This window comes from Sulfitobacter sp. TMED3, from assembly GCF_002167505.1.
GTDB lineage: Bacteria > Pseudomonadota > Alphaproteobacteria > Rhodobacterales > Rhodobacteraceae > Sulfitobacter > Sulfitobacter pontiacus.
Genome location: NZ_NHBI01000029.1, coordinates 1 through 51315, shown reverse-complemented (window position 1 = coordinate 51315; position 51315 = coordinate 1). Strand labels below are relative to the sequence as shown.

41 protein-coding genes and 2 tRNA genes are annotated in these 51315 nt (G+C 59.5%); 15 read left to right on the top strand and 28 right to left on the bottom strand.

What is annotated here, in order from left to right; genetic code table 11:
• From CBB63_RS08500 to CBB63_RS08490, 3 genes are all read right to left on the bottom strand, one after another.
• A partial coding sequence (locus CBB63_RS08500) for a glycine--tRNA ligase subunit beta (protein WP_286698834.1) occupies window positions 1–596 on the bottom strand: 596 nt, incomplete at its 3' end.
• 98 nt (window positions 597–694) lie between these two features.
• Window positions 695–1216: a DUF6446 family protein gene (locus CBB63_RS08495; protein WP_064215613.1), complete on the bottom strand. Its 522-nt coding sequence runs from the start codon at window positions 1214–1216 to the stop codon at window positions 695–697.
• Complete coding sequence (locus tag CBB63_RS08490; protein ID WP_005854198.1) at window positions 1213–2151, bottom strand: glycine--tRNA ligase subunit alpha; 939 nt, start codon at window positions 2149–2151, stop codon at window positions 1213–1215. Before CBB63_RS08490 ends, CBB63_RS08495 begins: the two co-directional genes overlap by 4 nt.
• Window positions 2152–2308: 157 nt before the next feature.
• On the opposite strand from CBB63_RS08490, the gene CBB63_RS08485 reads away from it, so the two are divergent.
• On the top strand, window positions 2309–4138 hold the full coding sequence (locus CBB63_RS08485) for a serine protease (protein WP_286698833.1): 1830 nt from the start codon (window positions 2309–2311) through the stop codon (window positions 4136–4138).
• Window positions 4139–4210: 72 nt separating this feature from the next.
• Here the strand turns inward: CBB63_RS08485 and CBB63_RS08480 are convergent, their stop codons facing one another.
• The 8 genes from CBB63_RS08480 to ftsY all read right to left on the bottom strand — a co-directional run bounded on the left by CBB63_RS08480 (window position 4211) and on the right by ftsY (window position 13198).
• Window positions 4211–5803, bottom strand: coding sequence for a thiamine pyrophosphate-binding protein (locus CBB63_RS08480; protein ID WP_286698832.1), 1593 nt, complete (start codon window positions 5801–5803; stop codon window positions 4211–4213).
• Window positions 5803–7251: a TrkH family potassium uptake protein gene (locus CBB63_RS08475; protein ID WP_286698836.1), complete on the bottom strand. Its 1449-nt coding sequence runs from the start codon at window positions 7249–7251 to the stop codon at window positions 5803–5805. Before CBB63_RS08475 ends, CBB63_RS08480 begins: the two co-directional genes overlap by 1 nt.
• 113 nt (window positions 7252–7364) lie before the next feature.
• A complete protein-coding gene (locus tag CBB63_RS08470) occupies window positions 7365–7601 on the bottom strand; it encodes a hypothetical protein (protein WP_005854202.1) in 237 nt (78 codons plus the stop codon).
• A gap of 227 nt (window positions 7602–7828) precedes the next feature.
• Complete coding sequence (gene folE2 / locus CBB63_RS08465; protein WP_286698831.1) at window positions 7829–8917, bottom strand: GTP cyclohydrolase FolE2; 1089 nt, start codon at window positions 8915–8917, stop codon at window positions 7829–7831.
• Window positions 8918–9010: 93 nt separating this feature from the next.
• A complete protein-coding gene (locus tag CBB63_RS08460) occupies window positions 9011–10195 on the bottom strand; it encodes an aminotransferase class V-fold PLP-dependent enzyme (protein ID WP_286698830.1) in 1185 nt (394 codons plus the stop codon).
• A 263-nt stretch (window positions 10196–10458) separates the two neighbouring features.
• Window positions 10459–11064 carry an inner membrane-spanning protein YciB gene (locus CBB63_RS08455; RefSeq protein WP_005854205.1) on the bottom strand — a complete coding sequence of 202 codons (606 nt, stop codon included), beginning with the start codon at window positions 11062–11064 and terminating at the stop codon, window positions 10459–10461.
• 12 nt (window positions 11065–11076) lie between these two features.
• A complete protein-coding gene (locus CBB63_RS08450) occupies window positions 11077–11979 on the bottom strand; it encodes a DMT family transporter (RefSeq protein ID WP_037963973.1) in 903 nt (300 codons plus the stop codon).
• Between the two features lie 22 nt (window positions 11980–12001).
• A complete protein-coding gene (gene ftsY, locus CBB63_RS08445) occupies window positions 12002–13198 on the bottom strand; it encodes a signal recognition particle-docking protein FtsY (protein WP_286698829.1) in 1197 nt (398 codons plus the stop codon).
• Between the two features lie 144 nt (window positions 13199–13342).
• On the opposite strand from ftsY, the gene CBB63_RS08440 reads away from it, so the two are divergent.
• The gene (locus tag CBB63_RS08440; protein WP_286698835.1) at window positions 13343–14194 is read left to right on the top strand and encodes a lytic transglycosylase domain-containing protein; all 852 of its coding nucleotides are present in this window, start codon (window positions 13343–13345) and stop codon (window positions 14192–14194) included.
• A 30-nt stretch (window positions 14195–14224) separates the two neighbouring features.
• Here the strand turns inward: CBB63_RS08440 and CBB63_RS08435 are convergent, their stop codons facing one another.
• Window positions 14225–15937, bottom strand: coding sequence for an NAD(P)H-dependent oxidoreductase subunit E (locus CBB63_RS08435; protein WP_286698828.1), 1713 nt, complete (start codon window positions 15935–15937; stop codon window positions 14225–14227).
• Window positions 15938–16107: 170 nt separating this feature from the next.
• On the opposite strand from CBB63_RS08435, the gene CBB63_RS08430 reads away from it, so the two are divergent.
• Window positions 16108–17121, top strand: a complete 1014-nt coding sequence (locus tag CBB63_RS08430) for an alkane 1-monooxygenase (RefSeq protein WP_286698827.1) — start codon at window positions 16108–16110, stop codon at window positions 17119–17121.
• Between the two features lie 32 nt (window positions 17122–17153).
• Window positions 17154–17549: a hypothetical protein gene (locus tag CBB63_RS08425; protein ID WP_286698826.1), complete on the top strand. Its 396-nt coding sequence runs from the start codon at window positions 17154–17156 to the stop codon at window positions 17547–17549.
• A gap of 3 nt (window positions 17550–17552) precedes the next feature.
• On the opposite strand, the gene xseA is transcribed toward CBB63_RS08425, so the two are convergent.
• Window positions 17553–19088, bottom strand: a complete 1536-nt coding sequence (gene xseA / locus CBB63_RS08420; protein ID WP_286698825.1) for an exodeoxyribonuclease VII large subunit — start codon at window positions 19086–19088, stop codon at window positions 17553–17555.
• 84 nt (window positions 19089–19172) lie between these two features.
• On the opposite strand from xseA, the gene purD reads away from it, so the two are divergent.
• Window positions 19173–20438 carry a phosphoribosylamine--glycine ligase gene (gene purD / locus CBB63_RS08415; protein WP_286698824.1) on the top strand — a complete coding sequence of 422 codons (1266 nt, stop codon included), beginning with the start codon at window positions 19173–19175 and terminating at the stop codon, window positions 20436–20438.
• Window positions 20439–20615: 177 nt separating this feature from the next.
• On the opposite strand, the gene CBB63_RS08410 is transcribed toward purD, so the two are convergent.
• The 4 genes from CBB63_RS08410 to CBB63_RS08390 form a co-directional block, all read right to left on the bottom strand.
• Window positions 20616–21257: an FG-GAP repeat domain-containing protein gene (locus CBB63_RS08410; protein ID WP_502695895.1), complete on the bottom strand. Its 642-nt coding sequence runs from the start codon at window positions 21255–21257 to the stop codon at window positions 20616–20618.
• Between the two features lie 20 nt (window positions 21258–21277).
• Window positions 21278–21601, bottom strand: a complete 324-nt coding sequence (locus CBB63_RS08405; protein ID WP_005854231.1) for a 2Fe-2S iron-sulfur cluster-binding protein — start codon at window positions 21599–21601, stop codon at window positions 21278–21280.
• A gap of 749 nt (window positions 21602–22350) precedes the next feature.
• Window positions 22351–23109 carry an ABC transporter ATP-binding protein gene (locus CBB63_RS08395; RefSeq protein WP_286698821.1) on the bottom strand — a complete coding sequence of 253 codons (759 nt, stop codon included), beginning with the start codon at window positions 23107–23109 and terminating at the stop codon, window positions 22351–22353.
• Window positions 23106–24098 (bottom strand): FecCD family ABC transporter permease, encoded by a 993-nt coding sequence (locus tag CBB63_RS08390; protein ID WP_286698820.1) that lies wholly within the window; start codon window positions 24096–24098, stop codon window positions 23106–23108. The genes CBB63_RS08395 and CBB63_RS08390 overlap by 4 nt, the downstream gene beginning before the upstream one ends.
• Window positions 24099–24346: 248 nt before the next feature.
• On the opposite strand from CBB63_RS08390, the gene CBB63_RS08385 reads away from it, so the two are divergent.
• A complete protein-coding gene (locus CBB63_RS08385; protein WP_286698819.1) occupies window positions 24347–25444 on the top strand; it encodes an AI-2E family transporter in 1098 nt (365 codons plus the stop codon).
• Here the strand turns inward: CBB63_RS08385 and CBB63_RS08380 are convergent.
• The 3 genes from CBB63_RS08380 to dctP form a co-directional block, all read right to left on the bottom strand.
• On the bottom strand, window positions 25430–26830 hold the full coding sequence (locus CBB63_RS08380) for a TRAP transporter large permease (protein ID WP_286698818.1): 1401 nt from the start codon (window positions 26828–26830) through the stop codon (window positions 25430–25432). The two genes, CBB63_RS08385 and CBB63_RS08380, sit on opposite strands and share 15 nt — an antisense overlap.
• A gap of 2 nt (window positions 26831–26832) precedes the next feature.
• Window positions 26833–27462, bottom strand: coding sequence for a TRAP transporter small permease subunit (locus tag CBB63_RS08375; RefSeq protein ID WP_005854247.1), 630 nt, complete (start codon window positions 27460–27462; stop codon window positions 26833–26835).
• 81 nt (window positions 27463–27543) lie between these two features.
• Window positions 27544–28560, bottom strand: a complete 1017-nt coding sequence (gene dctP / locus CBB63_RS08370) for a TRAP transporter substrate-binding protein DctP (RefSeq protein WP_286698817.1) — start codon at window positions 28558–28560, stop codon at window positions 27544–27546.
• Between the two features lie 380 nt (window positions 28561–28940).
• Between dctP and acs the strand changes: the two genes are divergently transcribed.
• The gene (gene acs, locus CBB63_RS08365; RefSeq protein ID WP_286698816.1) at window positions 28941–30896 is read left to right on the top strand and encodes an acetate--CoA ligase; all 1956 of its coding nucleotides are present in this window, start codon (window positions 28941–28943) and stop codon (window positions 30894–30896) included.
• A gap of 64 nt (window positions 30897–30960) precedes the next feature.
• On the opposite strand, the gene CBB63_RS08360 is transcribed toward acs, so the two are convergent.
• On the bottom strand, window positions 30961–31476 hold the full coding sequence (locus CBB63_RS08360; RefSeq protein WP_009824985.1) for a DUF992 domain-containing protein: 516 nt from the start codon (window positions 31474–31476) through the stop codon (window positions 30961–30963).
• A gap of 281 nt (window positions 31477–31757) precedes the next feature.
• Between CBB63_RS08360 and CBB63_RS08355 the strand changes: the two genes are divergently transcribed.
• Entirely contained in the window at window positions 31758–32276 is a 519-nt protein-coding gene (locus tag CBB63_RS08355; protein ID WP_286698815.1) for a flavin reductase family protein, read from the top strand.
• 109 nt (window positions 32277–32385) lie between these two features.
• On the opposite strand, the gene CBB63_RS16405 is transcribed toward CBB63_RS08355, so the two are convergent.
• The 3 genes from CBB63_RS16405 to acnA form a co-directional block, all read right to left on the bottom strand.
• Entirely contained in the window at window positions 32386–34053 is a 1668-nt protein-coding gene (locus CBB63_RS16405; RefSeq protein WP_502695894.1) for a translocation/assembly module TamB domain-containing protein, read from the bottom strand.
• A 2486-nt stretch (window positions 34054–36539) separates the two neighbouring features.
• Entirely contained in the window at window positions 36540–38363 is a 1824-nt protein-coding gene (locus tag CBB63_RS08345) for an autotransporter assembly complex protein TamA (RefSeq protein WP_286698813.1), read from the bottom strand.
• Between the two features lie 298 nt (window positions 38364–38661).
• On the bottom strand, window positions 38662–41436 hold the full coding sequence (gene acnA, locus CBB63_RS08340; protein ID WP_286698812.1) for an aconitate hydratase AcnA: 2775 nt from the start codon (window positions 41434–41436) through the stop codon (window positions 38662–38664).
• 234 nt (window positions 41437–41670) lie between these two features.
• Here acnA and CBB63_RS08335 point away from each other — a divergent pair, with 234 nt between their 5' ends.
• A complete protein-coding gene (locus CBB63_RS08335; RefSeq protein WP_005854265.1) occupies window positions 41671–42369 on the top strand; it encodes a DUF1223 domain-containing protein in 699 nt (232 codons plus the stop codon).
• A 28-nt stretch (window positions 42370–42397) separates the two neighbouring features.
• On the opposite strand, the gene CBB63_RS08330 is transcribed toward CBB63_RS08335, so the two are convergent.
• The 3 genes from CBB63_RS08330 to purB form a co-directional block, all read right to left on the bottom strand.
• Window positions 42398–43300 (bottom strand): lysophospholipid acyltransferase family protein, encoded by a 903-nt coding sequence (locus CBB63_RS08330; protein ID WP_286698811.1) that lies wholly within the window; start codon window positions 43298–43300, stop codon window positions 42398–42400.
• Between the two features lie 114 nt (window positions 43301–43414).
• The gene (locus CBB63_RS08325; RefSeq protein ID WP_286698810.1) at window positions 43415–43939 is read right to left on the bottom strand and encodes a tetratricopeptide repeat protein; all 525 of its coding nucleotides are present in this window, start codon (window positions 43937–43939) and stop codon (window positions 43415–43417) included.
• A 179-nt stretch (window positions 43940–44118) separates the two neighbouring features.
• Window positions 44119–45423 carry an adenylosuccinate lyase gene (gene purB / locus CBB63_RS08320; protein WP_286698809.1) on the bottom strand — a complete coding sequence of 435 codons (1305 nt, stop codon included), beginning with the start codon at window positions 45421–45423 and terminating at the stop codon, window positions 44119–44121.
• 254 nt (window positions 45424–45677) lie between these two features.
• On the opposite strand from purB, the gene CBB63_RS08315 reads away from it, so the two are divergent.
• Window positions 45678–46826, top strand: a complete 1149-nt coding sequence (locus tag CBB63_RS08315) for a trans-sulfuration enzyme family protein (RefSeq protein WP_286698808.1) — start codon at window positions 45678–45680, stop codon at window positions 46824–46826.
• Window positions 46827–46894: 68 nt separating this feature from the next.
• On the opposite strand, the gene CBB63_RS08310 is transcribed toward CBB63_RS08315, so the two are convergent.
• Window positions 46895–46980: transfer RNA gene (locus tag CBB63_RS08310), tRNA-Leu, on the bottom strand.
• Window positions 46981–47154: 174 nt separating this feature from the next.
• Between CBB63_RS08310 and CBB63_RS08305 the strand changes: the two genes are divergently transcribed.
• The 5 genes from CBB63_RS08305 to CBB63_RS08285 form a co-directional block, all read left to right on the top strand.
• Window positions 47155–47826: a DsbA family oxidoreductase gene (locus tag CBB63_RS08305; protein ID WP_037953807.1), complete on the top strand. Its 672-nt coding sequence runs from the start codon at window positions 47155–47157 to the stop codon at window positions 47824–47826.
• A 36-nt stretch (window positions 47827–47862) separates the two neighbouring features.
• Window positions 47863–48519 carry a lipoyl(octanoyl) transferase LipB gene (gene lipB, locus CBB63_RS08300; RefSeq protein WP_286698807.1) on the top strand — a complete coding sequence of 219 codons (657 nt, stop codon included), beginning with the start codon at window positions 47863–47865 and terminating at the stop codon, window positions 48517–48519.
• Between the two features lie 319 nt (window positions 48520–48838).
• Window positions 48839–50512: a cytochrome c oxidase subunit I gene (ctaD, locus tag CBB63_RS08295; RefSeq protein WP_005854284.1), complete on the top strand. Its 1674-nt coding sequence runs from the start codon at window positions 48839–48841 to the stop codon at window positions 50510–50512.
• Between the two features lie 237 nt (window positions 50513–50749).
• Window positions 50750–50824 (top strand) — tRNA-Gly (locus CBB63_RS08290).
• Between the two features lie 297 nt (window positions 50825–51121).
• Window positions 51122–51315, top strand: a 194-nt coding sequence (locus CBB63_RS08285; protein WP_286698806.1) for a hypothetical protein, incomplete at its 3' end; no start/stop codon positions are given.

Genomic DNA, 51315 nt, shown 5'->3' with positions numbered 1-51315 from the left:
TCGTCAAAGCTGCTGACGGTGATTGTATCGGGGGCCAGAAAGCGGTGCCCGCGCGTGGTGTCGCCCGCAGTGATCCCGTCGATGGTCAAGGGCACGGTCTGCGCGCCATCCTCGGCCGACAGGATACACAGGATCGAATGCAACGGGCGCACCCACCGCAAGCTGCCACTGCCCCACCGCATGGATTTAGGCCAGGGGAAGTTGCGAATGGTGGTTTCCAGCACTTCTGCCACGATCTCGGCTGCGGGGCGGCCCGGCTTGTTGATCATGGCAAACAGGATCTTACCCTTGGGCGTGTCACGCTCTTCCAGCTGGTCGCGGGTCAGCCCCGCGCCGCGCAGAAACCCTTCGATGGCTTTTTCCGGCGCATCGGCCTTGGGGCCTTTGCGTTCCTCGACCAGCGACGGGCTGGCGTCCAGCATCCCCTCGATCGTCAGGGTCAGACGACGCGGCGTCGAAAAGGCCGCGGCAGAGGCATAGGTCAGCCCCGCATCCACCAGACCGTTCGTCACCAGTTTCTTTAGATCATCCGCCGCGCGCGATTGCATGCGGGCGGGAATTTCTTCCGAGAAAAGCTCTATCAGGAGGTCGGGCATGGGTTCGTACCTTTCGGGGCCGCGTGTCGCTTGGGTGCGGTTAAATATGTGTCGCGCAAACAGCGCTTATGTCAAAGGGCCGGTCGATCCGGGTCGGATCAGTCGGCGGGGCGTTCCGGGCAAGCTTCGCCCACCACGGTGCCATCATAGGCTTTGTCGCCACAATCGTTCAGCTCGTGCCAGACATAGCCGCGCCCGTCCGAAGTGATCGCAACGATACGGTCAACGCCGAAATGCACGTTCTTCTGCCCCAGAAAGGTCAGCGCCGTGCCTGCCTCGATCTCTTCTGCGATGGCTTTGGCGTCAAAACAGTCGAACCAGCCCGGTGCATTGCGCGGCGTGACCTCGTCGCTGACGACATAGGTTTCGGACAGCATGGCGAGGCTAAGCGAGGTGTCGAAACATGCGCGGTAGCGGATGGGCGAGCTGTCGGCGTCGATGGCGCGGAAATTGTCGGTCAGGATCGGCTCGGACGCATTGCTGGAGATCGACACCAGCGAGACGCCCTCATCCGGTGCCGGTGCCTCGTGATAATAGCCGTAGACCTGTAGATAATAAAGCGCGAGACCCGCAATGGCTGCTGCAACCAAGATGACGCCTCCTACAATTTTACCGTTCATGCCGCGTTTTCCGACCAACCGCCGGCCCGTGTCTGAACAAAGGCGTCGGCGCAGGCTTTGGCAAGGGTGCGTACCCGCCCGATATAGGCCTGACGCTCTGTCACCGAGATGACACCGCGTGCGTCCAGCAGGTTGAAGATGTGGCTCGCCTTGATGCATTGGTCATAGGCGGGGTGCGCCATCACGATGCGCTTGCCGGTCTTGGGGTCCACGGCATCTTGCGCAAGGATCGCCTTGCACTCGTTCTCGGCCTCGACAAAGTGGTCCAGCAGCACGTCGGTATTGGCGACATCAAAGTTCCAGCGGGCGTATTCTTCCTCGGTCTGTTTGAATACGTCACCATAGGTCAGCGGGATCGGCGCGTCGGGGCTGTTAAAGGGCATGTCCATCACGTGATCGACGCCCAGAACATACATCGCCAAACGCTCGAGCCCGTAGGTCAGCTCTCCCGATACAGGGTGGCAATCATGGCCGCCGACCTGCTGGAAATAGGTGAACTGCGACACTTCCATGCCGTCACACCAGACTTCCCAGCCCAGTCCCCATGCGCCCAAAGTGGGGCTTTCCCAATCATCCTCGACAAAGCGGATGTCATGCAGCGCCATATCGATCCCGATCGCCTCAAGCGATCCGAGGTAAAGCTCTTGCAGGTTGGGCGGGCTGGGTTTGATCAGCGCCTGAAACTGGTAATAATGCTGCAAACGGTTGGGGTTTTCCCCATAGCGCCCGTCGGTCGGGCGGCGCGAGGGCTGCACATAGGCGGCGGCCCAAGGGTTGGTGCCAAGCGCGCGCAGGGTCGTGGCCGGGTGGAACGTACCCGCACCGACTTCCATGTCGTAGGGCTGCAGGACCGCACAGCCCTGACGTGCCCAATAGGACTGTAGGGCGAGGATGATTTCCTGAAATGAACGGGGGCGCTGGACCGGGTCGGACATAAGATTTTGCCTTTGCTGCTGCGCGCCTTTCCTAAGGTGCTGTTGCGGTAGGGTCAATTGGCAGCTTTGTGATGATTTGCGCTGTCTCAAGCATGGTATTTTGCACAGGTTCCTGCTTATCTACTGCAAGTTTAAATCCTTGAGAGCACCCATACCTATGACGCGACTGTTTGCGGCCCTGATCGCCGCCTTGTTTATTGCCCCGTTTGCCTTTGCACAGTCTGCCGATGATGTGGTTTGGATACAGGTCGAAGCCCAGCCCAATCTGGCCGCGGCGACCGATCGCGCACGTGCCTATAGCGCCAGTCTTGAGGATGTGAACGGCTTTGCCTTGGGCGGCAGTTGGTATGGAATCGCGGTCGGTCCCTATCGCCGTGATGACGCAGAGCTGTTGTTGCGCCGCTACCGCCGGGACGGGGTGATTCCGCGCGACAGCTTTATCCAGCTTTCTGAACGGTTCCAGCAGCAGTTCTGGCCCGTGGGCGCGAACGTCCTGAACATTCCGCTGATCGCACCGGTTGACCCTGCATCCCCCACCGATACTCAGACAGACAGTGAGATCACGCAAACCACCCTGCCCCCCGCCAGCGAAGCGCTGGAGCAAGAGAACACCGCCACCGCAGAGGCAGAAACCACGCAAGTCCCTGTCCTGCCCGAACCACCACGTGACGAAACCCTGGCCGAAGCGCGCGCCAGCGAACGGGATCTTGACCGCGAGGCGCGCGAACAGTTGCAGGTCGCGCTGAAGTGGGCGGGGTTTTACAATGCCTCTATCGACGGTGCCTTCGGGCGGGGTACGCGGGGGTCTATGGCCGATTGGCAAGGGGCCAACGGCTATGACGCCACCGGCGTGCTGACAACGCTGCAACGCGCCGCCCTTCTGAAACAATATAACGCCGTGCTCGAAGGTCTGGGCCTGCAGGCCGTGCGCAACGCCGACGCGGGGATCGAGATGGTGATGCCGACCAAGATCGTGGGGTTTGACCGGTTCGAGCCCCCCTTCGCTCATTACAATGGCACCGGCGACATCGACGCGCGGGTTCTTCTGATCAGTCAGGCGGGCGATCAGGATACGCTCTTTGGCCTGTATGACATCATGCAGACCCTTGAAATCGTCCCCGAAGAAGGCCCGCGCGAGCGGAAGTCCGACAGTTTCGAGCTGATCGGCGAGAACGGCCGCATCGTCAGCCAGACGCAGGTGTCGCTGCAGAATGGCGAGATCAAGGGCTTCACCCTCATCTGGCCCGCCGGGGACGAAGACCGCCGCCGCCGCGTGATTGCCGAGATGACGAAATCCTTCACCCGCCTGCCCGGTACGCTGGATGCCGCAGCGGGGGGTGGCGACCGTCAGGCTGTCGATCTGGTGTCGGGTCTGCAAATCCGGTCGCCGAAAATCTCGCGCTCGGGCTTCTTCATTGATGGGCGAGGTACTGTTGCCACCACATCCGAGGCGGTGCAAAGCTGTGGTCGTCTGACGCTGGACGACGAGACAGAGCTTGATGTGGTTGTTGATGATGCGGCCAGCGGGATCAGCCTGCTGAAACCCCGCGCAGCACTTTCGCCATTGGATGTGGCGGCGTTCAACACCGTGCCCCCCCGTTTGCAATCCGAAATCGCGGTTGCGGGCTTCCCCTATGAAGGCGTGCTTGGATCAGCGACGGTGACCTATGGCACGCTGGCCGATGTGCGTGGGCTGCAAGGCGAAGAGAACATCGCCCGCCTCGCGCTAGAAGCCCGCAGCGGTGACGCGGGTGGCCCGATTCTGGATCGTGACGGGCGGGTCTTGGGCATGTTGCTGCCCCGTGCCAATGGCGCACGCGAATTGCCCGAAGATGTCGCCTTTGCGGTTGAATCCAAGGTCATCGCAGAGCTTGCGCAAAAGGCCGGTGTCACCGTTGATACCACGGCCAGCAGCACCACGATCAAGCCGCAGGACCTGCGTGAAAAAGCCAAGGGCATGACCGTACTGGTCAGCTGTTGGGAATAAATAAAACCCCGATCCCCCGTTTAACGGGGGATCGGGGTCAGTCGTTTGAACCGCTTCGGGAAGCGCCCTTGATCAGACTGCGGTCTGGGGCGTCAGATAGATCAACGTCGGGCGGTCGGCCTTGAAGGCTTGCGCCAGGACCTCTGGCAGCTCCTCCAGCGATTTCGGTGCCGCGGCATAGGCTCCATAGGCTTCGGCCAGTTTGCAAAAATCGGGATTATGGGCGATGACCGCGTTTGGCGCGATCTGCGCGCGGGTCATGCTGTCTTCGATTTCGCCCAGTTTGCCATTGTCCCACAGGATGATCGGCAGGGGCAGCCCCAGCTCTACCGCAGCCCCCAGTTCCTGCACCGTGTACTGAAAGCCATAATCCCCGATGATCGCCATGGTCGGCAGCCCGGGGCGGCCAATGGCCCCACCAATCGCAGCAGGTGTTGCGTAGCCAAGCGTGCCGAACCCGTAGGGATGATGCCAATACCCGGGGCGGTCCATCTCCCAGACCTCGGTTGCGGCATAGGCGAATTGGGTCATGTCCGAGTAGATCATCGTGCCTTCGGGCGTCGCAGCCTTCACCGCCTCCACCACGGCAAGGATGCCCGGACGCTCCATATCCACTTCTGACCGCCAGCGTTTGCGCCAGCCTGCCACCTCGGCCGCATTCCACCCCGCTGCTGTGCGTTCGTCCGGCAAGGCAGCGTCAAGCGCGGNCATTACCTGTACCGCATCNCCAAGGATGGCAAACGGTGCNGCNTGCGGGTCCGCCAGAACCGACGGATCAATATCAACGCGCACCAGCTCGCCTGAATGGCCCAGATGATCGCGCCAGAGGTCCACCTCTGCCAGCTCGGTCCCGACGGAGATCACAAGATCCGCCTGCGCGATCACATCCACGCTGCTTTCCCGCGCGAGATAGGCCCCGAAATGCAGCGGCGCTCCGGGCGAGACGATGCCGCGTCCGGCATAGGTCGTCAGGCTCGCCGCCTGCCAGCGGGCCAGCAGGGCGTCAACGTTTTGAACGCCAACGGCACCGCCGCCAAAGATGAACAGCGGCTTTTGCGCTGCGGCCAGCTTTTGCGCCAGAAGGTCGATCTGCGCAGAGGGCACNGCCGGCAAGGTCGCGCTGACGGCAAGGGCGTGCGCGGGGGCGGCCTCNGCCTCCAGCAGGTGAATGGGAACAGAAATATGCTTGGACCGCGGGCGGCTGGTGGCAAATTCGGNCAGNGCACGGTCNATCANCTGGTAGGCCGCCGGNGCCGTCAGCGCCATTTCGGACCANTCGCACACGGTTTCCGCCGCCGCGCGCTGATCGTTCATCTGGTGCAGCTGCCCCTTCCGCGCCGCCGTTTCATCCAGACAGGAGGACAACACCAGNACCGGCACGGAATCGCTGTAGGCCTGCCCCATTGGCGTCATCACATTGCACAGCCCCGGGCCGGTGATCACATAGGCGANCCCCGGCTTGCNTGTGGCCCGGGCATAGCCATCTGCCATAAAGCCCGCCCCCTGTTCGTGCCGCGCCAGCACATGGGTCAGCCCTGCTTCCTCGATCCCGCGGTACATCTCTTGGTTATGCACGCCGGGGATGCCAAAGATCACCTCTACCCCGCGAGACTTGAGCATATGAGAAATCTGTGCCCCCAAAGGACGGGTTTGTACTGCGCTCATTATGCTCTCCAGAATTTGAATGTCAGAATGACGTATACCGCCATAAGCTCCAGTCGCCCGACCAGCATCGCGGCGGTCAGGATCCATTTTGCTGTGTCGTTAAGGGTGCTGAAATTACCTGCCGGCCCGATGATCTTGCCCAAACCCGGCCCGATGTTCCCCAAGGCCGCCCCCGCCCCCGAGATCGAGGTCACGAAATCCAGCCCNGTCATNCTGAGCGCCACGGCCACCAGCCCTANTGTCAGCGTGAAGAACATGAAAAACGACATGACCGAGATCATGACATCGCCGCTGATCGGGCGNCCGTCATAGCGCGGGGTAAAGATGCCGTGGGGTGACCGGATTCGCTGCAACTGCGCACGGATGGATGCGAACAACAGCTGATAGCGGAAGATCTTGATCGAACAGGCGGTGGACCCCGCGCAGCCGCCAATCAGCCCCGTAAAGAAAAACAGCGCCACGGGAAACGGCCCCCAGGTCATATAATCNACCGAGGCAAAGCCCGTGCCNGAAATGATTGAAGTGATGTTGAACAGCGCCTCNCGCAGGGATTGCTCCCAATGATGCGGAAAGACCGACTGGATAGAGATAAAGATCAGGCCCACCAGNACCGCAATNGTCAGCAAGAAACCCTTTACCTGCGGATCACGATGCAGGGCCAANGGGTTGCCGTTCAGCAGTTGCACNTAGCGCACGAAAGGCAGCGCCGCGAGCACCATGAAGATCGACGCNGCATATTCCGCATTGCCGCTAAAGGTACCGAANGANGCGTCATAATTNGAAAACCCGCCCGTAGACACGGTGGTCAGCGCGTGGACCGTCGCGTCAAAGACGTTCATCCCCAAGGTCAGATAGGTCAGCGCGCAGGCGAAGGTCAGCCAGACATAAATGACCGAGATCTGGCTGGCGATCTGCCCGGCCCNCGGNAGGATTTTACCAAAGGTATCAAANGCTTCCGACTTGAANATCTGCATACCACCGACGCGCAGNTCGGGCAGGAACACCATCGCCACAACAATGATACCGATGCCGCCCAGCCACTGCAGGATCGCNCGCCACAACAACAGCCCCTTGGGCAGATCATCAAGNCCGGAAAACACCGTNGATCCGGTGGTGGTCATGCCCGACATGGCCTCGAACACCGCATCGACGAAACGCGCCTCTGTCGCGCCCAGCATGAACGGCAGCGCGCCGAANANCGGCAGCATCAGCCACACGGCCGTCGTCANCAAAAAGGTNTGCTGGATCGTCAGCCCTTCCCTGACCCCGTTGGCACAGGCCAGCGCGATCATGCTGCCCCCCAGCATGGTGATCAGCCCNGCCTCGACGAAGACGGGCCAATGGCCGCGCCCTTCGGCAATATCGACCAACATTGGCACNATCATCGCNATGCCAAGCACCGACACCAANAGGCCGATGACATATCCAACTGGGCGCAAATCCAACATCTGCGCAGCGTTGGCGCGGCGGCGCGCCGGTGTCAAGGACNCGCCCTGCGGTAAAACGCAAAACGGCCCGGGCAAGACACACCCGGGCCGTCAATANTCAACCTGTNAACCGATCAGACGTAATATGTGTCGCGGAAAACATGGTGCACGATGTCATCACGCTTGATACCCATCGCGGCCAGCTCTTCGTCGGTCTTGGACTGCAGGAATGTCACCTGACGCATCCGGCCCGAGTTCGCACCCGCTGCGATCAAACCGTTCCAGATGGCAGCAAAAAACCCGCCGATGACGGCGAAGGGAGCTTTGATGGTGGGGACGTTGCTTTGCGAAATTGTGCTGTTGTAAGCCATAATAAACTCTCGATTTATCTTTGCATTTCTGCCGGTTACCTTATTCTGCCTCTTAATATAACGAAGCAATCCCCAATGAGAACCGACGTTTCTGCATAGCAGCATCCCGAAGATGCCGCATCGCAGCATGACTTTGTGCATGTTTCAAGCAAGCACCACAAACCTCCGCGCAATAAATACGCAGAATGAAAACATGTCAGAGTGACTGCCCTAAAACCGTGCNAANATCAGCCGACGTGAAACAGCGTGCTGAACAGTCTGGGNTCGATGCTTTGAGCCGCAAAGGTATCGCCCTGCGTCAGNACAGAGATCGCATCATGACTGTGCAGGCTTTCTTGGTGGCTGGCCACAATGCGAAAATCACGCACCCGCGGTTCGGCTTGCAACTGCTCGCAGAACAGCCGCGCCGCGTCTTCGACAAAGATCGGATTAGAGGCGTTCAGCTCGGCAAACGCCTGTTCGTCCTCACGTTTGACCATCACCTGCGTCTCTGTTGGCACCGCACGGCGCGCCGCGTCGATCAGGTCTTCGAACCACAGGCAGCTTTCCTCGCAGTTCACGTCGACCGAGATCCGCGCGACAGAGCGTTGCGAATGCGGCGTGGCAAGCTGCCCCCGTGTCGCACGGGCATGCTCGGACAGTTCCAGCGAACAGGGACAGGTAGAGGAATAGACGTAATCAAGGTGGATGATCTTCTTGCGCGCGCCTGCGGCCTCGACCAGCTCAAGCGCGATGTCGTAATACTGGTAGCCCGACAGCCCCGACCGCAGGCTATCGATCCGTACCGGAAAGGAAAACCGCATCTGGATGCGGGCATCATAGCTTTCGAGGTCGGACTTATAATCATCCAGCGCAGCTTCCATCACCTCGAAGCTGAACACCTCATCCGCATGTTTATAGAAACTGCGCATGATGCGGGACATGTTNATGCCCTTNTTATCCGCCTCAAGGCTNACCGATCCGGTGACCGATGTCTCGAGCGTCAGATCGCTGCCCTCGCGGGTGTGAAACCGCATGGGCAACCGAAAGTTCGATATCCCCACATGCTGGATCTGCTGTCTCGCACCACGGATCAGGCTCGACGGGCCGTTTTGCAGATCGGGCAGCGTGGCCTTGTAGTTATCTCCCACAGCAAAATTACTGGGATAGTCGCGGCTGAACTGAGGGTAGCTATCGACGCTTCGCAACAGACGGGCCAGCGACGGGTCCAGCGCATCCATCTCTGTCGCGCTGGCCTTGCGAGCCCAGGCCCGCAACGTATCGAGTGCGGCAACCGCGTCATCACGGTCCGGTATCACTGTCGCGGCGATATTCATAGCAAGGCCCTTTCGCAAGTTGCCCCCTATATAGGNGATATCGGGGGCTTTACCAATGCTNCGTCCAGCCAAGCAGGCAAAGCCCCCAANNGATCACTTCAATGTGTCCAGCGCCTGACGGATGTCGGCNATCAGATCATCCACCTCCTCAAGCCCCGCAGACAAGCGCACAAGGCCGGGGCTGATCCCCAGCGTAGCCTTCTGGTCATCCGGCAAACGCTGGTGCGTCGTGGTCGCCGGATGGGTCGCGATGGATTTCGCATCGGCGAAGTTGTTCGAGATGGTGATAATCTCGAGCGCATTAAGGAATGCAAAACACGCGTCCTTACCGCCCTTGACCTCTACCGCCAAGACAGTCCCCGCCGACGGCGCATGAGACGTGGCGAGCGCGTGCTGCGGATGGCTGGGATGTGTCGGATAGCGCACAGCGCTCAGCTTGGGGTGCCCGTTCAGCGCATCTGCGATCTTATAGGCGGCATCCGCTTGGGCACGCACACGCAGGTCGATGGTTTCAAGCGCCTTGAGGTGGGTCCAGGCGGTAAACGGGTTCATCGCGCCGCCGGTGTGTTTCATATAGGCTTCGACGGGTCCGCGGATCAGCTCTTTGGGGCCGCAAATCGCACCGCCCAGCATACGCCCCTGCCCGTCCACATGTTTCGTGGTCGAGATAATGGCGATATCCGCACCACATTCCTTGGCATAGGAAAATACCGGCGTCGCCATCGCGTCATCCGCTAGCACCAGCGCGCCGACGGCATGGGCCGCTTTCACCACATGGCGCATGTCAACGACTTCCAGGGTGGGGTTCGAAATGCTCTCAAAGAAGACCATGGTCGTGTCAGGGCGAATGGCAGCATCCCAGGCCGCGTTATCCGTGCCGTCGATCAAGGTCACCTCGACCCCGAAACGCGCCAGGATATCCTCCAGCACATACAGGCACGACCCGAAAAGCGCGCGCGCGGCGACCACATGATCGCCTGCTTTCAGCAGCGATGTCAGCGCGCCGCTGACCGCCGCCATACCAGAGGTACAGGCGAAACAATCCTCATACCCCAAAAGCCCCGAGATCCGGTCCTCGAACATGCGCACCGTGGGGTTGCCGTAGCGGGCATAGATAAACTCGTCATCCCCCAGCGACTGGAACCGCGCCTCGGCCTGTTCGGCGCTGTCATAGACAAAACCCTGTGTCAGGAACACGGCCTCGGACACTTCGTTATACTGGCTGCGGCGGGTGCCACTGTGAACAGCCTTGGTCCGCGGTTTCCAATCAACGCTCATTCTCTCATCCTTCCTGTCCCGCCGTGCAGCGGGCGTAAAAAAACCCCAGACGCGGTCAAGCGAAAGGGGGCTTTCATCCTGACCTTTTAGCGGAATTTGGCAGGTTTCTCTGCCCGTGGCCCGCAATCCGGTATCAAATCGCCACGTGTCATCTGCTACGCCCCTCGCCCGCTCGCGTCAACTATAACAGCAAGCCGCCTTCCAAATGGCCGTAAATCCCGGGGGTGCTGCCCCATACGGGGCAGCGGGGGCTGGCCCCCGTCCTAGCTTTCGTCTTTTTCCAAACCATAGGTCTGGAACAGCCGCCCTTGCGTCATGAAAAACACAAACACCGCCGCCGTCAGCCCGAATGTCTTGAAATACACCCAAGTCTCGGTGCTGGCAAAGCGCCAGATCAGCTCGTTCGCGAGCGCCAGACCGAAAAAGCACAGCATCAGCCGTTTGGTCAGGATCATCCAGCCGGCGTCATTCAGAGGCATCATCTCTTCCATCACGAACTTGAGATAGGATTGCCCCCGCGCCAGACCGATCGCCAGCAGCACTGCAAACAAAAGGTAGATGGCGGTCGGCTTCATTTTAAAGAACCTCTCGTCATTCAGCCAAACCGACAGGCCCCCGAACAGCGTTACCAGAATGACTGTGGCAACCTGCATGCGGCTGATCTTGCCCGTCAGCGCCCACAGCGCGCCCGTCGACAGGATCAACAGCGGCACAAAGGCCGCCGTCACCACGATAAAGCCGCTATAGTCGGTGCCCCACAGGGTGAAGGTCTCGTCCTTGAAGCGCAGATAGGCGACAAAGAATATCAGCACCGGCCCGTATTCCAGCGCCGATTTGACGAAAGGGTTTATCTCGCGTGTCGTGCTCATCTTGCTCTCCAGTTATCCGCCCATTTCGACGATCACCGCGCCAAGCGCGATCAGCGCCATCAGGGCAATACGGCGCGGGCCTACGGTTTCTTTTAGCACCAACCATCCGATCAGCGCCGCAAACACGGTCGAGGTTTCACGCAGCACGGCGGCCTCGCCCACTTTGTCCAGACGGGTCGCCAGCATGATCGAACCAAAGCTGAAAAAGGCGACAAAGCCACCCGCCACGCCGCGGGTCATCAACGGGCCAAGGTCGGGGCGATCCTCCATCCGCAGCCAGCGGCGCGCGGCGATCACGGGCATGACCAGCCCGTCGATCATGAAAAACCACGCCAGAAAGGTAAACGGGTTGTCCGTCGCGCGGATGCCATAGGCGTCGAATGTCGTATAAAGCGCCACGAAAAGCCCCGTCAGCACCGCCAGCCCGAGGGCCGCGTTCAGCGTATCGCGTTCGGACACGAGGTAGACAAAGTTATACAGCGCCAGCCCGAAGATGCCGGCCACCAGCACCGCAACGCCCAACCATTGCACGCCCGAAAAGCTCTCTCCAAAAATGAGGTAGGCGCCGATCACGGTGAACAAGGGCCCCGTGCCGCGCACCACAGGGTAGACGACCGTATAGGCCCCCTTGGTGTAGGCCCAGGCCTGTAACAGCTTGTAGACAATATGGATCGCCCAAGCCCCGGCAAAAATGACCCACATATGGGGCTCGGGCCACGGCACGACAAACAGCGCAAAGGGGGCTGCCATCAGGCAATAGGAAAAGTCGATCGCCCCGCGGGTCAACCACGGATCATGCCGCCCTTTCTGAAGCGCGCCAAAAACGGCGTGCAGAAAAGCCGCGGCCAGCGCAAGCCAAAGCGCCGCTTGGTGCCCCGCTGCGGTGCCTTCAATCTGGCTGATCCATTCGGTCATGTCGCCGAACCTTTATGCTGCGTCACTGCGGGTCCAGCCCCATCAAGGCATCCGCAAACTCCTGCGGGTCAAAGGGCTGCAGATCGTCAATCTGTTCGCCCACGCCGATGGCATGGATCGGCAGCCCGAACTTATCCGCAAGCGCCACCAGCACACCGCCCTTGGCCGTGCCGTCCAGCTTGGTCATGACCAGACCGGAAACATCTGAAATTTCCTGAAAAACCTTCACTTGGTTGAGCGCATTCTGCCCTGTCGTCGCATCCAGCACCAACAGAGTATTATGCGGCGCGCTTGGGTCTTTCTTGCGAATGACCCGCACGATCTTGGCCAGTTCTTCCATCAGGTCGCCGCGGTTCTGCAACCGTCCGGCCGTGTCAATCAGCAGCAGGTCAGCGCCGTCACGCTCCGCCTTTGTCATCGCGTCAAACGCAAGGCTCGCCGGGTCCGACCCCTGCCCTGCGGTCAGTACCGGCACGTCGGCACGGTCGCCCCAGACCTGCAATTGTTCGACGGCGGCGGCGCGAAATGTGTCACCGGCGGCGATCACGACGTTCTTGCCTGCGGCTTTGAACTGGCTGGCCAGCTTGCCGATTGTGGTCGTCTTGCCGGACCCGTTTACCCCCACCACAAGCACTACCTGCGGTGTCTTGGCATAGATCGGCAAGGGCTTGGCAATCGGGTCCATGATCCGCGCGACCTCTGTCGCCATGAGGCGCTTGATCTCGTCTACAGACAGACGCTTGCCAAAGCGCCCCTCGGCCATATTCGCGGTGACGCGCAGGGCCGTATCCACGCCCATATCGGTCGAGATCAGCAGCTCTTCGAGCTGTTCGAGCATCTCGTCATCCAGCACACGCCGCACAACGGGGGCCGCGGCGCTGCGTCCCATCAAGCGGCCCATCAGACCGGGCTTGGCCGGTGCAGGCTCGGGGGTTGCGGGCACCAGATCGGGGGCCACGGGGGTCATCGTCTCGCGCAGCGGCACGGGCGCGGGCGTATGCTCTTCATCCGCTGGCATCGGTGCGGGTTCATCATCCACCGCTTCGGGCAATGCTTGGGCCGCGGCCTGCGGCGCATCCATCACCTGATCCACAGGAACCTCATCCACCGTTTCAGGGGTATCCGTCGCCCCGCCATCTTCGACAATCGCCTCGAGCCCCTCGTCGATCTTGGACGAGGATTTGAACATTTTGGATTTCAGCTTTTGAAAAAAGGCCAAGCGCGCTCTCCGAATTGTCAGGCGTTTTCTATGATCTATAGGCTCGACCGGCGGGATGGAAGGGCGACAAGAGCAATTGACAGCAAGGGGCCCGTCGCGCACCAAGTCTGCATGCGGTTTTTATGGGTGCTCTGGGTGATACTGATGGCAGGGGCGGCGCAGGCCGAGCCGGACCGGCGCTACTGTTCCAGCACCAAATGGGGCCATGCCCACTGCATCCGCCCTGCGCATTTCGTGTATGACACGTGCAACGCGATCAAGGTCTTTTCCGAGCGGCACGGGCTGGACAGCGCATTTTTCGCGCGGCTCATCTGGCAAGAAAGCCGGTTTGACCAAAACGCATTGAGCCATGCCAATGCGCGCGGCATTGCGCAGTTTATCCCCTCCACCGCCGCGCGGCGCGGGCTGAAAGACCCGTATAATCCTGCTGATGCACTGGAACACTCTGCCCAGTATCTGGCTGAAATGACGCAGAAATACGGGAACGAAGGACTGGCTGCGATCGGCTACAATGGCGGCGAACGACGTGCAGAGGGGTTTCTGATCGGCAAAGGGCTCGCCCCCGAGACGGTCGCCTATGTCCCCATCATCACCGGTCTGGACGCCGAGCAATGGCGCGATGCCCCGCCCAAAACGCCCGATTTCCGACTATCGAAAACGCAAGCTTTCCTGCCCGCCTGCTACGAGATGGCACGCAATCGTCGGGTGACCGCCCTAAAGGTGACACCCCCTGCCCCGGTGATCAAACCCTGGGGTGTTCAGGTATCCTTCGGGACCAGCAAGGACCGCGCGCGGGATAAAGCCAATGCCCAGACAGCAAGCTGTCGCAGCGCGGTAAAAGGACGGCGTCTGGATTTCCTGTTCAAGAAAAACCGCGTGTCGCGCCGCAAGGGATTCTACTTTGGACAATACGGCAGCAACACCCGCACCGACGCCCAGCGCCTGTGCGACAGGATGCGCGCGACCGGGTGCACCTGTTTGGTGGTGCAGAACTAATTCCCACTTTGGCGAGACGTCTATCCCGTTCTAGACCTCGTCGGGGAAGTGTTTGATGACCAGGCGGATCGGGTTCGGCGCTGCCTGCCCCAACCCGCAGATAGAGGCATCGACCATAGCGGTCGAGAGCTCTTCCAGCAGGGGTTTATCCCATCGATCCGCCTGCATCAGCTTGACGGCTTTTTCGCAGCCCACGCGACAGGGGGTGCATTGCCCGCAGCTTTCATCCTCAAAAAAACGTAGCATATTCAACGCTGCGGCCTTGGCGCTGTCTTGGTCCGACAGCACCACTACTGCTGCAGAGCCGATGAAAGACCCGTGCGGCTGCAATGTATCAAAGTCCAGCGGTATATCATCCATCGCGGCGGGCAGCAGCCCCGAGGATGGCCCACCCGGTTGATAGGCTTTGAACCGGTGCCCGTCGGCCATGCCACCCGCAGCCTCGATGACATCGGTGATCGTGGATCCCGCAGGCAGTTCATACATCCCGGGTTTGGCAACGCGCCCTGATACCGAATAGCTGCGCAGGCCCTTACGCCCGTTCTTTTCCGTGCTGTTCAGCACCTCGGGCCCTTCGCGGCAGATGCGCGCCACCCAATGCAGGGTTTCAACGTTATGCACCAAGGTGGGCCGACCAAAGATACCCACCTGCGCCACATAGGGGGGACGGTGCCGTGGCAGCCCACGCTTACCCTCGATGCTTTCAATCATCGCGGATTCTTCACCGCAGATATAAGCCCCNGCACCGCGCCGCAGATCAATGTATCCTGCGGNAACAATGCCTGCAGCCTCGAGCGCCGCAATCTCNGTCNGAAGGAGCGCGAGCACCTGCGGGTATTCGTCCCGCATNTAGAGGAACACTTTCTCTGCCTCTACGGCCCANGCGGCGATCAGCATCCCCTCNAGGAAAAGATGTGGTACGCGTTCCAGGTACCAGCGATCCTTGAAGGTGCCGGGCTCCCCCTCATCGCCGTTGACCGCCATATAGCGCGGGCCCGCNTTATCCCGCACGAACCCCCATTTCTTGCCCGACGGGAAACCAGCGCCGCCAAGACCGCGCAAACCAGCNTCGAGCAGGTTTTGCTGCACNTCCTCCCAATCGCCGTCACGGCGCAGTTTCTTGAGCGCCTCATACCCCCCGCCAGCGACATAGGCGTCGAACGCTTCNTAGTCGGGCATATGCACATGGGTATCGCCTGCCGCGATGACCTGCTTCACCTNTTCCANNGTTGCGTGGTCGACAAAGTTATGCCCGATCTCAAGCGCCGGTGCCGTATCACAACGCCCCATACAAGGCGCACGCACGACACGCACCTCTGACGCGTCCAACCCATCTTCCAGTGCGGTTTTCAACGCCTGCGCACCGGCCAATTCGCAGGACAGAGAATCGCAAATCCGTATGGTCANCGCGGGCGGTGGTGTTTCCCCCTCTTTCACCACGTNAAAATGGGCATAGAACGTTGCGACTTCGTAAACTTCGGCCATGCTCATGCGCATTTCTTCAGCCAAAGCGCGCAGGTGCGCCGCAGAAAGATGCCCGAATTTATCTTGAATAAGATGCAAATGCTCGATCAGCAGATCGGCACGTCGCGGTTTATCCGCCAATAGGGCGCGCACNTCATCCCACGCGTCCTCTTGCAGCTGNCGACCTTTGGTNTGGCTGCGCCCCTTACCCNTGCCGGATTTCCACACACCTTTGCGCGGTGCGTTTGCATCTGNGGTATCATGATTATCCAACGCCATCGGGCCGCCCTCTCGTATCGCTTTNGCATCACNCTATCAAAGCCGCATCAGCTTGCGCAGAGTAAAAGCGACCAATCCGCAGCANTTTACGCGGTAGCTGCGGCGACCTAGGCCCTTTTTCNCGCGCCNTTTCGNGTATAAGAAACACGCATCCCCAGCGGAGCCGCCCTATGTTCTGGTACAGCATCGCCAGCCTGACCCCAGCGATATTTCTGTTTCTCGCCTGTCTNCGCGGCGGCCCCTGGCCCNTGATCGCGCTGCTGTCGATCACTGTGGTCGTGTTTTTCCTTGATAGGCTATCTCGCCGGCTGCCAGTGCGAAACACTTCGGGTCGCGTTCTAAGCCTGACGCTAGCCGTTGTGCATTTCGCGCTTTTACCCCTTGGGGTCTGGGCGCTAGGCGCAAGCGACACGTTGAACGTGACCGACAAGCTGTTGATTTATATCGGGCTTGGTTTGTTTCTTGGCCAGATCTCGAATTCCAACGCGCATGAGCTGATCCATGCCGCATCGAAATGGCCCCGACGGATCGGCACCGCGATTTATTGCAGCCTTTTGCACGGGCATCACGTGTCGGCTCACCTGCGCGTGCATCACATCTACGTCGCAACGGAGCATGATCCGAATTCGGCCAGATTGGGCGAAGGCTTCTATACCTATGCCCTNCGCGCCCTAAAAGGCGAGTTTATGGCNGGGCTGCNNGCTGATACGCGGCAGCGGCGTGGNAAACGGCACCTNTTGTCNCACCCNTATNTCACCTATGTCACCGGTGCGTTGATCANCCTCGCCGNCAGCTTTGCAGTGGCCGGAGCGCGCGGGGTCGTTGCGATGCTGGCGCTGGCGGCCTATGCGCAAATNCAGCTGTTGCTGTCCGANTATGTGCAACACTATGGCCTGCGCCGCAAAACATCNGAAAATGGCAAGCCCGAGCCCGTGGGCCCGCAGCATAGTTGGAATGCGCCTGCGTGGTATTCCTCGGCGATGATGCTGAATGCGCCGCGNCATTCGGACCATCACANGCGCCCCTCGCGCGCCTTTCCGGCGCTGGAGCTGACACCGGGCACCATGCCGATGCTGCCGCGGTCCCTGCCGGTGATGGCAGTGCTGGCGCTGGTCCCACCACNGTGGCACCGGGTGATGGACCGCCGTGTTGCGCGTTGGCAGCCGGTNCGCGATCAAGACTAGATCACGCTTCGGGTTTCTGGCACGCTGCGGCTATGAAACAGCTTGCCCTGATCCTCGCCCTGACACAGGCCTCCCCTCTGGCCGCGCAATCCATGATGTCGGCGGCAGAATTTGACGCCTATACACGGGGCAAAACCCTATTCTACGCCCAAAACGGAGAGACCTACGGTGCGGAGCGGTATCTGAGCGACCGGCGCGTCGAGTGGTCCTTTCTGGACGGTGAATGCAAGTCAGGCAGCTGGTACGAAGATGCGGGCAAAATTTGCTTTACCTATGACGAGAACCCGGCACCCCAGTGTTGGCGCTTTCGTGAAGGGGCGGCCGGGTTGATCGCGCAGTTCGAAAACGACCCGGCCACCACCGAGCTTTACGAGGCGCAAAACAGCGGGCAGGATTTCACCTGCCTTGGCCCGAAAGTGGGGGTCTAAACCCTAGAACAGGCTGCCTTGTTCGGGCGCTTTCTTGGGGGTCTTTTTAGGGGCCGCCCCGCCGCCGATCTTCATCTTGCCGTCGATAAATTCAATCTCGAGCGCCGAGGCATCCAGCGCCGCCTGCTTGGTTGTCACCACGCCCCCGTCGCCGCGCACCACGGCGTAGCCCCGTGCCAGCGTCGATTTATAGCTCAGCATCTCATGCAGACGGTCAAGACCTGCAATCTGTTTGTGCCAGCCTTGGGTCTGCCGTTGCCCGGCATCTGAAAGGCGCCGCGCAAGCGATTGAAAGGCTTCCTCTTTCCGCTTGCGGTCCTGCACTAACGCGTCGGGGCGGAAACGGGCGATCAAACCCTCAAGACGGCGCTTTTGCTCGCGGCCCAATGCCTCGGGGCGGAAGCGATCGGCCAGTGCGGCCAGCCTGCGTTGCTCTGCCTGAAGGCTGCGGCGCAGGGTGGCAGGGCGCAACGCGCCCGAAATGTCAGAGAGATGCACCTTGCGTTTTTGCACACCCGCGGTCAGCGCCGGACCCAGACGGGTGCCGCGCATATCGAGCCGCTGGCGCGGACCATCAAGCAGGCTATCGGGCCGAGGCAAAGCGCGCGCCATGTCGCGCAACCGCTGGTCACGGCGCGCAAGGCCCTGGCTGAGCGCTTGGGTCATCCGTGCCTCCTGCCCATCAAGCAGGGCGACAAGTTCATGGCGCACAGGCACCGCAAGCTCGGCCGCCGCCGTCGGCGTGGGCGCGCGCTTGTCAGAGACATAGTCGATCAACGTGGTATCGGTTTCATGCCCCACCGCCGAAATCAGCGGAATGTCGGATGCTGCGGCTGCCCTCGCCACGATCTCTTCGTTGAACCCCCATAGATCCTCGACCGAACCGCCGCCGCGCGCCNCAATCAACAGATCAGGCCGCGGCAAGGCNCCGCCNGGGGTCAGCGCGTTGAANCCCGCAATGGCGCGCGCGACTTCTGGTGCGCATTTCGCCCCCTGCACGGCGACGGGCCAGATCANCACCTTGCGCGGAAACCGGTCGCGCAGACGNTGCAGGATATCGCGGATCACCGCCCCCGAGGGCGAAGTCACGACGCCGATCACCTCTGGCAGGTAGGGCAGCGGGCGTTTGCGTTCNGGGGCGAACAGCCCCTCGGCCGCCAGCACNGCCTTGCGNTTTTCCAGCAACGCCATCAGCGCGCCCATGCCCGCGGGTTTGATATCCTCGATCACGATCTGGTATTTCGANTGCCCGCCAAAGGTGGTGATGCGCCCNGTGGCAATCACCTCCATCCCCTCTTCGGGTTGGGTTTCAAGCCGTGCTGACACNCCTTTCCAGATCACACCGGAAATAACCGAACTGTCGTCCTTGAGGTCCAGATAGATATGCCCCGACCGTGGCCGGCTGACACGCCCCACCTCGCCGCGAATCCGCACATGGCCGAATTCGCCCTCGATCACCCGTTTGATCGCGCCCGAAAGCTCGGTCACGGTGAATTCGGGGCTGTTCTGCCCCTCGCGCGGGTCGTCGATCAGATCCATCAGCGGTGTCTTTNCNTGTTTATCTTGTGTCGGGCTCAGTCCCAGCTTAGAACGCGCAGCAACCAAGGCCAAGGGAGTGCAACCATGAACATCCTCATTCTGGGCAGCGGCGGGCGTGAACACAGCCTGGCCTGGGCCGTATTGCAAAATCCTAAATGCGACAAGCTGATCGTGGCACCGGGCAATGCCGGAATCGCCGCCATCGCGGATTGCGCCAGTTTCGACATCAACGACGGGGCNGCGGTGGTCGGNTTTGTCGANGAAAACAACATCGATTTCGTCATCATCGGGCCAGAAGCCCCGCTTGCNGCAGGCGTTGGCGATGATCTGCGCGCTGCCGGCGTATTGGTGTTTGGCCCGTCAAAAGCGGCCGCGGCGCTGGAAGCCTCCAAAGCNTTTACGAAAGAGATCTGCGACGCCGCAAACGCCCCCACTGCCGCCTATGGGCATTTCACCGACGCAGANGCNGCGCGGGCCTATCTGGCCGACCACCCTGCCCCGATCGTGATCAAGGCCGACGGCCTTGCAGCGGGCAAAGGCGTGATCATCGCCGAAACCGATNCCNAGGCGCTGGCCGCCGTCGATACGATGTTCGACGGCACCTTCGGCGACGCGGGCGCAGAGGTGGTNATCGANGAGTTTATGGACGGCGAAGAAGCGTCCTTCTTTGTTTTGTGTGACGGCGACACCGTGCTGCCGATCGGCACAGCCCAAGACCACAAACGCGTCGGCGACGGCGATACCGGCCCCAACACCGGCGGCATGGGGGCCTATTCGCCCGCGCCGGTGCTGACCGACGAGATCGCCGAACGTGCGTTGGCAGAAATCATCCGCCCGACGATGGCCGAAATGGCCAAGCGCGGCACGCCTTACCAAGGGGTGCTTTATGCCGGTTTGATGATCAAGGACGGTGCCCCCCGTNTGGTCGAATACAACGCCCGNTTTGGCGACCCTGAGTGTCAGGTCCTGATGATGCGNCTTGGCGCGCAGGCTTTTGACCTGATGCATGCCGCCGCCGAAGGGCGCCTGAACGAGACCCGCGTGAACTGGGCCGACGATCACGCTGTCACCATCGTTATGGCCGCGCAAGGCTATCCCGGAAGCTATGACAAGGGCAGCGTTATCAAAGGGTTGGATGCCCTCCCCGAAGACAGCCGCAACATGGTGTTCCATGCGGGCACCGCCAAGAAAGACGGGGCGATAACGGCCATCGGCGGGCGGGTTCTGAACGTCACGGCGCGCGGCGACACCCTGGCCGAGGCACAGGCACGCGCCTATGAGATGGTCGAGGCGATTGACTGGCCGGGCGGGTTCTACCGCCGCGATATCGGCTGNCGTGCGCTGTCCTGAGGGCGCGGCCTGCTGGTCTGACGCGATGAACCGGGGGCTCGCCCCCGGACCCCCAGGATTTTAACCATTTGGAAGCAGGTCTGTGNTNAGNTTGGNNTGAGCGTACANGCTTGGGCGGCGGCGGTATTGCTGGCNGTGAAGGGCACGTCGAAGCTTCGCGGGCTTAGTGTTTTACCGTCAAGCTGAAGGGCCACCATTTGCGATGGCGCACTGCGCTGCCACGGCATCTGCGCAAGGATCAATTTCGGGGTGTGGNCCGCATNTGCGGATACCCCCCGCGATTTCCGGATCACCGATGCGGTGATTGGTGAACCCCTCNGCCGTAGCAATGACGGTGAGGCNGCTGTTATCGTAAGCGAGCAGNTGNACCGAACCGGACAGATGCGGGGTGACGACGATCGCGATCTCGAGCCGCCCNTTGCCGGTGAAGTCCGCAGCACCAATCGGGGCAAGCCAGCGGTTNTTCCGCCCGATAAAAGGNGTCTGCGCGATGCGCCCGGACGCGCCATAGACCGCAAGCCGCGCNCCTTTGGACTGATGGCTTTCAACCACGATCACTTCGGGTNGGCCATCACCATCCAGATCCGCNATCCGNGGCGACGTGTCTTCGAATACAAGGGCTTGGGGCAAGATTATGCGGCGGCTGGTGCCGTCAGCCAACCCCAGCGTCAGGCTGCCCCATTCGACCGCATCGCCCAATACGCCGTGATCATAGCGTGTGGTCGGATCACCAAAGCTGGCGCGGGCGATGTCTTGGGCAGCTGCGGGCAGCGCATTGATCACGCATGCCGCAACGATCGGCAAAAGGCGCGACGACATATGTCGCGCTAGCCGTCGCATCAGATTTGCTTTTCGGGCATTTTCACGCGCAGGCCGTCCAGCGCATCTGTGACCTTGATCTGGCAGGTCAGACGGGACGTGGCGGGATCGGGCTCGAACGCGAAGTCGAGCATATCTTCTTCCATGTCGTCCTTGGCGGGCACTTTTTCGACCCAGTCGGGATCCACATAGACGTGGCAGGTGGAGCAGGCGCAGGCACCGCCGCAGTCGGCCTCGATCCCGGGGATGTTATTGTCACGGGCCCCCTCCATGACGGTCAGGCCATTGGCCACATCGACGACATGTTCGGTGCCATTGTGTTCTACATAAGTGATCTTGGCCATCTGAATGCCCCTTCGAATTTAGAATTTCGACATATGTAAACAGCAGCCCGCGGCTTCGCCAGCCCCTTTTCACGGCTCATGCAAGGCGATGGCATTATTCACATCCCTATGGGCCTATCATCTAGGCATTGCTGCGAAAAGCCGCTAGCCTGCGACGGACCCTTTGACCCGCAAGGCCCGGCTGTGCAGTATTTCTCCCGATCACATTTAGTTCAATTTGCCTGCGCATTTACGGTTCTCGTCTCGCTCGGAGCGTGTAACGCCCCCTCCCAAGACGCAGAGGCACCCGAGCCTGGCGTTCGCGAGGCGACAACCAAGGGCCCGGCAGGGGCTGCACCGGGCAGCTGTTGGGGGCGGACCGTATCACCTGCAGTGATCGAAACGGTGACGGAGCAGGTACAGGTGCAGCCGGCGCAGATCAGCTCTACCGGCGAGATNCAGTCGCTGCCGATCTACCGCACGGAAACACGGCAAAAGATCGTCTCTCCCCGTGTGGACAACTGGTTCGAGACNCCCTGCACCAGCGCNCTTACGCCCGANGTGATCGCAACGCTGCAACGTGCGTTAGAGGCGCGAGGGTTCTATGGCGGGGCCATTAATTCGGAGCTCGACGACGCGACACGGCGGGCAATGCGGGCGTATCAGATCAGCACTGGCGGGCCCGANAGCCCCGTTCTNGCACTGGCCACNGCGCGATCATTGGGTGTCATCGCCGTGGACATCCCCGGNGTTTCNCNNGNCAGCAGCNGTTAAGAAACGACCTCAAGCGGTTGNAAAACAAANCCTTTNTCGGTGACTTNACTGAACGCAGTAATGCCAAANACGGCTTTGACAATCTCTGTCGTCAGCGCCACCTGTGGCACGTCGTCTGCGACAACTGCTCCGTTGTGCAACACGATCAACCNTGTGCAATGCCGCGCTGCCAATCCCAGATCATGAAGCGAGACGAGCACCCCACGCCCTTGGCCCGCTGCTTTGGAAAAGCTTTCCATCGCGGCGATTTGATGGGCGGGGTCTAGCCCGGCGGTGGGCTCGTCNGCGATCAGCAAGGGTGCCTCTTGCGCGAGGCTACGGGCGATCAGCACGCGCNCCTGCTCCCCCCCCGATAGCTGCGTGGCGGGACGATTGCGGAAGGTGTCCAAACCCATCTGCGCAATGGCACGATCTACGGCAGCCTGATCTTCTGCCTGTATTTTCTGCCCGCCCCGTAGATGGGGTGTGCGGCCCAGTCGNATGATCGTTTCAACCGTGACCGGCCATGCAATCTCGCGCGATTGGGGCATCCACGCGGCGGCACGCCCGCGCATGCGCGGGGCAAGTGCGGCGATTGAACTTTGGCCATCAGCGGGGATCAGACCCAGGGCCGCGCGCATCAAGGTGGTCTTGCCGGCACCATTCGGCCCGACCAGGCCTACGACCTCTCCTTCACGTAAGGTCAGGTTGATGTCGGATAAAACGGTTTTCCGCCCCCGATNAACNGAGAGGTTTTGCAGTGATAGCAGGGTCATAGCCCNTCCCTCCGCGTGCGATANATCAGGTGGAGAAACAGCGGCGCGCCCACCAATGCCGTCACAACCCCAAGCTTGAGATCACGGTNGGGCACCACAAGGCGCACAAGGATATCCGANGCGAGGATCATCGCCGCGCCGCCAAGTGTCGCGGCCCATAGCAGCGCCCCCGGTCGCGCGCCAACAAAGCCACGTAGCAGGTGCGGCATGACCAGCCCCACAAACCCGATCGCCCCNGCCACGGCGGTAGAGGCACCAACGACCGCCGCCGTACCGATAATGACCGTGAGGCGAAGCCGGAATAGGTTGATCCCCATCGCCTCTGCCGCGTCTTCGCCCAAGGTCAGCGCGTCAAGCCCGCGCCCGAGGGTCGCCAACAGGACACCGCCCCCAAGCAGAAAGGGCATCGCGATCCAGACATGGGTCATGGACCTGTCCGCCAGAGAGCCCATCATCCAGAATACGATCTCATTCGCCGCATAGGGGTTCGGCGACAGGTTCAGCACCAGCGAGGTCAATGCCGCAGCGAAGGCCGATATTGCGATACCAGCGAGGATCAGCGCTAGTGACGTGCCTCGAGGGCCTGCCAATAGCAGCACNANCANCACCCCNAGCAGGGCACCGCCAAGCGCCATNGCGGGGAGCGCGANCGCTGCNAGCGCGGCCAATCCGGTCTGTATCGCCAGCACAGCCCCCAACGCCGCAGAGCCCGATACCCCGATCAGCCCCGGATCCGCCAACGGGTTGCGCAGATAGCCCTGCATCGCAGCCCCGGAAAGCCCCAAAGCACCGCCGATCATCACGCCCAATAGCGCACGCGGGAGCCGTATCTCGCGCATGACGGTGGCCAGCGGGCCGCCCTGCCCGGTGACCAACGCGTTCAAACTGTCGCCCACGGATGCGCTGGACGGGCCAATCAACAGCGACCCTATAAATAGCACGCACACAAGGCTGCCGAGACCAAGCGCCAGGACCGCTGACCGCCCCATCAGNAANCGNCCCGNGCANNTNGGCACTTCATTTGCCCCACTGCATAGGGCGCAACACTTAACATTGGGTGAATGGATATGCTCATCGTTCCGCTCATAATTTCTTCGCGACCCTCCTAGTNTCATCACAGTTGCGCGCAACCTTCGAGGGGCGTTTGGTCACTGNCGCAATATAAGCNCACACNCCCGTGAACTTTTCCACGCGCTAAGGCGTTGAGGTTTAAATCCTTCAACTGCTGGAGCCATATTTGGAACATCTGCCCTCAATCCGGCGCTCGCTTCAGTTGCTGGTCCTGATTTCCCTTTTCGTCACCGCGTATTTCGCCAAGGACTTGATATTGCCCATTGTTCTGGGCTTTTTGCTTGCCCTGACCCTGTCGCCCGTGGGCCGTGCGCTTTATCGCATCGGCGTGCCGCATCCTGTGTCGGCCTTTTTGCTGGTGACCGCGACGAGCTTGGTGATTGCTGCCGTGGTTTTACTGTCCGCGGGCACNGTGGCGATCTGGAGCGACGAGATNCCGGAAATGGGCCGCGAGATCCAGATAAAGCTGAGCGGCGTGAGCAATGCGGTCGAAACGATGCGATCTGCCTCGGAAGAGGTAGAGAAACTGGGCACCGAAACCGGNGGCAAACCNCAAGAGGTTGTCGTGCGCCAACCTGGCTTGCTCGACACCGCNATGGATACGGTGAGCAAAACNGGGGCGTCGCTGGCGGTGATCCTGATTNTGGCGCTGTTCCTACTTGGCTCTGGCGAGCTNTTTTACTTAAAACTTGTGCAATCCATGCCGACGTTAACGGAAAAGAAACGTGCGTTGCATACGGTCTATGACGTGGAGAAGCGGGTGTCGCGCTACCTGCTGACGATTGCCACGATCAATGCCGTGCTCGGCATATTAGTCGGGACCTATCTGACAGTGCTGGGCTTGCCGTCGGCCTATATCTGGGGGATCGCGGCGTTCATGCTGAACTTCNTGCCTTATATCGGCGGGTTTGCGGGGGTGCTTTTGGTNGCGGGATTCTCTCTCGTGACGTTTGATACCATCGGCTATGCGATGCTGGCCCCGACCGGTTACCTGACGCTGACCCTCTTAGAGGGGCAGATTATTACCCCGTGGCTGGTCGGCCGCCGGNTNGAGATGAATACCGTNGCGGTATTTCTAACGGTNGTGTTTTGGGGGTGGCTATGGGGCATCCCCGGCGCATTGGTCGCGGTGCCCTTTCTTGTGGTGTTCAAAGTCGTTTGCGAGAACTTTGAACCGCTTCATACCATCGGGAATTTCCTGTCCGCAGAGCAGGTTAAACCCGATGATATGAAGGATCAGGAAGTCATGTCAGCCAGCGAGTGAGGGCAGCCACAACACGATGGACGGGAAGGCCACCAACANNGCGATTGTCACGGCATCCGCGATAAAGAACGGTGTCACGCCCTTGAACACGTCCTGAACGCTCAGGTCAGGGCGTACCCCTGCAACCACAAAGCAGTTGAGGCCAATGGGNGGCGTGATCAGACAGAACTCTGCCATCTTCACNACCAAGATACCNAACCAGATCGCACACATCGGNCCNGACATGCCAAAGGCGCTATCCGCNGCAGAGACGAACTCGCCCCCGTTCANCGCCATGACGGCAGGATAGACGACCGGAAGTGTCAGAAGCAGCATGCCAATCGCATCCATGAACATCCCCAGAACCGCATAGGCCAGCAGGATGCACACGAGGATCAGGATTGGCGAGGCCTCAAGCCCCGAAATCCAGTCGGCGAACGCGCCCGGCAGATCGGCAAAGCCCAGGAACCGAACATAAATCAGCACGCCCCAGATGATGGTAAAGATCATCACCGTCAGCTTCGCGGTTTCAAGCAGCGCGTCCTTNAGCTCGGCCCACCGCATGCCGCGATAAAGCGCCATCAGGAACACGATAAACGCGCCCACGGCCCCGCCCTCGGTCGGGGTGCCCCATGCGTCGCCGAAGGGGTTGTAAACAAAGAAAATAATGATGATCACAACCGCAAAGATCGGCATGGCNGCAGGGAGAGACGCGAACCGTTGCTTCCAGGTAAAGCCGCTTACAGGGGGGCCGACGCTTTTCCAGATGGTCGCAATGCCCACGATCAGGACGGCNTANACGATGGCCGAAAACGCACCGGGGATAAAGCCCGCCAGAAGCAGNTTGCCCACGTCTTGTTCAACGATGATCGCATAGATGACGAGGATCGCCGATGGNGGGATCAACGAGGCCAANGTGCCCCCGGCCGCCACGACGCCCGCCGCGAANTTCTTGTTGTANCCNATCGCCAGCATCTCGGGGATNGCGATGCGGGCAAANACCGCTGCCGTCGCGACCGAAGCACCGGAAACCGCCGCAAAGCCCGCGGTTGCAAAGACAGTCGACACAGCAAGACCACCGGGCAGCCAAGCAATCCAGCGTTTTGCGGCCTCGAACAAGGCGCGGGTCAGACCGGCGTAATAGGCAAGAAAGCCGATCAGAATGAAGGTGGGAATCAAGCTTAGCGTTTGGCTCGACACTTTGGAGTGTGGCACCTGCCCCGCGGTCTTGATCGCGACCGTCAGCGCCCAGTCCAGCTCGGACCACTGCATGCCTTTCTTGGACCAAAAGATCCAGATCAGGCCGACCAGACCCGCCATTGCCGCGGCGAAAGCCACGCGCATACCGAGCACCACCATAAGCAGCAGCCCGCCCGAGACCCATAGGCCAATTTCAATAGGATCCATAATCAGTCCCGCCCGTCTAGATGTTCAGCTTCCGCCATCGCCTGTTCGGCTGCGGATTGTACCAAGGGTACGGCGACGGGGTTTTCCAACCCCAATACAAAGGCCCGCCCATAGCCCCAGATCTGCAGCAGCAACCGCAGGGCCAGCACCGTAAAGGCCATTGGCACGATCAGTTTTGCGGGCCAGATCGGCAGACCGATATCGATGGAGCTGTCACGGCTCCACATCGGGGCGGCGAAGTCAAAGCTGCGCTGGAAATGCGCCCAAGAGCCCCAGATCAGCGCCAGCATAAGGATAAAGATCAGCACGACCGAGAATGTCTCGGCGGCCCATAGCGCGCGGCCTTTGAGCTGGCCGATCAGGATGTCCATGCGCACATGGCCGCCGTTCCGCTGAGTATAGGAAATCCCCATGATCGCGATCAACGGCATGGCGAATTCAATCCAGTCCACATAGCCCGCCAGCGGCGTGCCAAAGAACTTGCGACCGCCAACGGACCAAACGGCAAGCACCATCAGCATGAAAACGGCAATACCAGAGACCAGAGCAAACACGGTTTCAAGGCGTAAAAGCCCTTTGTCGATACGGCTAAGCAGACTGCCGTCTTCGAGCACGGCGGAGGAACCGGCCATGATGCTTTCCTTTCAAATGAGTGGGAGGGAGATCGTACAAACAAAGGGGGCCTGCATCGGCAAGCCCCCTCCTCGCGCCAATTAGTTGGACGCGCGTTTTTCTTCAAGCGTTTTGACGACCAGGTCATAAAGCTCTTGGCCAGGGATGCCTTGGGCTTCCATGTCCTTGATCCAGGCTTCACGCGCAGGGTCAGCTGCCTTGGATTTGAACTCGGCCAGAACCTCGGGCGTGAACATCACTTTTTCAACGCCTTTTTCTTCCAGCACGGCGTCCCAGCGGTTCAGCAGCTCGCCATAGTTCGCCAGATAGTGATCCAGCGCCTCATCGACAGAACCGTCCAGCGCTTCTTTTTCCGCGTCCGACAGGGCCTCATAGGCATCGATGTTCACCACNACAGGGCAGTTCACCGTGCCGGGGTTGAGGTTCGCGGTCCACCAATCGGCCTTGTTGATCGTACCAAAGCTCAGGTGTGCGTGCTGCGCGAAAGCCACGGTATCCACAACACCGGATTCCATTGCGTTATATGCCTCGGAGGAGGTCACGGAGGTCGGCACAGCGCCCACGGTTTCAAAGGCTTTGCCCAGACCNCCTGTCGCNCGCACGCGCATGCCNTCNAAGGATTCCAGCGTATCGCGAGGCTCGCCCGTGCCAACAAGATTGTACTGCGGCATTGGCGAGGTCATCAGCATCTTGGCGTTCCACTGTGCCATCTCTTTGGCCACGGCGGGGTGTGCGTACACAGCGCGGGATACGGCGACTTCTTCTTCAAGGTTCTGAACCCCAAGGAAGGGCAGTTCTAGCACNGTGATNGCGCGGTTCTTGTCGGCGTGGTAACCAGCACAGAATTGCGCCATCTCGAAGGCACCGATGGAAATACCATCGAGGTTGTCAGAGTTCTTGGACAGACCGCCATAGCTGACATTGATGGTGAATTCGCCATTGGTCTTTTCGGACACAAGCTCGGCAATCTTTTCGACATGCTCGGTGAAGGCACGACGTTTACCCCAGACAGAGGCNTTCCATTCCGTCGCGGCCGCTTGCGAGGCAAAAGCGAAAGTCAAAGCGCAGACAGCTGCGCCGTTCAGTAGATTGTTCATTGATATCTCCCTTATGCGGGCTGTTTGGGGCCCGCTTGGGCGAAANACTATCCTTAGGGCAACTTGCTGCCAACCCCNGAACATATCTCTTGATTGCCCCTGTGGGAGCCTTCGGCGAGGATTTTTNACCATTTGGAACNATGCCCCGCGCGCGATCGGCCCCCTTAACAGGCAATCGGTGCTGTTTCCTAGGGTTTTGGCAGGGTTGTCAGCGAAATTTACTAGTCCGCGCAGCAGACGGAAAAATATTTACAGACAAACCGCGTGTTTCCATATGCTTATTTCCTTCTTTTCACTTCCCGTTATGATCTGCCAAGGGAGAGCCGCCACGCCCATGCGTCCGAGCGGCAGAAAACGAACAGAGTTCTGAGGGAGGAACCATGTCCAACGTCGCCACACAGACCTATCCGCCATCCGACGACATGGCGGCCAATGCCCATGTGAACGCCGCGAAATACGACGCGATGTATCATGCCTCTATCGCGGACCCCGAGGGGTTCTGGCTGGAGCAGGCGCAGCGCATCGACTGGATGAAGCCGTTTACCAAGGTCAAAGACGTCGACTTCACTTTCGGTCAGGTCAAGATCAACTGGTTTGCCGACGGTGCGCTGAACGTCAGCGCCAATTGCATCGACCGTCATCTTGAAACGCGCGGCGACCAGACCGCGATCATCTGGGAGCCGGACAGCCNGGACGAAGANGCGCAGCACATCAGCTATCGTGCCCTGCATGCCCAGACTTGTAAAATGGCCAATATCCTGCGCGATATCGGCGTCGGCAAAGGCGACCGGGTTATCATCTACATGCCGATGATCCCTGAAGCCGCCTATGCCATGCTGGCCTGCGCACGCATCGGTGCGATCCATTCGATCGTCTTCGCCGGGTTCTCTCCGGATGCGCTGGCGGCACGGGTACAGGGGTCTGACGCCAAGGNTGTAATCACCGCAGATTATGCGCCCCGCGGAGGCAAAGCGACACCGTTGAAGGCCAACGCGGACAAGGCTTTGGCAGGCTGCGANCCATCGGTCAAATGTCTNGTGGTGCGGCGCACTGGCGGTGATNTGGCATGGAATGATGCGCGCGACGTGGANTATACCGCGCTTGAAAAAGAGGCTTCTGACACTTGCGCGCCGGAAGAGATGAACGCCGAGGATCCGCTGTTCATCCTNTATACCTCTGGCTCGACCGGTCAGCCNAAAGGNGTCGTGCANACGACGGGTGGCTATCTGGTCTATGCCGCGCTGACCCACGAGGTCACGTTTGATTACCACGATGGCGATGTCTATTGGTGCACGGCCGATGTGGGCTGGGTGACGGGCCACAGCTATATCGTCTACGGTCCGCTTGCCAACGGGGCNACAACGCTCATGTTCGAAGGCGTGCCCACCTACCCCGACGCCAGCCGCTTTTGGCAGATCTGTGAAAAACACAAGGTAAATCAGTTCTACACCGCCCCGACCGCCATTCGCGCGCTGATGGGCAAGGGGCGCGCCTTTGTTGACGGTTGCGATCTGAGCAGCCTGAAACTGCTTGGCACCGTGGGCGAGCCGATCAACCCCGAAGCCTGGAATTGGTACAATGACGTTGTGGGCAAAGGGAACTGCCCCATCGTNGACACATGGTGGCAGACGGAAACCGGCGGTCACCTGATGACGCCGCTGCCCGGTGCCCACGCCACCAAACCCGGCGCCGCGATGAAGCCCTTCTTTGGGATCAAACCGGNCGTACTTGAACCNACCACCGGTGCCGAGATCGAGGGCAATGACGTNGAGGGGGTTCTATGTATCGCTGACAGCTGGCCAGGCCAGATGCGCACGGTCTGGGGCGATCACGAGCGGTTCGAGCAGACCTATTTCAGCGACTACAAGGGCTACTACTTCACCGGTGACGGGTGCCGCCGGGACGCGGATGGCGATTACTGGATCACGGGCCGCGTGGATGACGTGATCAACGTCTCCGGTCACCGGATGGGCACGGCCGAAGTCGAAAGCGCATTGGTCGCGCACCCTAAGGTGGCAGAGGCCGCGGTCGTCGGGTTTCCCCATGATATCAAGGGACAGGGCATCTATTGCTATGTCTCTCTGATGAGCGGCGAAAGCCCGAGCGAGGACCTGCGGGCCGAGCTACGCAACTGGGTCCGCTCTGAGATTGGTCCGATCGCTTCGCCCGATATGATCCAATGGGCCCCCGGCTTGCCCAAAACCCGTTCAGGCAAGATCATGCGCCGCATCCTGCGCAAGATCGCAGAGAATGACTATGGCACGCTTGGCGATACATCTACCCTGGCAGAGCCCGAGGTTGTCGACGATCTGATCGCGAACCGGATGAACCGCTAGGACCACATAACGCGAAAGGGGCACCAAATGGTGCCCCTTCTGCATATCGACCTATTGGCCTGAATTAGCCTTCGACGCGTTGCAGTGTAATTTCACCCACGCCGATGGCAAAGTTTACGCCGTTCTGCGTGTTGACGCTCACCGGTTGCAGCGCCAGCGTGTCTTCGGAACCGCCGACCATGACATTGGCCCCAAGGCCCACACCAACAGTGGCTTCAGCAGAAACACCCTGGTAGTCGCCGTTCAAGCCGCCTTCGTAGTATTCAGCTTCCGTCGGTGCCAACACCAACCAAGACATCTGACCATTCTGGGTCTTGCCGATATCAATGCCGTAGCGCTTGATGTCGCCGATATATGTCTCGTCAGCCAGACCCTCTTGCACGGGATTGAAGGTGCAGGTCAGTTCACGNGTAGACCCGAAGATAAAGCCTGTGCCATCACCAACGTCACAGCTCAGCGAGCCGACCTCGGTGTGGTCCACAGTCTCGCCGTCGTCGGCCAGTGCAGGCGTGGACAAAGCAGCACCGGTGACAAGGGCTGCGACAGTCAGCTTGATGGGGGCAAAACGATTCAGNGTCATAGTTAATCCTTCCGGCGGGAAACCCGCCAATAACAGTCGTGAGCGTCGGCATTCGGGTGCCTGTTGGCGGTAGCTGGAACCTCATATCCCAACACCCCTTCNCCGACAGGCAGTCCGAAATTTCGCGGTCATGCCTCTCAGTGGGGGAACAACACGGCAGGCGCTATTCGGTTCCANACAGCNNTNTTTANCGNCCACNATCGCCACCCGCAGAGGGCGTGCCGCAACGGGCCGGGGTTTGCTGTCTGGACAAATCCGGCTCCCCGTGGCACCGCTGCGGCATGGCTGATCCTTTGCACCACTTCATCCCCCTGCCCGATGCCACAGTCGAGCTTCGCCGCGCCTTTGGTCGTTTTGGCACAGGGGTCACGATTGTGACGGTGCAGACCGCGAATGGCCCATTGGGGATGACCGCGAACTCCTTTTCCTCGGTTTCGCTGGACCCGCCCTTGGTGCAGTGGTCCCCCGCGCTCAGCTCCAAACGTCATGACGCATTTACCAACGCGGCGCAGTTCGCTGTGCATATTCTNGGTAGCGGTCAGCGGGCNCTGGCAGATGCCTTTGCTGTCTCTGGCGACGCGTTNGACCNATTCGACTGGACGATTGGCCCCAATGGCGCGCCGACACTGGCAGGCTGCCTCGCCAGNTTCCACTGTGACACCTACGGCGTGCATCCGGCGGGTGACCATTCCATTGTCCTCGGGCAGGTCACGCACGCCGCTTATGACCCAGATGACAGCGTTNCGGGCCTGATGTATGACCAAGGCCGCTATGGCCGTTTTACACCGCTNACGGAATAGCCCGTAAGCCNTTCCANATGGTCAAAATCCCGGGGGTGTCCCGGCATCGCCGGGACGGGGGCTGGCCCCCNTCCNAGCTGAACNGCAGAACAAAGCGCTCAATNGCGGATCAATAATCCTTCTCNAAGAAGATACCNATCCCGGTGTTCCCATCGGACCCGACCGTCCCNTTCGCCGTCAGNTTCTTGGTCAGATCAAGGTTGATAGACACATCCGCTGTCCCGTCAGAGGCGGCGGTCACNTCGGTGTAGACATTCTCGGAAATGTATTTACCCGCGCGGACAGCCGTGGCACCGCTGTCGGTGGTGGTCACATCCAGATCGTCCAGNCCGAACCCCGTGCGCAGGTTAGAGATCACNCCCGCNCCACCGCGTCCGGCAAGTGTCGCCACCGCGCTGGCNAGTTGCAGCGCCTGAAACGCCGAGATTTCAGANATGTTTCGCCCAAACAGAAGCTGCGCCAGCACCTCGTCTTGCGGTGCATCGGGTGTCGATTCAAAGGAAACCTCGGGCGATGTGGCTTTGCCCTCGATCACGATACGAACCTCGCCTGTGTTGGTGGTCGTCGAGGTTACAAACCTCAGATAGGGNACCAGATCGCCTTGGAAGCGCACGGCNCCNTCGTCCAGCTCGAACCGTTTGCCAAGAATATCCAGACGACCACGGATCAGGTCGAAGCGACCGGCAGAGATGATGCGATTGGTCGATCCCGTCAGCAAAAGGCTACCGCCCAGTTCCGCATCCAGACCACGGCCGCGCACGAAAATCCGCCGTGGCGCATTGATGCGGACGTTNAGGCCAAACCCCGGCCCGCTGTCGCNACTTGCCGCGGGATCCGTGCCCGCGTCGGCACCGGTCAAACCGGCCTTGCGACGGGTCGCNACNACNTCTGCTGGCGCGCCGATGAAATCGATCTGTGGAATATCACCGATGCTGGTCATACCNGTTGACGGCACGCTCACCTCGGTCTCGCCCACGTCGATCTGACCGCTGATATTCGCCCCCCCCGAAAGCGGTCCCGCAAGACGCAGGTTGCCATCAAGCGATGTGCGATACAGCGATGGATCGATCAGCACGAGGTTGTTCAATCCGATCTGGATGTCGGCGGGCAGTGATCCGGTCAGGGTCACCGCCCCGCCCGCCTTGATCTGCCCGCCATCAGCGCTGCGCGCAGAAAGGTCGATTTGCGCGCGATTATTGGCCAGCCGGATATCCGCTGCGATGTCCTGAAGTGTCACCCGAAGGTTGGGGGCGGACAGCGACGCGTTGGAGGTTTGAATGCTCCCGTTGACCGACCCAAGTGCCGGCGGGCCGTTCACCGTCAAATCGAACCTTGCCTGACCTTGCAAGCTCCGAGGCGCAATGAACGGGGCGGACAGCCCCAATGGCGCGTTCCCGTTAACGTCAAGGTTCAGATTGCCATCGCTGCCCACAAGCCCCGCGATCGTGGCACGGGTGCCCGCTGGTCCGGTGGCGTTCGTATTGACCCGCCAGCCAGCGCTTTCCTGCTGTGCGGTACCGGTTACATTCAGCGGGCCGGACAGTTTTGGCACCACGGCCCCCAGATTGGGGATCGTGACATCATAATTCAGCGCGGGCGCATCCCCCGTGACAACCCCCTGCACAGACGCCCGGGCCGCATAGGGGCCCGTCGCGTTTGTATCTACGGCGATGCCGGCGGGCGTTTGCCGCACCGATCCTTTTGCCGCCAGCGGGCCGGACACGCCCGGCACCAGCGGCTGCACATTTGGTACCGACACGTCAAACGTCAGCGACATATCGGGGCCTGTGGCCAAGCCTTCCACCATCGCGCGCGCACCATATGGGCCCGTCGCGTTGGTATCGACGAAGAACCCCTTTTCCGTCTGACGCACGGTCCCTGTCGCCGCAAGTGGCCCGTGCACCTGTGGCACCACCGCCTGAAGATTCGGGACCGATGCGTCAAAAGAGATATCGACCATAGGTGTTAACATCCCCTGAACGGCAACCTGTGCGGCGTAGGGGCCACTGGCTTTCGCGTCGATCTGGAACCCTTCTTCCAATTGCTTGAGGTTGCCCGACGCCTCTACCGCGCCGGTCACCTGCGGTGCAAAAGCCTCTACCCGCGGGATCGAGGCGCTAAAGTCCAGATCCAGCGGCGTCAGCAGCCCCTGGACCGAGGCAGTAACATTTTCGGGGGCGGAGGCTTTGGTGTCGACCTGCCACCCGTCCGGCGTCTGGCGGAGCACACCATCCAACGCGATAGGGCCCTCGACAGGCGAGTCGGGCACAAAGTCACGCAGTTCGGGCACATCGGCCGTGAAGTTGAGCACCGCATTCTCGCCCGTTGCCAGCCCTTTGGCGGTCAGCGCGGCTCCGTAGGGGCCGTCCGTCACGGCATCAACAGTCCAGCCACGGGTGTCCTGATCGGCCTCGGCCTTGATCGTGATGGGACCGGAATATTGCGGCAGCACGGTCGCGATATCATTCAGTTTTGCATCAAATCGCGCTTGCGAATTATTGCTGCGCAGCTCGACGCCACCGCTAGCGGTCAATGCGTCGTTTTCCAGCAGCAGGTCACGCACGAAGGTCCCCGTCTCGTCACGCGATGCGCCAAGGCTTAGCGTCGTGTCGCCAGCCAGCAATGCGTCCGCCTGCTCGATCCCCACTTTCAAATCCTGCGTCAGGCCAGAGATATTCAGGTCGAACGTCCCGTCCAGTGGCGTGATCTGCCCCGCGATCTCAACATTCGCGGCCCCGTCCATCTCGCGTCCGGCAAGAGCGGAAAAGCGGCTGATGTCAGTGGCTTCAAGGCGGGCTTTCAACTGGGTAAGAAAGCTATCGGCTGGCCCGCTAATCGTGACATCACCGGTCAGACCATAATCCGCGCCAGAAAGATCAAGCCCCGTGATCTGAACCGGTGTGCCTTCGGTATAGGCGATGGTTGTACGCCCCTTGATGGACTGGCCGACCGCTTCGGAAACCGCGGCGTTGGTCAGCGTCAGCCCGTCAGCCGAGAATGCCAGATCGCCCATGAATTCGCCGACGGTCCCTGCCGCACCTTGCAACGTCCCGTTTAACTTCAGTTGTGTCGCGTCAATCGCCAGCGCGTCTGTGGCCAGTTCGGTCACGTCGAACGTCGCGTCAATCGAGTCGCCATCTTGCGCGTTATAATTCACATCAAGCCCGACGCGCCGCACGTAGGTATCGCCCCCGGCCACTGGCAGCAAAACGCGACTGCCATCGGCGCTGGCGACAGTGCCCGTGATGTCGATCAGGCTGGGCCAGTTGTCGCTGTTCAGTGTGACCTTGCCCTGCAATTCCGCGGATTGCGCCTTGAGGGCGAAATCGCTGACCTCGACACCGCCTTCGGCCTGAACCAAAGCATCCACGTTCAGCGCGACATCGGGGCCAAAAAACTCGCGGTATTGCGACAGGATCAGCGCGGTCACGTCGCCGTTCAGGTCGGCCTGAATACGGCGGTCGGGCGCTGTGCTATCGCCTTGGGCAGCAACGATAACCTGTCCGGCGAGCCGTTGTTCCCCGTCGGTCGAAAGGTTGATATCTGTCGCAAAATCAGAAAGCGGCCCCTGCCCCGCAATCACCAGATCGACAGAGGGCTCATCAGGCAGTTTAAGCGTGCGCGAGATGATGCCCTTGGCTTCCTCTGAAAGGGTCACGGCCATATCCAGCAGGCTGTCATTGCGATCCAGATCAGCGGTGATCTTGAACTCGCCCTTCTTGCCATCGGTGCGCGCCGCCAGAATATCGACCGTCGCCGTATCGTCGTTCAACAGCGCGCTGGCTTGAACGGTTAGTGTGGCCGCTTCGCCCAGAATTGGCGCACCCAGATTGATCTCGTCGACCGAAAAGTCAGCCACATCAATGGCGACGGGCAGATCGGGGATCGCCGGAAAGGTAAACGGTTCCGCCTCCGGATCGGGCAGCGTTTCTTGCTGCGCCACCGGCAATCGCGGCACGCTCAGGCGTTTTGCGGTCAGGGCCTGCACCTCCAGCCGACCGCGCAACAGTGCGGAGCGGTTCCAGTCCAACTCCACCTCTTCCAGCGTCAGCCAGACCCCTTGGTCGTCGGCGATGGTCATCCGGTCGAACCGCGCGCGCGAGCTGAGCGCACCCGCGAAACCGTCAATACTGACCGTGCGGCCCGCGCCGCTGAGGGCGTCTTGGATCGTGCGGGTCAGGAAGCCTTTGTCGTCCTCTTGGGCCGAAACGACAGAGCCGACAAAGATCAGGGCGAAAACCAGAAAGCTGCGCATGAAGTGGATCAAAACGATTGTCCAATACCGATATAAACTTGAAAATTCTCACCTGTTTCGGGGCCCGACACAGGCACCGCGAGGTCCACGCGGATGGGGCCGATGCCCGTGGCATAGCGCAGACCAAGACCCGCGCCTGACTGCCAAGTACCTGACCCGTCGTAGAATTCCTCGGCACCGATGTAGCCCGCGTCGGCAAAGGCAACGACGCCGATCTTGTCGCGTACCTGCCAACGTGCCTCTGCGGATAGGCCAGCAAAGCTGCGACCGCCCACCGTATCGCCACTGGCCAGATCAACGCCAAGCGATTGGTAGGGTTGCCCGCGCACGGTGCCGCCGCCGCCGGAATAGAACAGATAGTCCGCGGGCGATTCAGCCAGCGTCGGGCCATAGACCGACCCAAGCTGTCCCCGCAGGGCAAAGGTGACGGGCCGCGTGGTGCCAAAGGTTTTATAGCCGCGCACGTCGATATAGGTGCGCACGCCGTTATCCGACCCCGACAGCGCCACAAAAGGCGTCACGCTGGCCTTGGCATAATAGCCGTCTTTCGCATCAAGCCGATTGTCGCGGTAATCATGTTCCGCGCTTAGGGGCAGCGTCAGCAAGGTATATTTGTTCTCGCCAAAAGCGTCGCGGGTTTCAGCCGTCCGCAAACCGACACCAAGCGTATAGGTCCGTTCCTCACTGGCGATGCGTTCGATCCCGGCCTCAAGGTCGAGCTGACGCGAGAAATAGTTCACCTCGTCAAGCTGTTCGATCTCGGCCAGCGCGTAGAAATTCGTGTCGGCGTTAAAGGTCGCAGGGCGCTCAAAACGTGTGCCAAGACGATAATCCGTGCCGCCGGAATTGCCGCCGATCCCCGACACCTCGCCCTCGATACGTAGGCTTTCGGCCCCGCCCAGCAGGTTACGGTGCAGCCAGTAGGTGCTAACGCTGAGCCCTTCAAGCGACGACAGTTCCCCGCCGAAACCAAAGCGTCGCTTGGGCGCGTCAGTGATCTGCGCTGTAATTGGCAGAACATCGGGCGCGGTGATTTGCTCGGCCTCGATCATCGCGACAGAGCTGAACGCGCCCGTGCGCCGCAACCGTGTGGCGGCCAGATCAAGTTGCTCTTGTGAATAGACCTCTCCGGTGGGCAGGCCGGCGATTTTGACAATCCGGCGCAGGCGCACATCGCTTTTTCCCTTTACCGTCAACTCTCCGAAACGCAGGCGCGGTCCTGGACGCAGACGCAGGGTTGCTGCCAGCGTGGCATCGGGCACACGGGCGGTCAGCTGCTGGTCGGCCAGTTCGGCTTTGGCGTGGCCCTGATCGCGCCAGCCTTCGATACCGGCGGCGACGGTCTCTTTCATGACGCCGAGACTTGCGGTTTCACCTGCGGCGAATTGTTCGGGCAACTTGGTTTCGGGGGCGACTGGGGCGATTTCGGCCTTGGAAAAGCTGAACTTGCGACCGGTTTCGATGTTGATCACAGCGCGGTTGATCTGGCGCGGCGGGGCGACCGGCGCGATGGCAGAGGCGTCTACACCGTCGATGGTAATCTTGATGACGGCAGCAAAATACCCTTCGTCATAGAGCACGGCCAGAAGGCGGGCATAATCGGCCTGCGCGGCGGCCAAAAGCTCTTGCGTGGTGGGGTCTGCATCTTCGTCCGTTTGTTCGCGCAGCAGCGATCCGCCGAGCACCGTTTCGTATAGATCAGAATCCTTATCGATGCCGGTGATGTCGAGCGTCGCCGCAAAACCCGCCGTGCATCCTCCCCAGACCAAAGCTGCCGCAGCCGTAGACGCCCGCAGGAACTTTGCAAAACTGTCTGATTGAAAATGCCCCATGCGGTGCTCCCTGTACTCATAGAACGACGTGCCGTTGGGTGAGACATAGAGCGCGCGACCGCAACGTCAGCAAACTTGTTTATTATTCTCTTGTGCATAGCGGAAACCGCCTGCCATCGGCAAACAGTCTGTTGGTCAAAATCGCGATTGTGAACCGCAAAACACATCCGGTTATGTCATTTTACGCAAGCAGGCGGAAGTTTGCCGTGAAATTGGGGGCGCGTATGCAAAACGCCCGCCAGGGGGAACCTGACGGGCGTTCTTTTCAAGGCCGTGCGAAACGGCCAGTGGCCGGTGGTTAGGCCGATTTCGCGAGGTTGCGCAGCACGTAGTGCAGAACGCCACCGTGTTCGATGTATTCAATCTCGATCGCGGTATCGATCCGGCATTTGATCATGATCTCTTTGACCGAGCCGTCTGCCATTGTGATCGTGCAGGGCACTTCTTGCAGCGGCTTGATGGTGTCCAGACCGCTGATCGAAACGGTTTCGTCACCGGCCAGGCCCAGGCTCTTGCGGGTGTCGCCGTTGGTGAACTCGAACGGGATAACACCCATGCCAACCAGGTTGGAGCGGTGGATACGTTCAAAGTTCTCGGCGATGACCGCCTTGACGCCCAGCAACGCCGTGCCTTTGGCCGCCCAGTCACGGGACGAACCCGCGCCGTATTGTTCACCACCGAAGATGACCAGCGGCGTGCCGTTTTCCTGATGCGCCATAGCCGCGTCAAAGATCGAGGTCTGTTCGCCATCGGGGCCTTTGGTATAGCCGCCCTCAACACCGTCCAGCATTTCGTTCTTGATACGGATGTTGGCGAATGTGCCGCGCATCATGACTTCGTGGTTACCACGGCGGCTACCGTACGAGTTGAATTCACGCACAGGCACCTGACGTTCCACCAGATACTGACCCGCTGGCGTGGTTTCCTTGAAGGAACCGGCAGGCGAGATGTGGTCGGTTGTGATCATGTCACCCAGAACGGCAAGCACTTTGGCGTTCTCGATGTTGGTGATCACACCCGGCTCTGGCGACATGCCCTGGAAGTAGGGCGGGTTCTGCACATAGGTCGAGGTTGGTGGCCAGTCATAGGTCTTGGCGTCGGTGGTTTCGACGGACTGCCACTTTTCGTCGCCCTTGAAGACGTCGGCATATTTTTCCTGGAAGGCTTCGCGGGTCACGGTCTGCTCGACCAGATCAGCGACTTCCTTGGATGTTGGCCAGATGTCTTTCAGATAGACGTCGTTGCCGTCCTTGTCCTGACCCAGCGGGCTGTTGGCCAGATCGACGTTCATGTCACCGACCAGCGCGTATGCCACGACCAGGGGAGGCGACGCCAGATAGTTGGCGCGCACATCAGGCGAAATCCGCCCTTCAAAGTTCCGGTTACCCGAGAGGATCGATGTCCCGATCAGGTCGTAGTCGTTGATCGCCTTGCTGATCGGTGCTTCGAGCGGGCCGGAGTTACCGATACAGGTGGTGCAGCCATACCCGACGAGGTTGAAGCCGATGGCGTCCAGATCCTCTTGCAGGTTTGCGGCCTCTAGATAGGCGGACACAACCTGGCTACCGGGCGCGAGCGACGTCTTGACCCAAGGCTTGCGGGTCAGACCCAAGGCGCGCGCCTTGCGTGCAACCAGACCCGCACCGATCATCACATAGGGGTTGGACGTGTTGGTGCACGATGTGATCGACGCAATGACGATGGACCCGTCATGCAGCTGGTAGTTGCCATCTTCGGTCTGGACGTAGCCACGCTTGTGGTTGCCCTCGTCGCCGGGGATGTCGCGAGGCTCGGGCTGGCCGCCCTCACCTTCCCAACGGACTTCGGCGTTGGCTGTGGTGTCTTTACCTTCGCGCACGCCTTTCACGTATTCTGCAAATGCAGTGTGTGCCGAGGTCAGTGCGATGTAGTCTTGCGGACGCTTCGGACCCGAGATCGCAGGCACGATGGTGCCCATGTCGAGCGACAGTGTGTCGGTATAAACCGGCGCATAATCATCGCCGCGCCACATGCCGTTTTCCTTGGCATAGGCTTCGACCAGCGCGATGCGGTCTTCATCACGGCCGGTGGTGCGCATGTAACGCAGGGTTTCGGCGTCGATCGGGAAGAAACCACATGTCGCACCGTATTCGGGAGCCATGTTGGCGATTGTCGCGCGGTCCGCCAGAGGCAGGCTATCAAGGCCGGCACCGTAGAATTCGACGAATTTGCCAACCACGCCCTTCTCGCGCAGCATTTCGACCACTTTCAGAACCAGATCGGTCCCGGTGGTGCCTTCCATCATGGCACCGGTCAGTTCAAAGCCGATCACCTCGGGGATCAACATCGAAATCGGCTGACCCAGCATCGCGGCTTCGGCCTCGATCCCGCCAACGCCCCAGCCCAGAACGGCCATGCCGTTTACCATTGTAGTGTGGCTGTCGGTCCCAACGAGCGTGTCAGGATATGCGACTTCGACGCCGTCCTGATCCTTGTCGGTCCAGACGGTCTGCGCCAGATATTCAAGGTTCACCTGGTGGCAGATGCCGGTGCCGGGGGGCACAACGCGGAAGTTGTTAAACGCCTTCTGGCCCCATTTCAGGAAGGTGTAGCGTTCGATGTTGCGCTCGTATTCGCGGTCAACGTTCATCTGGAACGCGCGCGGATTGCCGAATTCGTCGATCATGACCGAGTGGTCGATGACAAGATCAACAGGGTTCAGCGGGTTAATCTTGTCGGCATCGCCACCCAAGGCAACCAGCCCGTCGCGCATCGCCGCAAGGTCGACAACTGCGGGAACGCCGGTGAAATCCTGCATCAACACGCGTGCGGGACGGTAAGCGATCTCGCGCGGGTTCTGGCCGCCCTTGGCACCCCATTCGGCGAAGGCCTTGATGTCATCGACGGTGACAGTTTTGCCATCTTCGAAACGCAGCATGTTTTCAAGCACCACCTTAAGCGCGGCTGGCAAGTTGGAGAAATCACCCAGACCGGCTTCCTGCGCTGCAGGAATCGAATAATAAGCGATGGATTGGCTGCCCGAAGATAGAGTTTTGCGGGTTTTGGCGGTGTCCTGGCCAACGAAGATGGTCATGGATGGCTCCCTTTATGGGTTAAAAAAGGTCGGTGACTTGGGGCCTAAATGCCTTATTGCGCGGGTCGTTTCAACTGCAAACACGCGCTTCCGGCGCTTTTGTATACCGTTGTGTACTGGATCGAGGCATTTCATACGCAATCCCGTGACGTTACAGCGCCTCAACAAAGGTTGAGTGGTAATTACAACGGGTGCAGTCTACGAATTGTGCATCCAAACCGAAAGTACCCTGCGATGCCCCGCCTGTTTACGTCCCTGATCGCCGCTGGCCTGCTGTCCATAGCGCCCGCCTTTGCTCAGGACCGCCCCGTTGTCGTCGAACTCTATACCTCGCAAGGGTGCTCTTCCTGCCCTCCGGCTGACGAGATGTTTGCCGAGCTGTCCAAACGGGACGACGTGATCGCGCTGGCGCTGCATGTGGATTATTGGGACTATATCGGCTGGCAAGACCCCTTTGGTGCGCCTGCGCACGCCAAACGCCAGCGCGCCTATGCGCTGACTGGTGGGCGGACGTCGATTTACACGCCCGAGATGATCGTCAACGGCCAGTCCGATGTGGTCGGTGCCAAACCCATGAAGCTGATGGAGGCGATCAACAAGCACAAAGAAGACGCCCCGCAGGTCGACCTATCTATCGCACGGGACGGGGAAACCCTGCGCATCAACGCACATACCGTATCGGGTGCCGCCGGACCGTTTGACGTGCACATGTTGCGCTATCATCCGATGGCGGTCACGCAGGTCAAACGCGGAGAAAACGCGGGCCACACGTTCGAGAATTATAACATCGTCGAAGGCTGGCAGACGGTTGACCAGTGGGACGGGCAAGCGCCGCTATCGCTCTCTGCCGCCATCACCGGCGATATGCCGGTGGTTGTGCTTGTGCAGCGCAGCAACGCGGGGCCGATCGTGGCAGCGGCGCGGATCAAGTAGTCGCTCAAAACACCTAGATGTTTAGGCATTAATTGTCGTGGATGCGCCAGCGACGATGGACCCAGAACCATTGCTCGGGATCCGCATTGACCCGTGCGGTAAGACTGTCATTCAACGCCTGCGTCATCGCGACAGCATCGCTGTGTGGCACAGGTGCCTCCAGCACCGTGTCGAATGACACCCCATCAGCTTGTCGAATGCCGTAGAACGGGATCAACAGCGCGTCATAGCGCAATGCCAGCTCGGCGGCAGAAAGCGCTGTATTGGCAGGTTGCCCCAAGAAATCGAGCGCCGGCGCGCCAAAGACGTGTTGATCAAACAGCAATACCAGCTGCCCGCCCTCTTTTAGATGCCGTACGAAACCCGCCGTGCCGCGCCGGCCTTGCGGGAAGACAGGGCCGCCGAAAGCCTCCATCGTTTGGACATAATGCGCGTTGAAATAGGGGTTCTTCATGTTGCGGTAGAGCCCGCCAATGTCATAGCCCCGCGCCACAAGGCAGGCACGCATCGCTTCGTAGTTGCCATAGTGGCCCGTCACCAGAATGACCGGCTTGCCTTGTTCTGCCGCTTTTTCCAGCGCCGCGACGCCTGCGCCGGTCGGCGTATTCTTTGCCATACGCTTGGGGAAGTCGCGCGCCGAATAGTTTTCTATAAAGCTGCGCCCCACGTTGTTAAGGCACTTTGAAGCAATTTCTGCGCGCCGTTCTTGCGGCATCTGCGGCCAGATCATCGCGAGATTTTCAAGCGCCCGCGCCCGATATCCCGCGACCGGACCGATCACATGTTGAACGACCCAACCGACGAAGGCTATGCGCGCTTTATACGGCAGCACCAAAGCCAGCCGAATAAGGCCAACGATAAAGGCATTGGTCAGGTAGTGCCCTGCACGTCGGCTAAATCGAACGTTCTTGGGATATTTGGGACTGGCCATGCGCATCTGCCTGCAAGGAAAAGCGCCCCTAAGGGGCGGGGCCTGCCGTTCATACCGCGCAGGGCCCCGCGCAACAAGCGTGTTTCACCCGGGCGGCAATGCGCCACCGGATGGTTAATAGCTAAACGTCTGACCGGTTGCGATCGCTGTCCGCAAGGAGGTTTCGGCCCATGTCCCTGCCCCGCCATGCGCACGAATGGCACGAAGTTCGGCCAAAGCTTCGGGGATGTCGCCCTGTTCTACCAGAGCTTGCCCGCGATAGGACCGCGCGAGAACATTCGCAGGGTTGGCTGCCAGCGCACGCGCATAGAACGCCATTCCGCCAGCTTGGTCGCCCATTTTGCGCGTCGTGAACCCCATGTAGGTCAAGCGACGATCGTCGTGCTCAGGCATAGCGGCAAGTACGATCTGCGCAGCCGAATATTCCCCAGCATAGGCCAGTTCACGAACAGTTTGATAAAGGTCATCCGGTGTTAGCCGGCTATCCTTTGCATCGATACAGGTCTTTGACTTCTTGTCATACACCTGCCCGCCTTCGCATTTCACAACGGGCTTCGGTGGGGACGTATCATTGGAGCCAGCGGCAAAGGCCGCGAAAGGCATAGCCAATGACAGGATGGACGCAAACACAACACGCATACTCAAACACTCCTGAACTAAATACACGGCTGATGTTAGACGATCCGCGCCATAGATAAAACATTAGGTTCCAGCCTAACGTCACGATATGGCGCGAGATAGGGCATTAATACGCAGCTTTTGAATCAAAAAGGCTGCACCGCCGTCAAGCGATGCAGCCCTGAATGCCTGCGCGTGTATCAGTCCTTGAAGACGCGCTTAAAGATCGTATCAACATGTTTGGTATGGTAACCTAGATCGAATTTTTCTTCGATCTCTTCTGCACTTAGTGCGGCCAGAACCTCTTCGTCAGCCAGCAGCTCGGTCTTGAAATCCTTGCCGTCTTCCCAGACCTTCATGGCGTTGCGCTGAACCAGCTTGTAGCTGTCTTCGCGGCTCACGCCGGCCTGCGTGAGCGCGAGCAAAACACGTTGCGACATCACAAGACCGCTAAACTTGTTCATATTTGCCAGCATGTTGTCAGGATAAATTAGCATATTGTCGATGACGCCGGTCAAACGGTGCAGCGCGAAGTCAAGGGTGATGGTGGTGTCGGGGCCGATCGCACGCTCCACGCTCGAGTGGGAGATATCGCGTTCATGCCACATGGTGACGTTTTCCATCGCTGGAATCACAGCCATGCGAATTGTACGGGCCAGCCCGGTCAGGTTCTCGGTCAGCACAGGATTTTTCTTGTGCGGCATCGCCGAAGACCCCTTCTGACCCGCCGAGAAAAACTCAGCCCCTTCCAAGACTTCGGTCCGTTGCATGTGCCGCACTTCGGTCGCAACGTTCTCGATAGAGCTGGCGATCACACCAAGCGCTGCGAAGAATGCAGCATGACGGTCACGGGGGATGATCTGCGTGCTCACGGGTTCGGGCGACAGGCCCAGCTTTTCGCAGACATGTTCCTCGACCCGCGGATCGATATTCGCAAATGTCCCCACNGCNCCGGAAATCGCACCCGTAGCAATCTCGGAGCGTGCNGTNTTCAGCCGCGTCAGGTTGCGGTCCATCTCTGCATAAAAGCGCGCAAAGGTAAGGCCCATNGTTGTGGGTTCAGCGTGGATCCCGTGGCTGCGCCCGACGCGNACAGTATTTTTATGTTCCATGGCACGGCGTTTCAGCGCGGCCAGCAGCAANCCCATGTCTTCGATCAGAATATCAGCTGCGCGGGTTAATTGCACGTTAAAGCAGGTGTCCAATACGTCAGAAGAGGTCATCCCCTGGTGCACAAANCGCGCCTCGTCGCTNCCNACATGTTCGGCCAAATGGGTCAAAAANGCGATAACGTCATGTTTTGTAACGGCTTCAATCTCGTCAATTCGCGCGACATCNAACTCGACATCTTTGGCNTTCCAAACCGCCTCCGCATTCTCGCGCGGGATCACCCCAAGGTCGGCCATGGCGTCACAGGCATGCGCCTCGATCTCGTACCAGATGCGGAACTTGGTTTCGGGGGACCAGATCGCAACCATCTCGGGGCGGGAATAACGGGGAATCATGTGGTGATACCTTTGTTTTGGGGTGTTTTGATGTACGCGCGGGATAGACCGCGGGGGGGTAAAGAACAAGTCTGAACCCTTGTGCCACCAAGGCAGGGATGTTTGCTGCCTCGCCCATAGGCGCCTCCGGCGGGAGNTTATGGGGCAAAATGAAGGAGAGCNGGGTTTGTCCCATTCTGGTCTGGCAGTTTACCTTCGGACAGGCAAAGGTGCCGCAAACTGAATATATTACGCCATTAGGGAATCGCTAAGAAATGTCTGATACGTCTCGCTTAAGCCCCGCTACGATTGCTGCCCAAGCAGCGGGAGCGGTTGATGCGCAAACCGGCGGGGTGGTCCCGGCTCTGCCTATGGCCACGACCTATCTGCGGGATGAAGCATACCAACCGCTGCGTGNAGACAACATNTATCTGCGCGATCAGAGCGATATTGTACGNGTTGCAGAAAAAGTGCTCTCTCAACTGGAGGGGGCGAAAGAATCGCTGNTGTTCCCGTCAGGCATGGCAGCGCTTGCCGCCGTCTTCCGTACCGTCCCAAATGGCGGGCGCGTGCTGGTGCAAAGCCAGATTTACTGGGGCACCACCAAGTGGATCCGGGATTTCTGCACCCGGCGTGACATTGANCTGCGAGAGGTCGAAGCCTCTGACAAGGCGGCGTTTGCCGCCGCCTGCGAGAGCTTTAGACCAACCTTGGCGCTCATCGAAACGCCATCAAACCCGTGGCTTCGCGTGGNCGATATCCAAGCTGCGGCTGATGCGGTGCATAGCGCGGGTGGGTTGCTNGTGGTGGATAGCACGGCCGCGACGCCGATTCTGCAACAGCCGCTTAAACACGGTGCCGACGTTGTAATGCATTCTGCCACAAAGGGCATTAATGGACATTCGGACGTATTGGCGGGCGTTCTGGCGACCAATGACGTCACGGGCCGCGTGTGGGAAGATATCAAAGCGGACCGGCATGATGCAGGCGCGGTTATCGGCCCGTTTGAAGCATGGTTGCTGGTCCGCGGGATGCGCACCCTGCCCCTGCGCGCCAAGCACATGTCGTGCAACGCCATGGAATTAGCAGAGTTTTTGCAAAATCACCCGAAAATCGAAGAGGTTCTCTATCCGGGTCTTGCGTCACATACGGGCCACGAATTGGCGACGCGGCAAATGTCAGGAGGATTTGGGTCGCTTTTGTCTTGCATTGTAAAGGGNGGCGGCGCAGCGGCGCTGGAGGTTGTCGGCAAGCTGGAAGTTTTTCATCGCGCAACGTCTTTGGGCGGGGTCGAAAGCCTTGTCGAACACCGCCACACTATCGAACCCCACACCGGGATTCCCGAAGGGTTGCTGCGTTTATCGGTGGGGATTGAAGATATCGAAGATCTAAAACGCGACTTGAGCCAAGCGCTTGATGCATAAAGATACTTCGGGGCGCTCGCGCCCCGGGACCCCATGTCTTTCGAAGATGATTTGAAGGATACAACCAGTGGTGCGGTCGGAGAGACTCGAACTCTCACGGGTGTTACCCCACAGCGACCTCAACGCTGCGCGTCTACCATTCCGCCACGACCGCACGCCATGGTTGGTGAGGGTCGTTTAGACAAACTCTTTCACAAAGTGAAGAGCAAAATTGCGCCAGATTAAGTCCTTGTTCAGATTCGTGTGATTTATCATTCAATCGGGCGGGGTGGCTTGAAAAACAGTGCGAAGACGTAAACTTAAAGGAGGATATGAATCGAGGAACAATATGACCCAAGCGCCCATAGATCCCCCTGCCCTGCAGATCGACATCGTTTCTGACGTGATGTGCCCTTGGTGTATTGTCGGGTACCGCCAGCTAGAGCAGGCGTTAGCCGCCTTGAACATCGGCGCGTTCATCCGATGGCACCCTTTCGAGCTTAACCCCCAAATGGGCCCCGAAGGACAGAACCTGACCGAACATATTGCCGAAAAATATGGTGCATCGCCTGAGCAATCGGCGCAAAACCGTGCGCATCTTGTGCAGCTTGGCACCGAACTTGGAATCGACTTCAATTTCAACGCCGAAAGCCGCATCGTCAACAGCTTTGCTGCGCACCAACTGCTAGATTGGGCTCAGGATCAGAACCTGCAGCACCCTCTTAAGCTTGCTTTGTTTGAGGCACATTTTACGAAGGGATTGGATGTTTCAGACCAAAGTGTTCTTGTTGATGTCGCTGCAGATGTCGGATTGGATCGTAGTTCTGCGCAGGACGTTCTCGACAGCGGCAGCCATGTAGAACGTGTTCGCGAACGCCAGTCGGTTTGGACATCGCAGGGAATTTCTGGCGTGCCTTCAATGATCTTTGCGGGAAAATACCTTGTGACCGGTGCGCAGGGTGTCGATAATTATGTGCAAATTATCCAAAAAGTAATTCAAGAGGTAAGCGCCGCGGAATGATCGTCTTGTTATCCTCGGCTCAATGGTGCGCACAGAATGGTTGAATGGATCACCTCCAAGGGCCTTGTCGATTACCGGGAAGCCGAAGCATGGATGGAGGAACGCGCGTCCCTTATCGCCGCGGGGAATGCCGATGAATGCGTCTGGCTTGTAGAGCATGCTCCGCTATATTCTGCCGGCACCTCAGCAAAATCGGAAGATTTGACTGACCCCAAGCGGTTTCCGGTATATGAAACGCGCCGCGGCGGACAATACACATACCATGGGCCGGGGCAGCGGGTTGTTTATGTGATGCTGGACGTCGGTAAACGCGGCCGGGATGTCAGACGTTTTGTTCAAGACCTTGAACATTGGGTGATCGCGACACTTGCAAGCTTTACCATCAAAGGCGAGATCAAGGAGGGGCGCGTCGGCGTCTGGGTGGAACGTCCCGAGAAACCGCTCGCGGCAGATGGCGGTATTCGCGAAGATAAAATCGCGGCGATCGGTATCCGGCTTCGAAAATGGGTCAGCTTTCACGGAATCAGCATAAATGTTGATCCAAATCTTGAGCATTTTTCCGGGATCGTCCCCTGTGGGATCCAAGAACATGGCGTTACGTCTTTAGTAGACCTTGGCCTGCCAGTTACGATGGAAGACGTTGATATCGCCCTGAAAGCGCAGTTCGACACGGTTTTCCCTCCGCTGTCTTAGTACGCGCCCAAAGACGGATAATGTACCTCGCCGCTCAAACGTTTCACTGCGCTCGTGCTATTTCCGCCGCGGCTTTACGGTTTCTTCATCGCTAGAGGCGTATGTCATCCAGCATGATGAGCACTTCTGACACCTCCTACCCCCGTCACTACAAGGCTGTGCGCCTCCGACACAGTTTGATAAATGATCTGTCTTTTTTCGTGCCCTGCGTCAAAGGCGGCCATTGCCCATATTGGCAAGCCGCACTAGAACGAACCTTAATTCAATGCGCGCCCCCTGTCGGGGTGTGAGTTGACAACCCAATCTCAGGAGGCACCGCATGGCAGACGCAGCCATTCACGGGCAAGACCATCACGACGAGCGCGGATTTTTCACGCGCTGGTTCATGTCCACAAACCACAAAGACATCGGGCTATTGTACCTGATTGTTTCGGCCCTCGTTGGCTTCATCTCTGTATGTTTCACCATATATATGCGTTTGGAGCTTATGCACCCAGGCGTGCAATATATGTGTATGGAAGGCGCGCGGTTTATCGCTGATAGCGCAGCGACCTGTACGCCAAACGGCCACCTTTGGAACGTTCTGATCACCGCGCACGGCATCTTGATGATGTTCTTCGTGGTTATTCCCGCTTTGTTCGGTGGTTTCGGTAACTATTTGATGCCATTGCAAATTGGCGCGCCTGACATGGCGTTCCCGCGGATGAACAACCTCTCTTTCTGGCTATATGTCGGCGGCACAACGCTTGCAGTCTGCTCCGTGCTGACACCCGGCGGCAGCGGCCAGCTTGGGTCAGGTGTGGGCTGGGTTCTCTATCCGCCGCTCTCTGTTCGTGAAGGCGGCATGTCGATGGATTTCGCGATTTTCGCTGTGCACGTATCCGGCGCGTCGTCGATCCTGGGTGCGATCAACATGATCACAACATTCCTCAACATGCGCGCCCCTGGCATGACGTTGTTCAAAGTGCCGCTGTTCAGCTGGTCCATCTTTGTTACAAGCTGGTTGATCCTTCTGTCCCTGCCCGTTTTGGCCGGTGCCATCACCATGCTTTTGATGGATCGCAACTTCGGATTCGCATTCTTTGACCCAGCAGGCGGTGGTGATCCAGTTCTGTATCAGCACATTCTGTGGTTTTTTGGTCACCCCGAAGTGTATATCATTATTCTTCCAGGCTTCGGCATCATCAGCCACGTCATCGCGACCTTCAGCCGCAAGCCTATCTTCGGATATCTTCCGATGGTTTGGGCGATCATTGCGATTGGCGCATTGGGCTTCGTCGTTTGGGCGCACCACATGTACACCGTTGGTATGTCTCTGAACCAACAAGCTTACTTCATGTTGGCCACCATGGTTATCGCGGTGCCGACGGGCGTTAAGGTATTCAGCTGGATTGCGACCATGTGGGGTGGTTCGGTTGAATTCAAAACACCTATGCTGTGGGCCTTCGGCTTCCTGTTTCTTTTCACCGTTGGCGGTGTGACAGGTATCGTTCTCTCGCAGGCAGCTGTGGACCGCTACTACCACGACACATACTATGTGGTTGCGCACTTCCACTATGTGATGAGCCTTGGTGCCGTCTTCGCGATCTTCGCCGGTATCTATTTCTACCTGCCGAAGTTCACGGGCCGCATGTATCCTGAATGGGCTGGCAAGCTGCACTTCTGGGCGATGTTCATTGGCGCGAACCTGACGTTCTTCCCACAGCACTTCCTGGGCCGTCAGGGCATGCCACGTCGCTATATCGATTACCCTGATGCTTTTGCATATTGGAACCTGTGGTCGTCGATCGGCGCGTTCCTCAGCTTTGCTTCCTTTATCTTCTTCTTCGGTGTTATGTTCTACACGTTGACACGTGGAGCCCGCAGCCCAGCTGCGAACCCTTGGAACGAATATGCGGACACTCTGGAATGGACGCTGGCAAGCCCCCCACCAGAGCATACGTTCGAAATTCTTCCCAAGCAGGAAGAATGGGACAAACAGCCTAGCCACTAAGCTAGCACAACATTGAAATGAGAGGCTCCAACGGCGGTTGGGGCCTTTTTTCGTTCTACCCGGGCTCTCGGTACAGTTGCATAAAGACGAATGTTTATCGACGGTTAGCCGAAATCTTACCGCGTCCCCCAGTAAAATAAGGGCTTGCCAAAATTGTCTGAAATTAATTTCGAAAAATGTTATTTTTCCTCTTGCGGCTCACCGCTGCTATGGGTATTCCACGCCCTACCAGAGGATGCGGGCGTAGCTCAGGGGTAGAGCATAACCTTGCCAAGGTTAGGGTCGGGCGTTCGAATCGCCTCGCCCGCTCCAACTGGTTCTCTGCTTACCCAGCAGGACAGCAAGGCCACCTTCGGGTGGCCTTTTGCTGTTCTGGGCCCCTAAAACTTTGAAGCTGATCACAGGCCTACAAAGAGCCAGCACACTTACCAGTTCGGACAACGGTCCGTTCATTGATGCCCAGTCTAGCACTATGATCAGGGATGAAGCAGGCACGGCTACGGCGCATAATATACTGTCGCCACAATGATACGCCCAAGCGGCACGTGACAATGCTTTGAATCGCCCCGAGTTTGTCGGAGACCATCAACTTAAGTAAGGATGATGGTTATGATAAAAAGCAAAATGGCAAATCGCTACTCGCCAGAAGTCCGCGCGCGTTTCAAGGCGGCCGAGGAGCGGCTCACTGAATTGGCTGCCCTCGGGGTCGTCAGCGAATCGACCTGGAATCACGACTCGCCGGGCACACACCTGCGTATGACCGCGCGCCACCTCAAGCGAGCCTGCACGCTCGCCGGAGTTCG

Coding starts and splice junctions, on each gene's coding strand:
- CBB63_RS08495 (WP_064215613.1), bottom strand. CDS start 1,216: ATGAACGGTAAAATTGTAGGAGGCGTCATCTTGGTTGCAGCAGCCATT.
- CBB63_RS08490 (WP_005854198.1), bottom strand. CDS start 2,151: ATGTCCGACCCGGTCCAGCGCCCCCGTTCATTTCAGGAAATCATCCTC.
- CBB63_RS08485 (WP_286698833.1), top strand. CDS start 2,309: ATGACGCGACTGTTTGCGGCCCTGATCGCCGCCTTGTTTATTGCCCCG.
- CBB63_RS08470 (WP_005854202.1), bottom strand. CDS start 7,601: ATGGCTTACAACAGCACAATTTCGCAAAGCAACGTCCCCACCATCAAA.
- CBB63_RS08455 (WP_005854205.1), bottom strand. CDS start 11,064: ATGAGCACGACACGCGAGATAAACCCTTTCGTCAAATCGGCGCTGGAA.
- CBB63_RS08450 (WP_037963973.1), bottom strand. CDS start 11,979: ATGACCGAATGGATCAGCCAGATTGAAGGCACCGCAGCGGGGCACCAA.
- CBB63_RS08440 (WP_286698835.1), top strand. CDS start 13,343: ATGGCAGGGGCGGCGCAGGCCGAGCCGGACCGGCGCTACTGTTCCAGC.
- CBB63_RS08425 (WP_286698826.1), top strand. CDS start 17,154: ATGAAACAGCTTGCCCTGATCCTCGCCCTGACACAGGCCTCCCCTCTG.
- CBB63_RS08405 (WP_005854231.1), bottom strand. CDS start 21,601: ATGGCCAAGATCACTTATGTAGAACACAATGGCACCGAACATGTCGTC.
- CBB63_RS08375 (WP_005854247.1), bottom strand. CDS start 27,462: ATGGCCGGTTCCTCCGCCGTGCTCGAAGACGGCAGTCTGCTTAGCCGT.
- CBB63_RS08345 (WP_286698813.1), bottom strand. CDS start 38,363: ATGGGGCATTTTCAATCAGACAGTTTTGCAAAGTTCCTGCGGGCGTCT.
- acnA (WP_286698812.1), bottom strand. CDS start 41,436: ATGACCATCTTCGTTGGCCAGGACACCGCCAAAACCCGCAAAACTCTA.
- CBB63_RS08335 (WP_005854265.1), top strand. CDS start 41,671: ATGCCCCGCCTGTTTACGTCCCTGATCGCCGCTGGCCTGCTGTCCATA.
- CBB63_RS08330 (WP_286698811.1), bottom strand. CDS start 43,300: ATGGCCAGTCCCAAATATCCCAAGAACGTTCGATTTAGCCGACGTGCA.
- CBB63_RS08325 (WP_286698810.1), bottom strand. CDS start 43,939: ATGCGTGTTGTGTTTGCGTCCATCCTGTCATTGGCTATGCCTTTCGCG.
- CBB63_RS08305 (WP_037953807.1), top strand. CDS start 47,155: ATGACCCAAGCGCCCATAGATCCCCCTGCCCTGCAGATCGACATCGTT.
- lipB (WP_286698807.1), top strand. CDS start 47,863: ATGGTTGAATGGATCACCTCCAAGGGCCTTGTCGATTACCGGGAAGCC.
- ctaD (WP_005854284.1), top strand. CDS start 48,839: ATGGCAGACGCAGCCATTCACGGGCAAGACCATCACGACGAGCGCGGA.